The sequence below is a fragment of the Candidatus Westeberhardia cardiocondylae genome, from assembly GCA_001242845.1.
GTDB lineage: Bacteria > Pseudomonadota > Gammaproteobacteria > Enterobacterales > Enterobacteriaceae > Westeberhardia > Westeberhardia cardiocondylae.
In genome coordinates, this window is the sequence record LN774881.1 from 115343 (window position 1) to 173013 (window position 57671).

Sequence of the window (57671 nt, forward strand, 5' to 3'; positions counted from 1 at the left end):
AAGTAAGAATAGGTATATAAAGTGTTTTAAAGGTGCGAATATTGATTTAATTTTGTTAGAAATACAATAAAGGACATTTTAAGGACCCCTAGTGATCCGTTTTATACAAGTATTGATTTAATTTTTTATGAAATATTTAATTATTCCGTATATTTATTAATCAAAACTATTATTCCATTAAACATAGCGCTGAATCCTTTGATTAAGTAAATATTTATACAATGAAACTTATATGATAAAAAACAACTGCGTAATTTTTCTATTGTGAGATGTAATAATAAGTTTGGAATTGGAAGTAGAAACCTTAGGAGATTTTGTTCTAATATACATATCAGCTTATGGGTATTGAACTTGCAAATTTTTGTTACTCCGCAGTAATATAAAAGGATATATTATTTATTAGCATATTAATTGAGTCGTAATGGATTAATGAATTGGGAATAAACTTCTTTATATTGTTTTGGTAATTAACAAAAAAATTTTAAGTAAATTTTTGGTATATTGTTTCGTAGCCGATTTTATACATAGCTTTTTTACATAAAAACAGGTTATTTATTTGTTATTAGACGATAAAATTAGTTTTGATTCGGATGGTTTTAGATAAAGATTAGTAATACCATTTTTGTATGTAAGAGTATTGAATATTTTAGGGGAGTTTCGTACAGATAGAATAAGTATATTGTGTTAAGTTTTTGCATTGTTTTTAGTGATATTTTAGTTCTATTTTTATATATTTTCATAGGACAATATTAGTATTGTAATGCTTTTTTTCGAAAGATATTTAGAAATAATAACAAACATAATTGTAGATATTGTGATTAAATTTAAAATGTAAAATTGTTTTTATTTCTATTTTTTTGGTTTTTTGTTGTCTGTTTGATTTATATCTGTAATTATCGTAGAGACGATAATGATAATATTGCCATTTTATTATTTAAATAGAAATTTTTCGATAAGAAGTAAAATGTTATCAATTTTTCAAATTTTATTCCTCTTGTTTATAATGTTTGAAATTCAACACAATTATTGATAATAGAGAAAGAAGTATTGTTTAGATTAATTTGTTGTTCGATTTATTTTAGAAATTTGTTTTTTCATGATTTTGTAATGAGAAAGTTTCGCATTAAACTTTGATGTATGCAATTTGGCATATAGGATTTTAAGATATATAATTGTTTTTATCGGTCTGTTTATTCAACTTTGTGTTTCACAGAATATTTAAATTCATAATCTTTTAGATTTGTTCTTTGTTTGTTGTATATTTATTAACTTTAAATTTTTTGGAAATGCGGGTTTTTAGTTGAATAGTGTTAGATATGTTATGATATTTAAGTGACTTTCTGATGGTTTTTGTAATGTGTTTGTTGATTTTTTTTGTTTCTCTGGTTGGATTATTTATCCATTGAATGACTTGATTTCAGAATTTTTGCATGATTTATAATTTTTATTAAGAAATGTTTTGTATTATTTAATTATGAGAGAGTGATTTTTTATAAGTTCGTTTTGTTCGATATTAATTTCAAAGTTAAATTTTACATAATTTTATTTTTACTGTTTGTTATATAATTGTTAAAAAGTCGAATTTTTTGAATTTTATTTTTGAAGTTTACAGTTTTTATTTTATTTATTTTTGGTGTTTTTGTTTTGATGGATGTTTTTGGTTATGTTTGTATTTTATAGATTTTGTAAATAGGATTTTATTTTTCTTAATTTTTATGAAATTTTATGTAAAATCCTTGACAAATCGTGATTGTTATGTTAAAAATTAGGGTTTAATTTGAGTTACATAAATTATTACTCTATTCTTTATAAAACATGATATATTGAAGTTAAATGGCGACGATCAATCAATTAGTTCGAAAACCCAGGACAAAGAAAATTGTAAAAAGTAATGTTCCGGCATTGGGGGGGTGTCCACAGAGACGCGGGGTTTGTGTTCGAGTGTATACTGTAACTCCAAAAAAACCAAATTCTGCTTTGCGTAAAGTTTGTCGAGTTCGTTTGACTAATGGTTTTGAGGTAACTTCTTACATTGGTGGGGAAGGGCATAATTTACAAGAGCATTCAGTAATCTTAATTCGTGGAGGTCGTGTTAAAGATTTGCCCGGGGTTCGTTATCACGTTGTTCGTGGAGCTCTTGATTGTTCTGGAGTTAAGAATAGAAAAAATGGTCGTTCTAAATATGGAACAAAAAAGATAAAGGTTTAGTATATAGTTTATGTTTGTTTCATATTTTTGTGTTATTGAGTTTGAGTGTTTTGTGTTATTTAAATAAAAAAAGAATTTTTTGTATTTAGAGTTTTTTATATTATATTGAATTGGATATTTAATTATGTCTCGTCATCGTATTAATAGTCATAAAAAGATTGTTCCTGATCCAAAATTTGGATCTGATTTATTAGCTAAGTTTATTAACATTTTAATGGTAGATGGAAAGAAATCTGTTTCTGAATCCATTGTATATTCATCATTAGATGATTTGTCGAAATGTTTTCCAGGACGTGATCCGTTAAAAATTTTTGAAAATGCTATAGAAAATGTTGCACCAGTTGTTGAGGTGAAATCGAGACGTGTTGGTGGATCTACTTATCAAGTTCCTGTTGAAGTTAGATCTGTTCGCAGGAATGCTTTGGCTATGCGTTGGATTATAAACGCTGCTAGAAAACGTAATGATAAATGTATGTATATTCGTTTGTTTAACGAGTTGCGCGATGCCTCGGAATTTAAAGGTTTTGCTATAAAAAAAAAAGAAGAAATTCATAAATTAGCTGATTCAAATAAGGCATTTGCCCATTATCGATGGTGATGTGAAATGAGTGTGTGTTTTTTTTAGCGGATTGAGTTTTGTGTATTTGTTAAAAATTAAGTTTATTTTTGTTTATAATTTTTTTATTTTCATATTTAATTCGGGATATTTTTAACTGAATTATGTAATCGATATTTTAATTGAATAAGTTTTAAAAAGGTTTTATGGTTCGTATAACACCTATCGAATATTATCGCAATATTGGTATTAGCGCGCATATAGATGCTGGTAAAACCACTACTACTGAAAGAATTTTGTTTTATACTGGTGTAAATCATAAAATTGGGGAAGTACATCACGGTTTAGCTACTATGGATTGGATGATCCAAGAACAGGAAAGGGGTATTACTATTACTTCTGCAGCGACAACTTGTTTTTGGTCTGGTATGTTTAGACAATTTGGTACGCATAGAATTAATATAATTGATACTCCGGGTCATGTTGATTTTACTATAGAAGTTGAACGTTCTATGCGCATTCTTGATGGAGTAGTCATGGTGTACTGTGCTGTAGGGGGTGTTCAACCCCAATCTGAGACTGTGTGGCGTCAGGCTAATAAGTATAATATACCCAGAATTGCATTTGTTAATAAAATGGATAGAGTAGGAGCAGATTATTTTCATGTTATAGAACAATTGAGAACTCGTTTGTTTGCTAATCCTGTTCCTATTCATTTAGCTATTGGTTCTGAAGAAAATTTTATAGGAATTGTTGATTTGATAAAAATGCGAGCTGTTTATTGGAAGGAAGATCAAGGAGTAACTTTTTTTTATGAAAGTATTCCTGATAATCTAATGAAATTAGCTAATAAATGGAGAAAATATTTAATAGAATCAGCTGTTGAGTATTCCGAGAAGTTGATGGATAAGTATTTGAATGGAATAGAATTGAATGAAAAAGAAATTAAATTTGGTTTGCGAGGACGAGTATTAAAAAATGAAATTGTTTTGGTTACTTGTGGATCAGCTTTTAAAAACAAAGGAATACAGAGTGTTTTGGATGCTATAGTGGAATATTTACCATCCCCAATAGATGTTATGATTAAAAATAAGAAAAATATTTCTACTCTACATAGAGTAAGTGATGATCAACCTTTTTCCGCTTTAGTATTCAAGATTGCTACTGATCCATTCGTTGGAAATTTAACATTTTTTAGGGTGTATTCTGGTGTTATAAGTTCAGGGGATGTAGTGTTAAATTCTGTAAAAGATAAACGAGAGCGTATTGGTCGTATTGTCCAAATGCATGCAAATAAACGAGAAGAAATTAAGGAAGTACGAGCAGGAGATATCGCATCTGCAATTGGATTAAAAGATATTACTACCGGAGATACATTGTGTGATCCAGCTCATCCTGTTATTTTAGAAAAAATAGATTTTCCTAATCCAGTTATTTCTGTTTCTCTTGAAGCAAAAACTAAAATTGATCAAGAAAAAATGAGCATGTCGTTAAATAAATTATCTCAGGAAGATCCATCTTTTCATGTAGCTGTTGATAAAGAAACTAACCAAACTATTATTTCTGGGATGGGAGAATTACATCTTGAAATTTTAGTTGATCGTATGCGTAGAGAATTTGGGGTGAAAGCAAGTATTGGAAAACCCCGGGTTGCTTATAGAGAAACAATTTGTAAATCTGTAGAGCAAGAAGGAAAATTTATCCGACAATCTGGAGGAAGAGGTCAATTTGGTCACATTTGGCTTCGTATTGAACCAATACCAGATGGGGATAATAGGGAATATGAATTTTTAAATAAAATAGTTGGAGGTGTTGTTCCTAAGGAATATATTCCTGCTGTAAATAAAGGTATACAGGATCAGATGAAACAAGGGGTGTTGGCTGGTTATCCTATAGTTAATATCCGCGTTACAGCTTTCAATGGTTCATATCATGAGGTGGACTCTTCTGAGTTGGCATTTAAAATTGCTGCATCTATAGCTTTTAGAGAAGGTTTTATGAGGGCTAATCCAATCTTGTTAGAACCTATTATGAAAGTTGTAGTAGAAACTCCAGCAGAATATATGGGTGAGGTTATTGGTGATTTAAGTCGTAGACGTGGTGTAATTATTAGTATGAAGGAAGTTATGAGCATTGGGAGTATTATTTGTGCAGATGTTCCTTTGTCTGAGATGTTTGGTTATGCTACTGACCTCCGATCAAAAACTCAAGGTAGAGCTTTTTATTCTATGGAATTTTCTCAATATAATGAAATACCAAATAATATATCAAATGAGATAATTGAGTCTCGTAGTGTAAAATAAATACAGTCACTGTACGGTTACAGTGTAAGGAAATATAGTCGTGTCTAAAGAAAGATTTCAACGTACAAAAACTCATATTAATGTTGGTACTATTGGTCATGTTGATCATGGAAAAACTACTTTAACTGCAGCTATGAGTAGTGTGTTGGCTAAGATTTATGGCGGTGATGTTTGTACATTTGATCAGATTGATAACGCACCAGAAGAAAAAGCTAGAGGAATTACTATTAATACATCTCATGTAGAATATGATACTGCTCTACGTCATTATGCGCATGTTGATTGTCCCGGTCATGCTGATTATATAAAAAATATGATAACTGGAGCTGCACAAATGGATGGTGCTATTTTAGTTGTTGCTGCAACTGATGGTGCTATGCCCCAAACTAGAGAACATATTCTTTTAGCAAGACAAGTGGGGGTTCCTCATATTATTGTTTTTATTAATAAATGTGATATGGTAGAAGATGAAGAATTATTGGATTTAGTAGAAATGGAAGTTAGGGAATTGTTGTCTAGATATGATTTTCCAGGTGATAGCACACCAGTAGTTCGTGGCTCTGCATTGCAAGCATTAGAGGGAAATGAGTTTTGGGAAAAGAAAATTATTGATTTATCTGAATTATTAGATAATTATATTAAAGAACCGAATCGTATTATTGATCAGCCATTTTTACTTCCTATTGAGGATGTATTTTCTATTTCTGGCCGGGGTACAGTTGTAACTGGTCGTATAGAACGCGGTATTATAAAAATAGGAGAAGAAGTAGAGATTATTGGAATTAAAGATACAGTTAAAACTATTTGTACTGGTGTTGAAATGTTTAGAAAATTATTAGATGAAGGAAGAGCTGGGGAAAATGTGGGGGTTTTGCTACGGGGTGTGAAACGAGAAGATGTAGAGCGGGGCCAAGTTTTAGCTAAGCCTGGTTCTATTAAACCGTATATTGATTTTGAATCTGAGGTATATATTTTAACAAAAGAAGAAGGAGGGCGTCATACTCCATTTTTTAATGGATATCGTCCACAATTTTATTTTCGTACAACTGATGTTACTGGTAATATTAAGTTACCAAAATCAATTGAAATGGTTATGCCTGGTGATAATGTTAAAATGTCTATAAAACTAATCGCTCCTATTGCCATGGATTATGGTTTGCGATTTGCGATTCGTGAAGGAGGGCATACTGTTGGGGCTGGGGTTGTTTCTAAAATTATATCTTAGATATAATTTTATTTGATTATTATTAGGTAAATGAGATCAAAGTTGTTTTTTAATATTGTGTAGTGTTGTAATTTTATTTTTAATTGTTTTTATTATAAAATATTGTTCAGGGCATCTTTTGATGCCCTTTTAAATTGATGTTTTAGGTGTTAAAATAATATTTTTGTTTTGTGCACTAAATTGTATAAATTGTAAATTGGTTATTCATTTTGTGGAATATGAATTTTAATTTAGATTAATTTATTAAATTTTAAATTTTGTTGTTCTATAAATAAAAGTTTGATTTAAAATTTAAATAATATGAATTTAAAAATAAGAGTAAGGTTTTTATGAAAAATAATAACGAATGCTTAAAAAAATTTTTGTCTTTTGAAATATTGAAATGGACGATAGTTTTTGTTTTGTTATTTTTTTTAATTTTTTGCAATTATATGTTTTTTGGTGTTGATTTATTATACAAAATTTTATTTTTTACACTTTTTTTTGTTATAATTAGTATTATTATGTTAAAAACAAAAAAAGGGAGAGACAGTTTTATGTTTTTTAGAAAATCTTGTTATGAAATACGTAAAATTATTTGGCCAAGTAAAAAAGAAGTGTTACAAACTACGTTTATTGTTATAGTGGCAACTTCTGTTATTTCGGTGATTTTGTGGGGATTAGATTCAATTTTAGTTTTTTTAGTATCATTTATAACTCAGTTAAGGTTTTAAAAATATGATTGTAAATGTTCAAAAAAAGCGTTGGTATGTCGTTCAAGTGTTTTCTGGTTTTGAAAATCGTGTAGTTCAATCTCTTTATGAACGTATTAAATTATATAAAGTTGAGGAATTTTTTGGGAAGGTTATAGTTCCTACTGAATCAGTTGTTGAAATACGATTTGGTCGTAGGTGTAAAAGCGAGAGAAAATTTTTTCCAGGTTATGTTTTGATTAATATGATTGTAAACGATTTTACTTGGCATTTTATTCGTAATATTCCAAAAATTTTGGGTTTTGTTGGTGGTACTTCAGATCGTCCTGTACCAATGACTGAAAAAGAAGTTAATGTAATTATGAATCGTTTGCAAAGATTTGGTGATAAGCCTAGGCCTAAGAGATTATTTGAGCCTGGTGAGTTGATTCGTGTGAATGATGGCCCTTTTTCCGATTTTCATGGAACAGTAGAAGAGGTGGATTACGATAAAAATCGTTTAAAAGTTTCTGTTTTGATTTTTGGTCGTTCCACTCCTGTGGAATTAGATTTTAGGCAAGTGGAAAAAGGGTGAGATTATTGGATAAATGGGGTCAAATATTTTTTAAATAATGTGTTTTGTATAATTTGATAAATAAATAGAAATATATAATTATGAATATATTAAAGAAAATACAATCTTATGTAAAGTTACAAATTCCAGCTGGAATGGCAAATCCCAGCCCACCTATTGGTCCTGCGTTGGGTCAACGAGGAGTGAATATTATGGAATTTTGTAAAAGTTTTAATGAAAAAACTAAAAATATTGAAAAAGGTATGCCAATCCCTGTAATTATTACTGTTTATGTTGATCGTTCTTTTCAATTTATATTAAAGACTCCTCCGGCTTCTATATTATTAAAAAAGGTTTTGGGTATTAAATCTGGATCTAGTAATCAAATTAAAGATAAAGTTGGTACAGTTACCATGGATCAAATTTTTGAGATTGCTAAAATTAAAATGAATGATATGACGGGATCTAGTATAGAGGCTGTGTCTCGTTCTATTCAAGGAACTGCTTTATCTATGGGTATTGTGGTAAAAAAATTTTGATTTTAAATTTCTTTAATGTTTTGTTATTTATGTTAAAATTAATCATATTTTACTAAAATAATGTAAAAGTTTTTTATAACAATTTGTTTTTAATATTTTTTATTGTTTTATGGTTTTTGGTTATGAATGAATTTTGATGGGGAATGTAGGTTTACTCAAAGTGTTTTTAGAAAATTACAGTGGTATCTAAGTGATATTTATGATTTATAAATTATTAAATTGTTATATAAATTATGTATGTTTTGAAAATTTAATTTTATATTTATTTGTAAAATATTATGTATAAAAATATAAAATATTTAGAAAGTATATTTTAATTGTATATTTTTAATTTTTTGTATATATGTATTTGTTTTTTGCAAAATGAAGTTTATTAATCATATTTTTAGAAATTATGTAAAATTTTTCGGTGTAGATTGATTTAAAGTTTTATTATTAATAATTATATATTAAATTTAGTTTTTTATATACGGGTATGTGTATTTTAATTTTAAAATTATATGTATAAGTAAATTAGGTGGTTTAATAAATTTTAATTTTTATATATTTATAAAAATTTTATATTTAGAATATTGTATTTATATGTTTGTTAAATTTTTAATTTGGTATGTATAATGTTATTACGGAAATAGTTTTATGATTAATTTTAGAAAAATTTTAATGATTATATTGTAGGTATAAAAATTTATATTTTAAAAGAAAATATATAAATAAAAACAATGGAATAAGAATATGTATTTTATATATGATAATATAATGGATTATATGTTATTCTTAGATGTTTTAATGTTTGTTGTAGTATATTTTATGATTTGTAAGTATATTTGTTATTTAACAAAATTATTTTTGCTAAACTAAATGAAATTGTTTTAGTTTTTTAAAATTTATTTTAGTTAAAAAATTTTGTTTCATTTTAAAGGAAGATCTTATATGTCTTTAAATATTGAAAAAAAAAAATTAATTGTATCGGAAATTAAGGATATAGTAAATCGTTCAATATCTATTGTGATTGCTGATTTCAGCGGTGTTACCGCAAATGGGATTAATAGATTACGTAAAATTAGTCGTGATTGTTCTGGAATTTATATCAAAGTTATTAGTAATTCTTTATTTTGTCGTATTATTAAAGATACTCACTTTGATTGTTTACAAAGTGTAATTTCTGGTCCAATTTTGGTGGGGTTTTCTCTTTATGACCCAGGAAAGATTTCTCGGTTATTTTTAGAATATTGTAATAGTGATAAAAATTTTAAAATTGTAGCAGCTTCTTTTGAGAAAAAAATTATTTTATCTTCTAATATTGATCTGTTAGCTAATTTGCCAACTCGTAAGGAAGGAATATTATATATGTTATTTGTTATGAGAGAAATTGCATTAGGAAAAATTGTTAGAATATTATATCTTTTATGTGATAGAAATTTTTCTTGATTTTAATTATATAAGAGATTTTTCTATTCTATTTTGTAGTGTTTTATGTAAAAAGTAGAAAAAATTTTGTACAATCAATTAAACTTTGAGAATATTTAATATGTTGATTACTAAAGAAGAAATTATTAGTGCAATTAGCAAAATGTCCGTAATGGATATAATGGAATTAGTTCGTATGATAGAAAAGAAATTTGATGTTTCTTTTTCTAAATCTACTATAACTTCTTCTAGCATTCCTGAGAAAAATGTTGTAGAGGAAAAAACTGAATTTGATGTTATTTTAAATAATATTGGACCTAACAAAGTTTCTGTAATTAAAGTTGTTCGAAGTGCTGTTGGTGTTGGGTTGAAAGAAGCGAAGGATTTGGTAGAATCTTTTCCAGTTATTATCAAAAAAGGTGTATTAAAAGATCATGCCAATGATTTAAAAAAAATGTTAGAGGAAGTTGGTGCATCTATTGAATTAAAATAGATAGTATTGCATACTAATGTTAATATTTTAGCTTCACTGTGATAGAAGTTTAAGAGAATGTTTAAATATTTTTTAAATGTTTCTACTAAAGATAAGTGTATTATTAAACTGATTTTGTTTGTTGTGTTATTTATCTTATTTTGTAGTAATTATGATAAAGTAGAAAGTTTGTATAATTTTATGTTAGGTAGTTTATTAATTTTATTAGATAAGGATTTTTTATGTTTCGTTCTTATACTGAAAGAAAACGTTTTCGTAAAGATTTTAGGAAACGATCAGAAGTTTTAAACGTACCTTGTCTTCTTTCTATTCAGATTGATTCATTTCAAAAATTTATTGGAAAAAATGAACAAGGTGAATGTGGTTTAGAATTGTCTTTGCTTTCTGTTTTTCCGATAAAAAGTTATAGTGGGTATTGTGAATTACAATATGTAAGCTATCGATTAGAAAAATCTGTTTTCAGTATTCAAGAATGTCAAAATCGTGGTATGACATATTCTGCATCATTAAGAGTAAAATTACGTCTTATTATTTATGAAAAGGAATTTTCTAATAATACAGTTAAAAATATTAAAGAGCAAGAAGTATATATGGGCGAGATTCCTCTTATGACCAAGAATGGAACTTTTATTGTTAATGGAACTGAAAGAGTTGTTGTATCTCAATTACATAGAAGTCCTGGTGTTTTTTTTGATAGTGATAAAGGAAAAACTCATTCTTCTGGAAAAATTTTATATAATGCTCGTATTATTCCTTATCGTGGATCTTGGTTAGATTTTGAATTTGATTCAAAAGATAATTTATTTATTCGTATAGATCGTCGAAGAAAATTACCCGTAACTATTTTGTTGCGCGCGTTAAATTATAATGTTGAGCAAATTTTAGATATGTTTTTTAATAAAGTTATTTATGAAATATCTGATAATTATGAAATAAAAATGCGATTTTTAGTTGAACATTTTTTGGGAGAAATTGCTTTATTTGATATTAAATATAATAATATTATTTATATAAAAAAAGGTTGTCGTATTACTTCTATGTATACGGATAAATTAAAACAGGATAATGTTCAATATATTGAAGTTCCTATAGAATATCTTGTTGGAAAAACAGTTATAAAAGATTATGTTGATAAGAAAACAAATGAAATAATTGTTTATGCTAATACAAAATTGTCTATAGAATTGTTAGATAAGTTAAAATTATCCGGATATAGAATTATCGAAACGATATTTACTAATGATTCTGATCATGGTCCTTATATATCTGAAACTTTGCGAATTGATCCAACTAAAGATCGTTTTGGTGCATTATCAGAAATTTATCGCGTAATGCGACCAGGGGAACCACCAACTCGTGAAACTTCAGAAGGTTTATTTAAAAATTTATTTTTTTCTGAGGATCGTTATGATTTGTCTTTAGTGGGTCGTATAAAATTTAATAATTCTTTTCCAAATCAAAATAATGTAGATCGAACTATTTTGACTAAAAATGACATAATTAATGTTGTTAAAAAACTTATATCTATTCGAAATGGAAAAAGTAATGTTGATGATATAGATCATCTTGGAAATCGTAGGGTTCGTTCAGTAGGAGAAATGGTAGAAAATCAGTTTAAATTGGGATTAGCACGTGTTGAAAGATCGGTGAAAGAACGACTTTCTATTGGGGATGTAGATGATTTGATGCCCCAGGATATGATCAATTCTAAACAAATTTCTGCTATTTTAAAGGAATTTTTTAGTTTGAGTCAGTTATCTCAATTTATGGATCAAAATAATCCATTATCTGAAATAACTCATAAGCGTCGTATTTCTGCATTAGGACCAGGAGGATTGACACGTGAACGCGCTGGTTTTGAAGTTCGTGATGTACATCCTACACATTATGGCCGAGTTTGTCCCATTGAAACACCAGAAGGACCTAATATTGGATTGATTAATTCGTTATCTGTGTATGCTAGAACTAATAAATATGGTTTTTTAGAAACACCATATCGTTTAGTTGTACAGAGTGTTGTAACTAATGATATCCATTATTTAACAGCAAATGAAGAGGAAGATTTTATTATTGCACAAGCTAACACCAATATTGATGAGAATGGTTGTTTTATTGATGATTTTATAACTTGCAGAAATAAAGGGGAAGCAGGTTTATTTCATCGTAATCAAATTAATTATATGGATGTTTCTGCACAGCAAGTGGTTTCTGTGGGTGCGTCATTAATTCCGTTTTTGGAGCATGATGATGCCAATCGCGCTTTGATGGGGGCAAATATGCAAAGACAAGCGATTCCTACATTGTATTCTGATAAACCGTTAGTTGGTACTGGTATGGAGCGTGTTGTTGCAATAGATTCTGGAGTTGTAGTTGTGGCAAAAAGAAGTGGTATTGTTCAATATGTTGATGCGTCTCGCATTGTTATTGATGTGGAAGAAAATGAAACTCGTTTTGATGAAGCAGGGATTGATGTGTACAATTTAAATAAATATATTCGTTCTAATCAAAATACTTGTATTAATCAAAAGCCTTGTGTTTCTTTGGGTGAGAAAATAAACAAAGGAGATGTTTTGGCAGATGGAACTGCTACGGATTTGGGGGAATTAGCTTTAGGACAAAATATGCGTATTGCATTTATGCCGTGGAATGGGTATAACTTTGAAGATTCTATTTTAATTTCTGAACGAGTTGTGCAAGAAGATAGATTTACCACTATACATATTCAAGAATTGATTTGTATTGCTCGTGATACTAAATTAGGATCTGAAGAAGTTACTTCTGATATTCCTAATGTAAGTGAATCAGCTCTTTCTAAACTTGATATGTCTGGAATTGTTTATATTGGCGCAGAAGTATCTGGCGGAGATATTTTGGTTGGAAAAGTTACTCCTAAAGGTGAAACACAATTAACTCCAGAAGAAAAATTGCTTAGAGCAATTTTTGGGGAAAAAGCTTCTGATGTTAAAGATTCGTCTTTGCGAGTTCCAAATGGAATTTCTGGTACTGTAATTGATGTTCAAATTTTCACTAGAGATGGAATTAAGAAGGATAAGCGTTCTCTTGAAATGGAGGAGGCGCGTTTTAATCGAGAAAAAGCAGAATTAATTGAAGAGTTGAAAATTTTTGAACTTGCTCTTTTTAAGAGAATTTGTTGTTTTTTGATGCGTTGTGGTATTAAAGAGGAAGAATTGAATAATTTGTCATATGAACGTTGTGTAAAAATAAAATTGGTTAATATAGATGAGAATAATAAATTTAAAAAATTGATTAAACAGTACAATAGACTTAATCAGGAATTTAATAAAAAAATAGAAATTAAACGTAAAAAAATTATTCAAGGAGATGATTTAGCACCCGGCATTTTGAAAATTGTTAAAATTTATTTAGCAGTTAAAAGAAAAGTACAGCCTGGTGATAAGATGGCTGGTAGACATGGGAATAAAGGAGTGATTTCTAAAATTAATCCAGTTGAGGATATGCCGTATGATAAAAACGGTGTTCCAGTAGATATAGTATTAAATCCATTAGGTGTTCCTTCTAGAATGAATATTGGACAAATTTTAGAAACTCATTTAGGTATGGCTTCCAAAGGTATTGGAGATAAGATTAATAAATTTCTTAAACAGAATAAAAAAATAAAAAGAATTAGGAAATTTATTCAGAAAGTTTATGATGTGGGAAATAATATTCGCCAAAAAATTGATCTTAATATGTTATCTGATGAAGAATTTTTGCACTTAGCAAATAATTTGAAAAATGGTGTTCCAATTTCTACCCCTGTTTTCGACGGAGCTACAGAAAGGGAAATAAAAGAATTTTTAAAATTAGCAGATTTACCTACTTCTGGTCAAATTACTTTATTTGACGGTTGTACGGGGGAGAAGTTTGAAAGAAAAGTAACTGTAGGTTATATGTATATGTTAAAGTTAAATCATTTGGTTGATGATAAAATGCACGCGCGTTCTACTGGTTCTTATAGTTTAGTCACACAGCAGCCATTGGGTGGAAAAGCACAATTTGGTGGACAGAGATTTGGGGAGATGGAGGTGTGGGCTTTGGAAGCATATGGGGCGGCATATACGTTACAGGAAATGTTAACTATTAAATCAGACGATGTGAGTGGAAGAACTAAAATGTATAAAAATATTGTAGATGGAAATCATATAATGGAACCTGGTATGCCTGAATCTTTTAATGTATTGTTAAAAGAGATTCGTTCTTTAGGTATTAATATTGAATTAGAAGAAGAAATTTGTTGAATTTAATATGTTTTTTAAAATAATGTTTGATATAAAAGATATTTTTTTGTTGTATTTTATGTATTTAGGAGAGCTAATTTGTGAAGAATTTATTTAATTTTTTAAAAAAACAACCTAGTAAAATTGAAGAGTTCGATGCAATAAAAATTTTATTGGCTTCTCCAGATATGATTCGTTCTTGGTCCTTTGGTGAAGTTAAAAAACCAGAAACAATTAATTATAGAACGTTTAAACCAGAGAGAGATGGTTTATTTTGTGCAAGAATTTTTGGACCGGTTAAAGATTATGAGTGTTTATGCGGAAAATATAAACGTTTAAAACATAGAGGTGTTGTTTGCGAAAAATGTGGAGTAGAGGTAACACATTCTAAAGTTCGTCGTGAGAGAATGGGGCATATAGAATTAGCTTCTCCTACAGCACATATTTGGTTTTTGAAATCTTTACCTTCTCGTATTGGATTAATTTTGGATATGCCTTTACGGGATGTTGAGCGAGTTTTGTATTTTGAATCTTATGTTGTTATTGAAAACGGAATGACAAATCTTACATGTTGCAAACTTTTAACTGAAGAGCAATATTTGGATGCTTTAGAAGAATTTGGAGATGAATTTGATGCGAAAATGGGCGCTGAAGCAATTCAATATCTTTTGAGAAAAATGAATTTAAAAGAAAAATGTTTCCAATTATATCAAGAATTAGAAGAAGTAAATTCTGAAAGCAAGAAAAAAAAGATAACTAAAAGAATTAAATTATTAGAATCTTTTATTCAATCTAAAAATAATCCTGAATGGATGATTCTAACTGTGTTACCAGTTTTGCCACCTGATTTACGTCCTTTAGTTCCATTGGATGGAGGGAGATTCGCAACATCTGATCTGAATGATTTATATAGAAGAGTAATTAATAGAAATAATCGTTTAAAACGTTTGTTAGATTTATCAGCTCCAGATATTATTATAAGAAATGAAAAAAGAATGCTTCAGGAAGCAGTGGATGCATTATTGGATAACGGAAGACGTAATAGAGTTATTACCGGATCTGGAAAAAGACCATTAAAATCATTAGCTGATATGATTAAAGGGAAACAAGGTCGTTTTAGGCAGAATTTATTAGGTAAGCGAGTTGATTATTCTGGTCGTTCAGTTATTACTGTTGGTCCATATTTGCATTTGCATCAGTGTGGTTTACCAAAAAAAATGGGTTTAGAGTTATTTAAACCTTTTATTTATGGAAAGTTAGAATTACATGGTTTAGCTACGACAATTAAATCTGCAAAAAGAATGGTTGAAAATGAAGATTCGGTAGTATGGGATATGTTAGAAGAGGTAATTCGCGAACATCCTGTTATGTTAAATCGAGCTCCAACATTACATAGATTAGGAATACAAGCTTTTGAGCCAGTATTGGTTGAAGGAAAAGCAATTCAATTACATCCATTAGTGTGCGCTGCATATAATGCAGATTTTGATGGTGATCAGATGGCTGTTCATATTCCTTTAACATTAGAGGCACAATTGGAAGCGAAAGAATTGATGATGTCTACTAATAATATTTTGTCTCCTGCTAATGGAGAACCTATTATTGTTCCTTCGCAAGATATGGTTCTTGGTTTGTATTATATGACTAGAAATCGTATTAATAGTAAAGGGGAAGGTATGGTATTAACTGGACCAGAGGAAGCAGAACATGTGTATAAGGCTGGTATTGCGGAATTACATGCATCAGTTAAAGTCCGAATAGATGAGTATGAACTTAATTCTGAAAGAAAATTTGTTAAATCTACGAAACTTATTGATACAACTATAGGCAGAGCTATTTTATGGATGATTGTTCCAAAAGGTTTATCTTATTCATTGGTAAATAAAATAGTAGGAAAAAAAGCTATTTCTCATATGTTAAATACTTGTTATCGAGTTTTAGGGTTGAAAGAAACTGTTATTTTTTCTGATCAAATTATGTATACTGGTTTTGCTTATGCTACTAAATCTGGATCTTCGGTGGGAATAGATGATATGGTAATTCCTGAAAGTAAGGATAATATAATTTTCGATGCTGAGAACGAAGTATCTGAAATTCAAAATCAATTTCTTTCAGGATTAGTAACTTCTTCTGAAAGGTATAACAAAGTCATAGATATATGGGCAAAAGCTAATGACCGTGTGGCTAGCGCTATGATGGACAATTTATCTAGCGAAGTTGTTAGTAGATCGAACGGGGAAAAGGAGAAACAGCTTTCGTTTAACAATATTTTTGTTATGGCGGATTCTGGCGCTCGAGGTTCAGCTGCACAAATTAGGCAACTCGCTGGCATGCGAGGTTTAATGGCCAAGCCTGATGGTTCTATTATTGAAACTCCTATTACTGCTAATTTTCGTGAAGGGTTGAGTGTTTTACAATATTTTATTTCCACTCATGGAGCAAGAAAAGGTTTAGCAGATACAGCATTAAAAACTGCTAATTCTGGATATCTAACTCGTCGCCTTGTTGATGTTGCACAAGATTTAGTAGTTACGGAAGATGATTGTGAAACTATTTCTGGAGTTGTTATGACAGCATTGATTGAAGGTGGGGAGATTAAAGAGGCGTTATATGATCGTGTTTTAGGGCGTATTGTAGCGGAAGATGTATTAGACCCTGAGTCTTGTAATGTTTTAATTTCGAGAAATACGTTGCTTGATGAGTATTGGTGTAAGATTTTAGAACACAGTTCTTTGGATAGTGTTAAAGTTCGATCAGTAGTAACTTGTGAGACTGATTTTGGGGTATGCGCAAAATGTTATGGAAGAGATTTAGCACGGGGTAATTTAGTTAATAAAGGTGAAGCTATTGGTGTTATTGCAGCTCAATCTATTGGTGAGCCTGGTACACAATTAACTATGCGTACTTTTCATATTGGGGGAGCAGCTTCTCGATCTGTAGCAGAATCTAGCATTCAAGTAAAAACAGGTGGGATATTGCGTTTAAATAATGCAAAATTTGTTGTTAATAGTGATGGAAAATTAGTAATTACTTCTAGAAATGCTGAATTAAAGTTGGTTGATGTATTTGGTCGTACTAAGGAAAGTTATAAATTACCTTATGGTTCTATAGTTAACAAAAAAGATGGATCTAGTATTTTTCCTGGAGAAATTGTTGCAAATTGGGATCCGCACACTGTTCCCGTGATTTCTGAAGTAAATGGATTTATTAAATTTTTTGATATGATTGATGGACAAACTATTCTTCGCCAAACTGATGAATTGACTGGGGTATCTTCTGTAGTAGTATTAGATACATCTGAGCGTGTTAATAAAGAATTAAGGCCAGCTTTGAGAATTGTAGATAATAATGATGAAAATTTTGTTTCTGAAATTAATATATCTGCTCAATATTTTTTACCTGGAAGAGCTGTTGTGCAATTAGAAAATGGGGCATATGTCTCTATTGGGGATACTTTAGCACGTTTGCCTCAAGAAATTTTTGGAACTAAAGATATAACTGGTGGTTTACCTAGAGTTGCAGATTTATTTGAAGCGCGTTTACCAAAAGAGCCGGCAATTTTAGCTGAAATTACTGGTGTTATTTCTTTCGGAAAAGAAACAAAAGGAAAACGTAGATTGATTATTACTCCGAAAAATGAAAATGAAAAGGTTTATGAGGAGATGATTCCAAAGTGGAGACAACTTAATGTATTGGAAGGAGAATATGTTGAATGTGGTGATGTTATTTCAGACGGACCTGAGTCTCTTCATGATATTCTTAGATTGCGAGGTGTTTACAAGGTTACACATCATATTATTAGTGAAGTTCAAGAAGTTTATCGATTACAGGGTGTAAAAATTAATGACAAACATATTGAAGTAATTATTAGACAAATGTTGCGAAAAGGCACTATAGTTGATTCTGGTGATTCGAATTTTTTAGAAGGGGAGCAAGTGGAATATTCACATATTAGGGCTGTGAATAGAAAATTAAGACGCGACAAAAAAAAATTAATAAAATATTCTAGAGATTTATTGGGTATTACAAAAGCTTCGTTGGCAACTGAGTCATTTATTTCTGCAGCATCTTTTCAAGAAACAACTAGAGTATTAACTGAATCTTCTGTTTCTGGAAAGCGTGATGAATTACGAGGTTTAAAAGAAAATGTAATTGTAGGAAGATTGATTCCCGCTGGTACTGGTTATACATATCATCAAGAGCGTATTAGGAATCGAAATAAAAAGAGATCTTGTTCTTTTGATAGGAAGAAAATTAGTCTTGATGAGGCTTCTGCAAATTTGACCAAGTTGTTAAATGTTGAATTAGGAGATAATATAAAAGATTGATTATTTATTTAAATTTTTGTTGACAGAATTTTATTCTGGCGCAGTTTTATTATTTATTTTATTTTTTTGAGTTTTTAATTTAATGTGAATAATTTAATTCGTGTTTTATATTAATTAAAAATTAATAGGATGTTTTTAGTTTTTTATTGTTTTATTTTTTAAGGAAGAATGTATTATTAAAATTTTTATTTTTAGGTGTTATAATTTTAAATATGGATTGTATTTTTGTATATTTAAAATAATATTTTGTATTGTAAATTAATTTAAAATTTATTCTTGTAAGTTTTTATTTTTTTCGTATGATAAAGTTTTATAATTTAAATTTTGTATTTTGATTTATATAAATATATTAGATATATTTTGGATAGTTTTGTTTAGTAAAATATAAATTTTGTTGTTTTAGTTTATTTTTTTATAGTTTTTAGATAAATTATGAAGAATTTGAAATTTATTTTGGATAAATTTGGTTTTCAATATAAATGGTATAGTTTGTTTTGTATTATTTAGTAATAAATTGGTTTTTATTAAATAAATTACTTGTTAATTTGTTTTTTAGATTTTTTCTGTTTATGTTTTTATTGGATAAAATTGTGTAAATATTTTATAAATTTTTATTTTTATAAATAAGAATAAGTAAAAATAGTTTTTATAAATTTTGTTTTATATTGAATAAGATTGTTTTTTAATATTTATTAAAAATTAGATGATATCAATTTTAATGTTTATTTTATATAAAATTTATATTGATGTTAATTTATCTTGACTATAATAGAAAAGTTTTATAGTATTGTATAGGAATAGGTTAAATATTTAATCTAAGTTAGATTTTTTAATTTATATTTTGTTTTTATATTTTGAATAGGAATTTTGATAAATTTATTATTTTATAAAATTAAATATGCGTATATATTTGTATTTTTTGTTTTATTTATATGCGAATTTGTTGTATTAGGTTTAATTTTTAATAATTTTGTTCTTTAATAATTTGTTGAAAAATCTGTGTGGGCACTCATGAGATGGTATCCATTTAAGTCTCAAAGAGTGAACAGGTAGATATTCATTTATACCGGTTTTTGATTTTGAGCATGAGGTTTTTGAATTGAAGAGTTTGATCATGGCTCAGATTGAACGCTGGCGGCAAGCTTAACACATGCAAGTCGAGCGGCAGCGGGAAATAAAGAATGAGTTTATTTTGCCGGCGAGCGGCGAACGGGTGAGTAATATTTGGGAATCTGCCTAATGGAGGGGGATAACTGTTGGAAACGATAGCTAATACCACATAATGTCCATTTGAATATGTAGAATGGACCAAAGCGGGGGACTTTATATAAAAGCCTCGCGCCATTAGATGAGCTCAAATGAGATTAGCTAGTAGGTAAGGTAAAGGCTTACCTAGGCTACGATCTCTAGCTGGTCTGAGAGGATGATCAGCCACACTGAAACTGAGATACGGTTCAGACTCTTACGGGAGGCAGCAGTGGGGAATATTGCACAATGGGGGAAACCCTGATGCAGCTATGCCGCGTGTGCGAAGAAGGCTTTCGAGTTGTAAAGCACTTTCGATGAAGAGGAAAGCGATGTTTGTTAATACCAGCATTGTGTGACAGTATTCATAGAAGAAGCACCGGCTAACTCCGTGCCAGCAGCCGCGGTAATACGGAGGGTGCGAGCGTTAATCGGAATTACTGGGCGTAAAGAGTACGTAGGCGGTTTATTAAGTCGAATGTGAAATCCCTGAGCTTAACTTAGGAATGGCGTTCGAAACTGATAAACTAGAGTTTCATAGAGGGGAGTAGAATTCCAGGTGTAGCGGTGAAATGCGTAGAGATCTGGAGGAATACCAGTGGTGAAGACGACTCCCTGGATGAAAACTGACGCTCAGGTACGAAAGCGTGGGTAGCAAACAGGATTAGATACCCTGGTAGTCCACGCTGTAAACGATGTCGATTTGGAGGTTGTAATCTTGAATTGTGGCTTCCGTAGCTAACGTGTTAAATCGACCGCCTGGGGAGTACGATCGCAAGGTTAAAACTCAAATGAATTGACGGGGGCCCGCACAAGCGGTGGAGCATGTGGTTTAATTCGATGCAACACGAAAAACCTTACCTACTTTTGACATCCAGAGAACATAATAGAAATATTTTGGTGCCTTCGGGAACTCTGAGACAGGTGCTGCATGGCTGTCGTCAGCTCGTGTTGTGAAATGTTGGGTTAAGTCCCGCAACGAGCGCAACCCTTATCCTTTGTTGCCATCGATTTGGTCGGGAACTCAAAGGAAACTGCCAGTGATAAACTGGAGGAAGGTGGGGATGAGGTCAAGTCATCATGGCCCTTACGAGTAGGGCTACACACGTGCTACAATGGTAAATACAAAGAGAAGCGATCTTGTAAAAGTTAGCAAATCTCATAAAATTTGTCGAAGTTCGGATTGGAGTCTGCAACTCGACTCCATGAAGTAGGAATCGCTAGTAATCGTGGATCAGAATGCCACGGTGAATACGTTCTCGGGCCTTGTACACACCGCCCGTCACACCATGGGAGTGAATTGCAAAAGAAGTAAATTTTGCTTAACCTTTTATTTTTTAAAGGAGGGCGTTTACCACTTTGTGGTTCATGACTGGGGTGAAGTCGTAACAAGGTAACCGTAGGGGAACCTGTGGTTGGATCACCTCCTTAAATTATATTTGATACGATCAATTGATGTGTCCACTTTTTTATGGAATTATTTTTATATAACACAGATTTTTTAATTTTATAATAAATATTATTTTAGCCTAAGAAGTTATAGAGGCTTGTAGCTCAGATGGTTAGAGCGCACCCCTGATAAGGGTGAGGTCAGTGGTTCAAATCCACTCAGGCCTATATAGGGTTTTATTTGCTGTATTTTTTAATATTTTAATTGAAAAATGAAATTAGTATTTTATTTATCTTTTTAATTTAAAATGGATGTTTTTGTAAATAGTAAAGTTTTTTGTTTTTAATTTTTGGGGCTATAGCTCAATTGGGAGAGCGCCTGTTTTGCACGCAGGGGGTTAGCGGTTCGATTCCGCTTGGCTCCATTTTTAATTTTATTATTGTTTAAGAATTTTATTTTGTTTTCAAAGTGAGTTTTTGTATTATTTTTATAATTAAGATTTTTATAAATTTAATAATGTTGTTTTTTGTTGTATAAAATTTTCTTTTTGTTTTTTGTATAATTTTAATTTTTTTTGTTCTTGTTCCACAATAGGTTTTGGAGCTTTTTTAATAAAATTTGTTTTTAGTTTTTTAGAAATTTTATTAATCATGTTTTCTGCATTTTTGATTTTTTTTGTTATATTTTTTAAATCAATTTCTTTATTAGTTATGTTTTTTATTGGAATGAATAATTCTGTTTTTTTTATTATTTTTGATATAGATAATTCTGGAGTTTTTTCGTTTTGTTTTAGTATAGATATTTTTTTAAGTGTTGCTAAGGAAGTAATGTACGTAATACTGTTTTTTATTTTTTTTTCTGTTTCATTATTTTTGTTATCGGTATTTTTAAGGAAAATTTGTAGTGATTTTTTGTAAGGTATATTCATCTCTGAACGTGTTTTTCTTATAGTAGTTATAATTTTTTTTGCCCATTCTATATCTTGAAAGTCAGATATATATTTTTCATTTTTATGAAATTTTGGAAATGATTGCAACATAATAGTTTCTTCTGGTATTTTACAAATTTTTCTTGTTTTTTTCCAAATTTTTTCTGTTATGAATGGTATGATTGGATGCGATAAACGTAATATTTTTTCTAGCGTAGTAATTAATATGTGTCTAGTTCCTCTAAGTTCTATTTCTGTTCCTTTTTTTATTGTTATTTTTGTTAATTCTAAATACCAATCGCAAAATTGATTCCAAATGAATTCATATAAAATATTTGTTGCTATATCAAATCTGTAATTATCTAAGGAATAACGAAAAGATTTTATTAATTTGTTAAGTTTTATTAAAATCCATTTATCTGGAAGGGAAAATTTTTTTTTCTCTTTTCCAAATCCACAATCTTGGTTTTTGGTGTTTATTAAAACAAATCTGCTTGCATTCCATAATTTGTTGCAAAAATTTCTGTATCCTTCCAATCGTTTAATATCTAAATGAATATCATGATTTATAGTAGATAAAGAAGTTAATGTTAATCGTAATGTATCTGCTCCATATGGTTTAATACCATTTGGAAATTGTTTTTTAGTAGATTTTTCTATTTTATTACTTATTTCTGGTTGAAGAGAATTTTTTTTTCTTTTTTTTATTAATTCGTGTAATGATATTCCGTCTATTATATCAATGGGATCTATAGTATTCCCTTTTGATTTAGACATTTTTTTTCCTTTTTCATCTCTTACTAGCCCGGTTATATATACGGTTTTGAATGGTATTTCTGGTTCTCCATGTTTATTTTTAATAAAATGTGTTGTTAGCATTATCATTCTTGCAATCCAAAAAAAAATAATATCAAATCCACTAATTATTACATTAGTTGGATGAAAAGTTTTTAATGTTTTTGTTTGTTTTGGCCACCCTAGACTAGAGAACGTCCATAATCCAGAAGAAAACCATGTATCTAAAACATCATGGTCTTGACGTAAGACTATATTTTTTTTTAAATTATATTTTTCTTTTATATGTTTTTTGGTATATCCAACATATGCTTTATTTTTATCATCATACCAAACTGGAATACGATGACCCCATAATAATTGTCTAGAAATACACCAATCTTGAATGTTATTTATCCAATTTAAATATATAGTTTTATAGTTTTTTGGTATAAATTGAATTTTTTTTTCTTTTACTACTTTTTTTGCTATTTTTGCTAAAGGAGAAGTCCGTATGTACCATTGATTAGTAATCATTGGTTCTATATACGTATTAGTTCTATTATTATATGGGATTGTTGTATTGTGGGGTTCTTCTCTTAATATTAATCCTAAATTTTTTAGTTCTTTTATTATTAATTTTCTTGCAGAGAATACATCTAATCCATGAAATATTTTTGGAATTTTGTAGGATAGTGTTTTGTTGTTATAATTATATTTTGATGTTTTTTTTTCACAAAATATTTCTGCTTTTTCTCTAATTTTTCCGTTTTTTGTTAGTATATTAATTATTGGTAAATTGTGATTTTTTCCTATATCATAATCGTTAAAATCGTGTGCTGGAGTAATTTTTACACAACCAGTTCCTTTATTCATGTTGGTGTGTTTATCTTCGATAATAGGGATAAGACGACCTATTATCGGTAATAGTGCAAATTTTCCTATTAACGATTTATATCTTATATCTTCTGGATTTATAGCAATCCCAGAATCTCCAAACATTGTTTCTGGTCTAGTTGTTGTTATGATTAAATAGTCTAGACCATCTTTTGTAAATGTCCCTTTTTGTAATGCATATTTTATATACCAAAGTTTGTTTTTTATTTTTTTGTGTTTTGTTTCTAAATCAGAAATTACAGTTTTTAGTTTTGGATCCCAATTGATTATTTTTTTTCCTCGATATATTAAATTTTTTGTATATAATTTAATAAATGCTGTTTTAACTGCATGAGATGATTTTTTATCCATAGTAAATCGTTCTTTTTTCCAATCTATAGAATTTCCTAATCGTTTCATTTGTTTAACTATGGTAAATTTAGATTTTTGTTTCCATTTCCATATTTTTTCGAGAAGTTTTTTATTGAAGTTTTTTTTAATTTTTTTTTGTTCTTTTGATATTTGGTTTTCTATTAATATTTGTGTAGCAATTCCTGCGTGATCTATGCCTGGTTGCCATAATGTATTTTTTCCTTGCATCCTATGATATCGTATTAAAATATCCATTATGGTTTGTTGAAGTGCGTGTCCTATGTGTAAGTTTCCTGTAATATTTGGGGGAGGCATGATAATGCAATAGCAGTTTTTTTTAATATTATTTGTTTTAAATAGGTTTTTTTTTTCCCAAAATTTGTATAAAATTTTTTCTATTTTTTCTGGATTGTATATTTTATTTAAACACATAAATTTTGCTCATTTTTTTAAATTTTTGAATATTAAAATATAATTATTTAATACAAGAATATATAAATGTTTTATATAAAATTAATTTTTTTTTGTTATTTTTTTATTTATAAATAATTTAGTAAAAATTGCGTTAGCATTGCTATTGGTCTTCCTGTAGCTCCTTCACGTTTTGTATACGCTGTTCCTGCAATATCTAAATGCGCCCATGGATATTTTTTAGTGAAACATGATAGAAAATGACCAGAAGTTATTACTCCACCAGAATTTCCTCCTACGTTTTTCATGTCAGCAAAGTTTGATGATAGTTGTTTTTGACATTCTTTTTCTAACGGAAGTTGCCAAATTTTATCTTTTGTTTGTTTTGAAGCTTGTTTTAATTTATTTGTTAAAAATTTATTATTAGAAATTAATCCAGTAAAATAGTGTCCTAATGCGATAACGCATGCTCCAGTTAGTGTTGCAATATCAATAACTGCTTTGGGATTAAATTTTTCTACGTAAGTTAGAACATCGCATAAAATTAATCTTCCTTCTGCATCAGTATTTTCTATTTCTACAGTTTTTCCGGATAAAGTAGTAATAATATCTCCTGGATGACACGATTTTTTTCCGATTACATTTTCGCATGTAGCTAATATACCTATGATATTTAATGGAATATTAAGTTTCATAATGATATACATTAACCCAAATACTGCAGCAGATCCGCACATGTCATATTTCATCTCTTTCATAGAATTGGAGTTTTTTATACATAAACCTCCTGTATCAAAGGTTACTCCTTTTCCTATAAATATGATAGGCGAAGTAAATGAATCTTGTTTTTTTCCTTTATGTTTTATAAGTATCATAAGTGGTGTGTTTGACGAACTGTTTCCTATTGATAAATAGGCATTCATTCCCAATTTTTGCATTTGTTTTTTATTAATAATTTGTATATTTGTGTTTTTATTATTTTTATCATTTTTTATTAATTTTTTAGATTTATTAGCTAAATAATTTGGGTTGCAAATATTTGAAGGGAGATTTCCAAGATTTTTTGCAATTTGGATTCCTTTAGAAATAATTGTTCCATGGTGGATAGCGTTTTCTCCATTTAATAATTCTTTGTTTGTTGGGAGATTAAATATAATCTTTTTTATTTTTCTTTTTAATTTTCTATTTTTTGTTTTAAATTTATTAAAGATGTATAATGACTCTTCTGAAGTTTCTATGGTTTTTCGAATTTTCCAATAAAAATCTTTATTTTTTACATCTAAATCAGTTAAAAAATAAATAGATTTTGATATTGAAAAATTATTTAATGTAATAAAGGTTTTTTTTATTATTTTTTTATATTGGTATTCATTAAGTTCTTGTTTTTTTCCACATCCTACAAAAAGAATTTCTTTAGATTGTATATTTGGAATATTATATAGGAGTAGTGTTTGCCCTATTTTTCCATTAATAGACTTGTTTTTTTGCATTATTTGATTAATATAATTTTTACTAATTGTGTTAATTTTTTTTGCAGCTTCAGAAAATATTTTATTTTCAAATATACCAACGATTATACAATAATTTTTTTGTTTTTCTATATTTCTGTTTTCTATGTTGAATTTCATATGTTTTCCAATAGAGAAATTTGTACATTTTAATAGAGTAATTTGTTTTATTTTTGTTAAATATTTTGTTTTAGATATGTGCATCAGTTATCATTTTAATAAGTTTCGATATTAAAAACAAGTTTTATTTATATAATTTGATAAGATTGTATTTTTTTAATTATGAAATAATTGATTTAGTTCGAATATTAATTTTGTTCATTTTAAATGAGTGTATTATTTATGGAGTTTTAGTATAATTATTTGATTTTGTTAAATTTGTTTAAATATGATTTGAATAAATTTTAATGTTTATTGAAAACAATATTGTATCTATTTTTTTATTTTTATAAATTTTATTATAAGATAATCTTATTTATACACTTTATTTTCATAGTGTTAATTTATTTTGTAAAATTATTTTTAGTTTTGATTGATATTATGCAAAATGTGATAAATTTTATATATTAAATGTGTAAAATTTTTATTTAATAAAATATTGTATAAATTTTTGTAATTTGTAAGGAATAAATTTCTTTAAAATGCATAATTTTTAAAAAATATTAAGTTAGAAATTTTGAATAAATAAAATATCTATTTATTTTAAATGATTTTATTTGATTAATATTTATATATTAAAATTCAATAAGAAGTTTATTTTATTTTTTGTATTTTGTTTTGTTGAATATTTTGAAAGATTAGATTAATTCTTTAATGAATTAATTTTTGAAAATTGATATAAAAATGTATTTTTGATTTTGATTTTAGTGTTAATATGAATTAAAGTGTTGATATTTTATGAATAGAAAGTGGAAAATATGATTATATGTTATTTTTTTGAATGTGTATTATAGGTTTTATGTGAAAAATATAAGTTTATTATTTGTAGAAAAAATTTTGTTTTGGAGTAAAAATAATGGAAGAGAATTTTTACCTTGGAGATTAAATAGAACTGCATATAGGGTTTGGGTGTCTGAGATTATGTTGCAACAAACTAGAGTAAAAACTGTTATTCCTTATTTTAGTAAATTTATGCATAGGTTTCCTACTATTTCTAGATTAGCAGAATCAATGTTAGATGATGTTTTGTGTTTATGGAGTGGTTTGGGATATTATGCAAGAGCAAGAAATTTGCATTGTACTGCAAAAATTATAAAGAAATATTATTTTGGAAAGTTTCCTGCTATTTTTGATGTTGTTATTGGGTTTCCTGGAATAGGGCGTTCCACTGCAGGTGCTATATTATCTTTAGCATTTAACCAATGTTATTCTGTTCTTGATAGTAATGTAAAACGAGTGCTAGTTCGTTATTATAATATTTCTTGTTCTGATAATAAAAAAGTTTTTGAAAAAAAATTGTGGAAATTGATTGATCATTTAATGCCTATTAAATATGTTGCTGAATTTAATCAAGCTATGATGGATTTTGGTTCTTTAGTATGTACTAGTTCAAATCCAAAATGTTTTTTTTGTCCTGTGAATAATTTATGTAAATCATATGTTAATCAATCTTTTGATTCTTGTTTTGAAAAAAAAAAGAAGGTTTTAAATATAAAAGAAATTTGGTATTGTATGTTGCAAACTGATAATATGGTATGGCTTGAGAAGAGAGAGATATCTGGGGTATGGGGAGGATTATATTCTTTTCCAGAATTTTCTTCTTTTAGGGACTTATTTTTTTGGGAAAAGTATTATGGATTTAAGGTAAATTCGTGTAAGATAATGAAATCTATTCGACATATTTTTAGTCATTTTGTTTTGAAAATTTTTCCGATATGGTTAAAGATAAGTTATAATGTATATATTGCAAAGGGATTTGATAGAAAAGGAATTTGGTATGATTTTAGTGATCCTCAGAATATTGGTTTGTCTTCCCCTATTATTTATTTGTTGTCTAAAATTTTAAAAGAAAATATAAATTGAAGAGTATATGGTTTTTATTAAAATTACTTTTATAAAAAAACGAGGAATACAAAATAAAAATGAGAAAAAGAATGATTTATTGTTTTTTTTTAAAAAAAGAATCTGAGGGACAAGATTTTCAATTTTATCCAGGAAAGTTGGGTTCGCGTATTTATGAAAATATTTCTAAAGAAGCTTGGAATATATGGAAAGTTAAACAAACTATATTGATTAATGAAAAAAGACTTAATATGTTGAATGTCAAAGACAGAAAGATGTTGGAAAAAGAGATGATTAAATTCTTTTTTGGGAATAATAAAATTGTGAGTTAAAAAATAATTTTTTTGTTTTAAGGATTTTGTAATGTAAAATTTGAATATTTTGGTATGAAAAAAAATCGTGTTTATGTTTTTATTTTTTTTATTGATTTCTTGTATTAATAGTAAAAATATTTTATGTGATTCTTATATTAATAATACCAATGGTTTTGATATTTTAATAATGCAGTTTGCTAATCATATTGAAGATATTTGGGGGTTGAATGAGATCTTAATCGCTGGACCCAAAGATTATGTAAAATATAGTAATCAATATACTGTTAGGAGTCATATAAATTTTAGTTCTGGTTATATTATAATTGAAACAATTTCATCTAATAATTTAATTAAAAATCTTCGAAAAGAAATAATTAATATATTGTTAATGAATGATAAAAATAGAAGTTTTTTGTCTTTTTTTTATATTAATAAAAAATTAGAGGTGCTTAATAAAGAACCTTTTTTATATAAGCAAGTTTTGGATAATGATAATAAACCTATTTTTTTGAAATGGCAAGCTGCTCGTTTTGCAGATTATTTATTGAGTACTCATTTAAAATGTCGTTTATCTTCTAATTTTCGTAAAATTTGGTCGATTACAATTCAACTTATTCCAGATCATTTGAGTAAGCGTATTCAAAAATATTTAGATATTGTTCAAAACGCTTCAAGGAAGTATGGTGTAGATCAATCTTTAATTTTATCTATTATACAAATTGAGTCTAGTTTTAATCCTTATGCTATTAGTCATGCTGATGCGTTAGGATTGATGCAAGTGGTTCAACACAGTGCTGGACGTGATGTATTTAAGATGCAGGGTAAATGGGGTCAGCCAAGTCGTATTTATTTACTTGATCCAGAAAATAATATTAATACTGGAACTGCGTATTTATTTATGTTACAGAGTATATATTTAAATGGTATTATTAATCCAATATCTAAGCGTTATGCAGTTATAGCTGCTTATAATAGTGGAGTAAATAGTGTTTTAGGAGTTTTTTCTAAAAATCATAATCAAGCATTGCAAATGATTAATAGTATAAAACCAGATGAAGTTTTTCATATTTTGTATCATAATCATCCTTCATTGGAGTCTCGTAGTTATTTGTATAAAGTAAATAGTTTTTTTAAGAATAATTATAATATTTTTTCTATTGAATACAGGTGATAGAATAGAAAACATGCATAAAAATATTTTAAGCAAATTTTTAATTTAAAAATATGGAAGATTTTTTTTGTTTTTGTTAATTTTATAATGGATTAGATTTTAAATTTTTATTTAATTTTATATTATGAATTTTAATGTTAAAAAATTTTTAAAGTATTTATGAATAGTATTAAAATGAATGTGTTTATGTTATAAAACTGGTGTATTTAATATAATTTCTTGTTTTGGTTTTAAAACAATTGTTATGGTAAGTGTTAATATTTATTTATAAAATAATGTGGTTATTTATAATTTTGGATATTTTTAATTTTTTTAAATTTTGTATTTTTTTTGTAGCCCAGATAGCTCAGTAGGTAGAGCAGAGGACTGAAAATCCTCGTGTCCTTGGTTCAATTCCAAGTCTGGGCAACAACGTTTTGTTATTTTTAGATTTATAAAATTTTCATTTAGTATTTTATGGATTTAGTTTATTTTTAAATTTTATGTGATGGAATTTTTTATAGGAGCAATAGATATTATTTATTTTTATATTTATAAAGTTGTGAATAAAAAGTTTTTGAATTTATTTTTTATTTTTGAGTATAATATTTTTAATGAAGGATTTAATAGGTTACTACAATATAAAATTAATATTTTATTTTTTATTAAAAGTCATATTAAAATTTATTTTTATGGATTTATGATATGAATGTCATGTTTATTTTTAATAAAAAAAATATTTTTATATTTTTTATATAATAAATAAAATATCTATTTTATTTATTAAATATTATTTTTATAAATAAAATTAAGATTTATAATGTTAGTTTTCCAAAAAAAATTATAAATATAAGCTTTTATAAATCCACGTAAGATATTTATGCTCTCCTTCTATTATTGGTAAAAATAGTATTTCAGGAATATCATATGTATGATTTTTTTTTATATTTAAAATAATTTGTTTTTTTAGTGTAATATCAGTTTTAATAATTAATTGTGTTTCAGTTTTTTTTTTTATTTTTTTTTTCCAATGGTATATAGAGGTGGAATTAGGCAAAATTGTGATACATGCTGCAAGTTTATTTTGTAATAAAGATTGAGTGATATTTTTTGTGCAAATTTTGTTAGGGGAGGTGCATAAAACTATACAGAATTTTTTTTTCTTTTTTATGGAATTTTTTAATTTTTTCATTTTTGTTTATTAAATTAATTATTTTTAAAAAATTTTTCAGTTTTTAATAATATTTATGTTTCTTAATATTATGTTGAAAAATTCTTTTGATTTTTAATTTTGTAAGATTTTTGTATGAAACTTCAAAGTTTAATTTAATTAAAATAATTTTATTTTTTTATGCATAAATTTCATGTTTTATTATATTATTAAATTAACGCATTGTATATCTTTAGTTAATTGAATATATCAAATTTTTTATGTTCTATTTGATGTGAGAAATTTATATTAAGTAATAATATAATATTTATAAAGTTTTAGGTTTTAATTTTTTATTATAGTTAGCTTAATATTTTAAATTTATTTTATGGATTGTTACATTAAAATATTAAATAGATTTATATATATTATTTTTGTTTTATAAAATTTTATATTTTTATGAAGTTTATATAAAGTAATTTTATTTAATATTTAAAATTTTTATATTTTTAATATATTTGTTATTTTGTTAAATTTTGAATTTTGTTTTTGTAGTCAATTTTAATTTCAGATTAAATAATTTTTATAAATTTTATAAATATGTCAATTTTATTAAAGGTTTATTTTTTTGTATTAAATTTAGTGATAACAGTTTTTATAAAAAGTAAAGTGATTTCGAGAAATTCAAATTTTTATCGAGATTTAAATTATTCTTTTCCTATAGTTTATGTATTATTTCAACGTTCTTATTTTGATCTTCTTATTTTGCGTTCAAAATGTTTGGAGTTAGGATTTCCTGATCCTTTTTCTACCATATGTATTAGTAATAAGGTGTTTCCTAGTTATGTGTTTTTTTTGGATAAAGAGAATTTTTTTTTTAATAAACACTTGCGTTATATGCGATTAAAAGAATTTCTTTATAAATATTTAAAATTATATCAGTCTAATTCAAAAATTGTAGATTTGCATTTAATTCTTGTTTCTGTAGTTTCTGGTAAATTTCCTAAAAAAGGATTACGAAAGTTTTTTAATTTTTTTTCTCTTTGGTTTAATTTATTATATTTTATAAAGAGAATTATTTTGATATTTTTTTTTGGAAGAAATAGTTTTATTTATTTTTTTCAATTTTTTTCTGTTCGTTATATAACAATGAAATATGATAGCGATAAATATATTATTGAAAAATTCTTAGGGGTTGTTCGAATTTTTTTTATTAAACAAAAAATTGTGTCAATAGGTCCAAAACTTATTTTTTATAAAGATTTATTGGATAAATTTTTTTTTAAGAAAAGAATTAACAAGATATTAAAAAACATGGTTGATAGCAAAAAAATTTCGATGGAACAAGCCAAAAATAATGTTGTTTATTTTATAAAAGAGATTGCAGCAAATTTTTCTTATATAATAGTTTATTTTTCGGATAAAGTTTTGACTTTTTTTTATAATCGTTATTTTAATGGATTTTGCATAAATAATATAAATAAAGTTTTTGAAGCATTTAACAAAGGATATAATGTTATTTATATACCTTGTCATCGTAGTCATATAGATTATTTATTAGTTTCTTATGTAATGTACCATCAAGGAATAGTTCTTCCTCATGTTATTGCTGGAATCAATTTAAATGTTTGGCCAATAGGTATTATTTTTCGTTTTTTAGGTGCATTTTTTATTCGTCGTGTTTTTAAAAATAAATTTTATGCTCTTATTTTTCGAGAATATCTTTTTGAGTTGTTAAATCAGGGTTATTCAATAGAATATTTTATTGAAGGGGGCCGTTCTAGGTCAGGGAAATTATTACGACCTAAGACTGGAATTTTGACTATGTTGGTTCATGCTGCATTAAAAAATAGTTTTCAACCAATTGTTTTAGTTCCTATTTATTTAGGATATGAACATGTTATAGAAATAGATATGTATGTTAAAGAATTACATGGGGAAATCAAAAAAAATGATATTTTTTTTATACTTAATAAAATTAGAAAAATTGATAATTTTGGAGTTTGTTATATAAATTTCGGTGAGTTGTTTCCATTATCTTCTTGGCTATTTAGAAAAATACCTTTACATTATCGATGTAATAATAGTTTTATTCAAGAAATAAAACGTTCCAGTTATTTAAGAACTCTAGTAGATAAGATTTCTATTATAATTATGATTAAAATTAATAATGCAGTTGCAGTTCATTCTATTAATCTTTGTTCTATAATATTGCTTTCTTCGAAAAAATATTCTTTGAAATGTTCAATTTTGTTGATGCAATTAGCTTGTTATTTATCTTTATTAAAGAAAGTTCCATATTCACGTGAAATTACTATATCTAAGTTAACACCTTATGAAATGTTTAAATATGCGTTATCTATGAAAAAAATAAGTATTAGATATGATATTTTTGATGATATAATTTTTATATCAAAAAAACAATTTGCATTAATGAATTATTGTAAAAATAATATACAACATTTATTTATCTTTCCTTCTTTTATAGCTAATATTATTATTTTTCATATTAAAGGGATTCATATGTGTGTATTAAGTAAATATATAATTTTATTGTATCCGTTAATTAGATCGGAATTATTTATTCGTTATGAAATTGATGATGTTTCTGCGGTAATCACTAATTTTATTCTTGAATTAAGAAGACAAAATTTACTTGCATATAATAGTAAAAATATGTTTTTGTATCCTGTATTTTCACATTTATATATATTAAAGCTTCTATCTTTTAATATGCAAAATAGATTGCGAAATTATTTCATAGTATTTTTTGTTTTGAAAATGTACAAAAAAAATAGTTTTTGTTTTTTAGAAAAAAATATGAATATGATTATAAAAAAATTGTCGTTTTATTTTAGAGATGATCAAAAATTTTATTGGTTTGATCAAACGATTTTAAAAGATATGTTGATTTTTCTTAAACGTAAACGGTATTTCACTGATGATATGGTTGTTATAGATAAGGTAAATGAAATATTTTGCATTTTGTGTAAGTTAGTTAATTATAAGTTTTTAAATTTAATTAAAAATGTTGTTAGTTCTTTAATTAGAAATATTGTTATTTAAAATAGATTTTAATTATGTTAAAAATAAACTTTATAGTTTGTAGTATTTTGTAGTCTAATAATTTAGTTAATTTTTAATTAGTTAAATATTTTAAGTTGAATAAGTTAATTTTGGAAAATTATTTTTTAATTCAAGAAAATATTAAGAAGTTTGTGTGTATTTTTTAATTTAAGCGTTATTTTATGTTTTAGGGAGCAAATTTTATTTTTATAATTTTTTTTGATTAGAGTATGTTAAATATTTTGTAATTTGTGTATTTTTTTGAACAGATAATTGTTTTGAAGAATTATATCTTTAGTTTTATGTATTCACATGTAATTTGAAAATAAATTTTTTATTTTATATAAATAGATTTCGTTAAATATTTTATTTGAAATAATTAATAGTTTATATTAAAGTTTGTTTTTATGTTTTGTATTATCTTTAAGATATTTGATTACTATGTAATTATATTTTATTGTGTTTTTGTTTTTGTAGATATGAATATTTTAGAATTTTTAGTTTAATATAAAATATTTATATCTTATATAAGATTTGTTTCTATTAAAAATATTATTTTTGTTGACATTTTAGAAGTTATGTTTGTTTTGATTTTTTATAAAAAAAAATAATTTTTAATTTTAGTTAAGCGTGATTAATTAAAACTTAACATCTCCATAATTTATATTGATTGATTAAGTTATTTGTTGAATTGTCATGTGATGTAACAGGAAAATTATGTAATAATTCCGAATAAATACGATTGGAAAGTTGTTTTCCTAATTCTACTCCCCATTGGTCGAATGAGTAAATATTTAAAATTACTCCTTGTGTGAATATTTTATGTTCGTATAAGGCGATTAAAGCTCCTAAAGTATATGGTGTGATTTTTTTTAATAATATAGAGTTAGTGGGTCTATTTCCTTCAAATGTTTTAAAAGGTATTATATATTTTATTTCTTCTGTAGTTTTTTTTGTTTGTATAAGTTCTTTTTTTATTGTATTTTTTGATTTTCCGAATGCTAATGCTTCTGTTTGAGCAAAAAAGTTTGAAAGCAGTTTTTTGTGGTGGTTGTGTATTGGGTTATGGCTAATTGCTGGTGCGATAAAGTCGCAAGGAACCATTTTTGTTCCTTGATGTAATAATTGATAAAAAGAATGTTGCCCATTTGTTCCTATTTCTCCCCAAATAATTGGACTAGTTTGGTATTGAATAATATTTCCATTTCTGTCTATATGTTTTCCATTAGATTCCATGTTTCCTTGTTGAAAATAAGCAGGAAATTTATGCATATATTGATCATAAGGAAGAATAGCTTCTGTTTCAGTATTAAAAAAATTATTATACCAAATGCTTATAAGAGCTAATATGATTGGTAAATTCTCTGAAAAATTTGTATTTAAAAAATGTTGATCCATATCATTAGCTCCTTTAAGTAATTTTTTAAAATTATCAAATCCTAATGATAGAGCTATTGATAGTCCCATGGTAGACCAAATGGAATATCTCCCCCCAGTCCAATCCCATACTTTCATTATATTGTTATTATGAATTCCAAAATTTTTTGCTAGTTCTATATTTTCTGTAAGTGCAATAAAATGTTTTTCGATATATTTTGTATTTTTAGCTGTTTTTAAAAACCATTTTTTTGCGCTATGCGCGTTAGTTATAGTTTCATCTGTACTAAAACTTTTTGACGCTATTAAAAATATGGTATTTTTTGGATTTAAATTTTTTAGTATTTCTGTAATGTGAGTTCCATCAATATTAGAAAGAAAATGTATGTTTAGATGGTTTTTGTAACGATGTAGTGCTTCTGTAACCATAACTGGACCAAGATCGGAACCACCAATTCCAATATTAACAATATCTGTAATTTTATTATTAGAATATCCTTTCCATTTTTTGTTGATTATTTTTTCGCAAATTTGTTCCATTTTTTTCAGCATAATTTTAATTTTTGGTATTATATTTTTTTTATTAATAAAAATTGGTGTATCATTCTGATTTCTTAGTGCAGTATGTAATACTGCTCTATTCTCAGTACGATTTATTTTTTTTCCATGAAACATAGAAATTATGGCATTTTTTAAATCGCATTCTGTTGCTAATTTTAAAAGTTTTTTTATGGTATCTTTAGTAATTCTGTTTTTAGAATAATCAACTAGTATTTGATTTTTAAAATTTTTTGAGAAATACAAAAAACGGTTTTTATCTTTTTGAAATAAGTTTTTAATTGTTATATGTTTTATTTTTTCGTAATGTTTTTGTAATTCTTTCCAAGATTTTGTATTACAAGGATTTATATTTTTCATAGGTTATTTAGATGTTTTTTGATAAAGTAAATATATGTTTAAGTTTCGTATTTGTGTAATTTGTACTTATTTATTTAATTTTATTATTTTTTATAAAATCTTTGTTAATAAATATAGTTGTGATAATATTTTTAAGGTGTTGATAAAGTTGTATTTTTATTCTTATTGGAGTTTATTATTTATATTATAATGCGTATTTAGTTTATAGAAAAACTCGTTTTTTATTATATTAAAATTTCGTTTTAGTTTAACGGGTAATTTTTATTATCTGTTTATAATATACTTATATGTATAAGTATATCATATAAATAATATTTATATTTAGTTTTCATTTACAAGTTTTGTAGAATTGTTAAATTATGTGCAATTTTATTTGTGTATTAATTTTCAATCGATATGAAATTAAAAAATTTTTGTGTATAAAAATTTTAGAAAATATATAATTTATAGAGAAAATAGAAATTAAAAAATAATTTAAATATAATATTTACGAATGGTGTTATTAGAATTGTTGATGGTAAAATTTTGATATTTAAGTTTTTAGTTTTTATTAAACTATTTATATTTTGTCACAATGTTTGTAATATTATATTTTAGATTGATAATTTATAAAAATTTCTTAATAAGAATAGTTTAAATTTAATTAATTATTAAAATTTTACTCAAATAATTTAAATGATATAATTTTTATATTAGAATTTTCTATTATAAATTTTATATTGATTTGAAGTTTATTGAAATAAAATTTGTTTTATATAGTTAATTTGTTTTTTAGATATATAAGATTATTCATTTTATGTAATTTAATTTAAATAAAATTGATAAAAATTATTTTTGCTAGTAAATTCTTATAAGGTAAATTTTTCATGATTTACAAGTTATTGTGTTGTATTTGGTTTTAATATATTAAATGAAATTTAAGTTTATTTTTAAGTGTTGTTTTATTTTTATTTATATTAAAATCTTTAATGAATTTTGTTAGAAGAGTTTTTTAAACTAAATAATGTTGTTTTTAAAGTACTTTATTTTTGTGGATTATCTAATTTTTAGATTGTATGAAAAAATTTATCTTTTCATATTTAGTTGTATAATTTACAATCGAGATGTAAGATATTTCTTGTTAAAGAATATTAGAAAAATTTTTAAAGAGATTTTTATAATTATGTTAGAATATTTTTGTGTTAATATAAGTTAATAAAGAATATTTATAATGTTTGGTACTTTGTATATTGTTTCTGCTCCTAGTGGAGTAGGAAAAACTAGTTTACTTCATAACATATGTGCAAATAAATTGATTTGTGATATAACATTATCAATTTCTTATACTACTCGTGAAATGAGATTAGGAGAATTTCATAAAAAACATTATTTCTTTGTTTCAAAACAAAAATTTAAAGATATGATAAGAAATAATTTTTTTTTAGAATACGCTAAGGTATTTGATAATTATTATGGTACTTCAAAAGCGGAGATTAGAGATTTTTTGTCATCTGGAATGGATGTATTATTGGATATAGATTGGCAAGGGGCTCAGCAAATTCGCTATAGTGTTCCGAATTCTTGTAGTATTTTTATTTTTCCTCCTTCAATAAAGGAATTAAATCGTAGATTATATAGAAGAAAGAAAGACGATAAAATAATTATAAAGAAACGAATGTTGCAAGCAGTGAAAGAAATGAATCATTATATGGAATACGATTATTTAATTTTTAATGATTGTTTTGATGTTGCGTTACGTGATTTACGAATTATCATAGAATCAGAGAGGTTGCGTGTAGATCGACAAAAGTTGTTTCATGGCAATTTGATAAAAGAATTGTTAAAAAAATTGAATTGATTTTTAATTTTCAAAAATATAAGAGAATATAATGTGATAGGGGTGATTTTTATTTTAAAGTATTTGTATATATCAAGTACTATAAGTTAGTGAGTAAATTTTTTAATTATAAAATTAATTTTGTTGTAATAATAAAAATTTTTGAATATTCAGTAAATTTTATTTTGGAATGTTATTTTGTTTGTTCATTGATTTAAACGTTTTAACAGATATTTTTTATTTTATTATATTATTAATAAATATTGTATTGAATTTTTGATAATTGTTTTAATGATGAAATTTTTATTAATTTGTGATGTTCATTATTCATAATTCTATTAATAATTTATTCATTTAAAATCGTTTTTGAAAAATGATATTTTTTTGGATTTTGTAAATATAAAATTTAATTTTATTAAATGAAATGTATTATTTTTAATATTTAAAAATTTTTTAGTTTTTTTCGATTTATATATTAGGTTTGTAAGTAGAAAAATGTTTATTCCCATTCAATGGTTGCTGGGGGTTTGCTAGAAATATCATATACTACTCTAGAAATCCCTGTAATTTCATTTATAATTCGATTAGACACCTTGGTTAATAAATTATACGGTAAATTTGAACAGCAAGCTGTCATAAAATCAATACTTTCTATTGCTCTTAATGCAATGATACAATCATATTTTCTTTTATCTCCCATGATCCCTACTGATCGAACAGGAATAAATATTGTAAAAGCTTGATTAACCTTATGGTATAAATCAAAATTTTTTAGTTCCTCGATAAATATTTTGTCTGATTTTCTTAATATATCACAATATTTTTGTTTTATTTCTCCCAAAATTCGTATTCCTAACCCAGGTCCAGGAAATGGGTGTCGGTATAAGATATTATGTGACAATCCTAATTTTTTTCCAATATTTCGTACTTCATCTTTAAATAATTTTTTTATTGGTTCTATTAATTTTATATTCATTTTTTTGGGAAGTCCACCAACGTTGTGGTGAGATTTAATTAAATGTGTTGAATTATTTTGTATAGATTGAGCGGATTCTATAACATCGGAATATATAGTTCCTTGAGCTAACCATTTAATTTTTGATAGTTTGGATGCTTTTTTATTGAATGTTTCAATGAATATTTTCCCGATTATTTTTCTTTTGGTTTCTGGATCTGTGATTCCAGAAATGGCATTAAAAAATTGTTGTTTTGCTGAAATGTAAATTATTTTTAAATTATAATTTTTTTTGAAAAATTGTATATGTTTTTTGTTTCTTTTAAATTGTAATAATCCATTATCTATAAATATACATAATAATCTTTTTCCAATTGCTTTTTTTAGCAATAAAGCTGTAACAAGTGAATCTATTCCCCCGGAGAAACCTAACATGACTTTTTCATTATTTCCAATTTTTTTTTTAATATTTTTAATTAAATTTTTTATAATATTATCTGAATTCCATAATGATTCGCATTTGCAAATTTTTATAACAAAATTTTTTAATATACTTTTTCCTTGTTGTGTGTGTGTTACTTCAGGATGGAATTGTATTCCATAAAAATTTTTTTTTTCATTGGATATTATAGCGAAAGGGCAAGATTGTGTTTTTGCAATAGTAGTGAAATTTTTTGGAATAGTAATAATTTTATCTTCATGACTCATCCATACATTTAGATTATTTTGTATTTTTTTTGTGTTTTTTATATTATGTAACAATGGACTGTTAGAAGTAATGCATATTTTAGTGAGTCCAAATTCTCTTTTGGAAGAAGTTTGTATTTTTCCACCTAGTTGTTTTGTCATAATATGCATTCCGTAACATATTCCTAACACTGGTATGTTTGCTAAAAATACGTATTTTGGTGCTTTTGGACTATTTTTTGTAGTAGCACTTTCTGGTCCTCCAGAAAGAATAATTCCTTTAGGATTAAATTTTTTTATTTGTTTTTCGTCTGCATTCCATTTCCATAATTCACAATAAATTCCTAATTCACGTATTCTTCTAGCTAACAATTGGCTATATTGTGATCCAAAATCTAAAATAAGAATACGGTATTTTTTTGCATGTTTTAACATAAATGTATGTTTAAAATAGTGTTTATTGTTAGTTATTTTTTTTGTGAAATCTATTTGAAACTGTTCTTAAAATAAGAGTTCTAGTTCATATAAATATTTAAGTTTTATTTATACAGTTTTTATTTAGGAATAATTAAGATAATTTTATATAATTATTTTTTATTTCATGATACCGTGTGTATGGTTTTCTTTTATACCTGCTTGACTAATTATAATAAATTTTGCTTTTTTTTGAAGATCATCAATAGTAGCGCATCCAGTTAATCTCATACAGGATCGCAACCCTCCTATTTGTTGATGAAGAACATTTTTTAATTCTCCTTTGTAGGGTATTTTTCCTTCAACTCCTTCCGGAACTAATTGATGTATTGTTTTATTAGATTGATAATATCGATCGGAAGACCCTTTATACATAGCATTTATAGAACCCATTCCTCTATAAGATTTATATGAATAACCTTTGTGTGTTTTAATTTTACCTGGAGATTCTTTTGTACCCGCTAAAATATAACCAAGCATAACGCAAGTTGCTCCAGCTGCAATAGCTTTAGCTATATCACCGGAGTATCTTATTCCTCCATCAGCAATTACTGGTATATTAGTTCCTTTCAATGCTTTTGCAACATCTGAAATCGCAGTGATTTGAGGTACACCCACTCCTGTTACAATACGAGTAGTACAAATAGATCCTGGTCCTATTCCTACTTTTACTGCATCAACACCTGCTTTCATTAAATCGATGGCGGCATTTTTGGTAGCAATATTTCCTCCTATAATTTGTGCTGTAGGATATTTAGATCGTATTTTTAAAATAAGTTGAAGAACTTTTTTTGAATGTCCGTGAGATGAGTCAATTAATAGAACATCTACTCCTTCTTCGATTAATGTTTTAATATGTTTCGTAGTAGTTTCAATACTGATTGCAGCCCCTACTCGTAAATACCCATATTTATCTTTACAAGCGTTTTTATGCGGGTGTGTCAAATCTCTTTTAGTGATCATTCCTAATAAATGGTGTTTTTTGTTTATTACTAATATTTTTTCTATTTTTTTTTCATACATTTTTTTTCGTATGAATTTGAGATCTTCATTTTTTTGTGTTGTTATTAAACGATTTTTTGGGGTCATTATGGAAGAAACTTTTTGATTTAAATTAGTAGCGTGTGAAATATCTCGTTTAGTTATTATTCCTATTAGTTCGTTTTTTTTGTTAATAACTGGATAACTAAAAAATCCATTATGGTAAATGAATTTTTTTATTTCTAAAATTTTAGTTGAAGGGAAGACGCATTTTGGGTTAGTAATTATTTTATCGTTTTTATGGTTTGTGTAATTTTTTACTCGTTTTATTTCTTGTATTTGTTTTTTTGTTGACATATTTTTGTGAATAAAACCTATACCTCCTTCTTTGGCTAATGCAATCGCTAATTTAGATTCAGTCACAGTATCCATTGCGGCGGATAATATAGGAATATTTAGGAAAATTTTTTTTGTTAGCTGTGTCTTTAAATTTATTTTGTTGGGTGATATTTTAGAATATTGCGGCGAGATTAAGACGTCATCGAATGTTAAAGCTTTTTTATTAATAATGTGTATCATAAAAATATCCTATTAAGTAAATAAAATGTATTATACACTTCATAATAAAGTATTGTAAATTTTTTAATATTTTGTATTAATTAAATTATACAAAATTTTATAATTGTATACCATTAAATGGTTTTATTTATTATTAAAATTTTGTATATAAGTTTTATGTTAATTTTCTAAGATTACTACAGAAAAACTATAGTAACGTTCATCTGTTAATGTGACGTGTGTATTTACGACACCTAGTTTTTTAGCGATTTTTTTTGCATTGAAAAATAAATGTAAATAAGGTTTTCCTAAGTGGTCGTTAAAAATTTCTATTTGAGAAAATGTTAAACCTCCCCTAAATCCAGTTCCCAATGCTTTTGAGGTTGCTTCTTTTGCTGCAAGTCGTTTTGCTAAAAAATGAGTTTTTGTTTTATTTTTTTTATATTGTTTCCACTCATTTATGCTTAAGATTCTTTTAGCAAATTTATCCCCTACTCGAGAAATTATTGTACTGATGTGTTTAATTTCGATTATGTCTGAGCCAATTCCTATGATTGCCATCGTTTTTTGTTTAATTGAGAAGATAAAAGTTATAATTATTTATAAATATAAAGTTTGTAAATAAAGCATGTTAATAAAATTAATATGATAAAGTCAATATTATTATGGTTTTATGAATATAATGGTATATTATTCAAGTATTTTAATATAAATTTGATAAAAGTATTTTGTATTTTAAATAAGTGTTCCGTTATATGGAATAACTTATTTTTAAGTTAAAATAATGATAATATGTTTGTAAAGTAATGTTGTATATTTAGGTTGATAAACTTAAGTATTATCTTAGAATATTTCAATATTTAGTTTTATTTATTATTGATAGTTATCATATAAAAGTTTTTATTAGTTAGTAAATTTGTTTTTGTGAGAGTGAAATAAATGAAAGTTGTAAATATAATTACTTTTATATGTTAAATTTTGTATTTTTATGATTTGTATGTTTTATGCAAATGTAATTAAGAAAATTAAAAATTATTTTTATGATTTTAATTTTTTAGGGAAGTGATGATATTTATTTTTTAAAAGTTTAATATTATGAAAATTTTTAGTTTTAATTTTAAAAGTAAAAATTTTATGTGTCTTTTTTCGTATTAGAAGTGCGGTGTTCTATTTAATTTTAATATAATAAATTTTTAAAGTTTAAATAGGATTTAATTATACATTAAAAATTATTTGGAAATTTTTGTATGTAAATTAATTTTATAAATTTTGAAGTTTTATTTATGTTATTTTTGCATAGTAATATATTAATATGTTTTTTATAAGAGTTTTTGTTAAAAATTATTAATTTGTATGTTATATATTATAATTAGAAGTTTTATTTACATAAAACTGTATGTATTGTAATTTTTTAAAAGTTCATATTAAAGTAGGAATTTTATGAATTTTGTATTAATTGGAAGTATTTTAAAAAATGAAAGTTTTGTAATTTTAATTTTAATTATTATGTGGTGGTTTTGTTTTAATTTTTGTGATTTTAAGTTTAATTGAAATTATGAAATTTAATTTTTAAGATTTTTGAATATTTTGTTATATTTTTAAATGCGATTTTTTAAATTATTTTATTTTGCAAGAGATTAGTTAATTTTTTTATTTGTAAAAATTTTGATTGAATAAAATTAATTTTTATAATATTATCTTGTAGATTTTATATTTAGTTTAAATTTTACATTTGTGTATTATTTTTACGAAATTTCTTTATATAAAATTAAAAGAGATTTTTGATAAATAGTTATAGATTGTTTAGTAATTTAGATTAGATAAAATTTTTGCATTTTAATGTAACAAATTTTGTTATTTTTTTAAAATTAATTAGTATATTTAATTTTTATATTAAGGTAGGTATCGTGTTTAATTTTTTTCGAAGTAATAATGATGTAGATCCAAAAGAGACTTATGATTGGATACTCTCGATAGAGTCAGTAATTAGAGAAGAAGGCATGGATCGCGCAAAATTTTTACTTGATAAAATAACAAGAAAAGTGTATGGAGAAAAATTTTCTTTTCGCAAGAATGTATCTTCGTATATTAATACTATTTCATCTAATGAAGAATCACAGTATCCTGGAAATTTAGAAATTGAACGCCGTATTCGCTCAATAATTCGCTGGAATGCTATTATGATTGTTTTACGTGCTTCTAAAAAAAATTTAGATTTAGGAGGTCATATTTCTTCTTTTCAATCTTGTGCGACTATTTATGATGTTTGTTTTAATCATTTTTTTCAAGGAAGAGAGGAAAAAAATGGAGGGGATTTAGTTTATTTTCAAGGACATGTTTCTCCAGGTATTTATTCGCGCGCTTTTTTAGAAGAACGTTTAACTGAAGAACAATTGGATAATTTTCGTCAAGAGACAGGAGAAACATCTGGTTTGTCTTCGTATCCTCATCCTAGATTAATGCCAGAATTTTGGCAATTTCCTACTGTATCTATGGGCCTAGGTGCAATTAGCGCGATTTATCAGGCAAAATTTTTGAAATATTTAGAATATCGTTCGTTAAAGTGTACTTCTACTAGAAAAGTTTATGTGTTTCTTGGCGATGGCGAAATGGACGAACCCGAATCAAAAGGGGCGCTTACTGTTGCGGCTCGTGAAAAATTAGATAATTTAATTTTTATTATTAATTGTAATTTACAACGTTTGGATGGTCCAGTTTTTGGAAACGGTAAAATTATAAACGAATTAGAAGGGGTGTTTCGCGGATCTGGTTGGGAAGTTATTAAAGTTATTTGGGGAGGTGCGTGGGATTCATTATTAAAAAAAGATATTACTGGAAAGCTTGTTAAATTAATGAATGAAACTATTGACGGAGATTATCAACGTTTATCATCTTTCGGTGCTTCTTATATTCGTAAGAATTTTTTTGGAAAATATAAGGAGACTTTATCTTTGATTCAAGATATGAGTGATGAAGAAATTTTAATGTTAAATAGAGGTGGACATGATTCAAAAAAAATATTTTCAGCTTTGAATAAAGCTCATAGTGTTGTTGGAAAACCAGTTGTTATTTTGATGCATACTATTAAGGGATATGGTTTATCTGATATTGCAGAAGGGATGAATATTGCGCATCAAGTTAAACAAATAGATGTATATGGTTTGCGTAAGTTTCGAGATCGTTTTAATTTGCATGATGTAGTTAGTGATCAAGATATTTTATCATTGTCTTACGTGAAATTAGCAAAATCTTCAAAAGAATATGCTTATTTGCGTAATTGTCGTAAAGTTTTACACGGGTTTGTTCCTATTCGTTTGAATAAATTTACTAATTTATTAGAACTTCCTAAATTAGATTGTTTTAATTCTTTGTTGTATGGGAAAGGAAGAAAATTTTCCACTACTATGGCTTTTGTTCGAATTTTAAATATATTATTGAGTGATGGTTGTATAAAAAAAAGAATAGTTCCAATTATTGCAGATGAAGCTCGTACATTTGGTATGGAAGGTTTATTTAAAAAAGTTGGAATTTATAGTTCGTGTGGACAAAAATATACCCCCCAAGATCGTGAAAAATTAATTTATTATAAAGAAGATAAATCTGGACAAATATTGCAAGAGGGTATTAGTGAATTAGGAGCATTTTCTTCTTGGTTGGCAGCTGCTACTTCGTATAGTACTAGTAATTTTCTAATGATTCCATTTTATGTGTTTTATTCTATGTTTGGTTTTCAAAGAATTGGCGATTTATGTTGGGCAGCAGGTGATCAACAAGCTCGGGGTTTTTTAATTGGTGGAACGTCTGGTCGTACTACATTAAACGGGGAGGGTTTGCAACATGGTGATGGGCATAGTCATATTTATTCGTTGACTATTCCTAATTGTGTTTCTTATAATCCTGCATATGCGTATGAGTTAGCTGTTATTATACATAATGGTATTCACAGAATGTATGGAGAGAATTCAGAAAATATTTATTATTATATTACGACATTAAATGAAAATTATTGTATGCCAGATATTCCAAAGTTTTCTGAGGAAGGGATTTGTAAAGGGATATATAAGTTAGAGGAATTTGTAGGGAATGTAGAGAAAGTACAATTACTAGGGTCTGGTTCTATTTTGCAACATGTTAGAGAAGCTGCAAAAGTTTTGTTAAAGGATTATAATATAAGTTCAGATGTATATAGTGTAACTTCATTTTCTGAATTAGCAAGAAACGCTCAAGATTGTGAAAGATGGAATATGTTACATCCAACGGAAGTTCCAAAAGTATCTTATATTAGAAAAGTTATGAATAATGCACCAATAGTAGTTTCTACTGATTATATGAAAATATTTGCGGAACAAATTGGAAAATTTGTACCTACTAATTTATTTTATGTTTTGGGAACTGATGGATTTGGACGGTCTGATAGTAGAAGAAAATTAAGACGTTATTTTGAGATTGATACTAGCTATATAGTTATTGCTTCTTTATATGTTTTGGTTAAATTCGGGAGTATTAATTCTGATATTCTTGTTTCTGCTATTAATAGATTTAAGATTGATATTGATAAAATTAATCCTCGTTTATTATAACAAAGAGAGTAATGTATGACGATAATTGAAGTTAAAGTTCCAGATATTGGGATTTCTTCAGCAGAAATTACTGAAATTTTAGTTAGTGTTGGGAATGAAGTTGTGAAGGAACAACCTATTATTTTGATTGAAGGTGAAAAGACTTCCGTAGAAATACCATCTCCTTGTAACGGTATTGTTCAAGATATTAAAGTTAATATAGGTGATAAAATTAAAATGGGATCACTTATTATGTTATTTAAATCAAAAGATGAGGATATTTTTTCAGATAAGGACAAAAAAAGTGATTTATTTTTGTCACAAGAAAAATCTTTTTCTAATGATGTTTTTGGTAAAAATAATATTTTTAAAGAAAATGATGTTGTTACTTTTACGAAACAAGATGATGTTTTATGTAAAGATGAAAAAAATTATGTACACGCTTCTCCTGGTATTCGTCGTTTAGCTAGAGAATTTGGTATTGATTTGTTTAAAATTTCAGGATCTGGAAGAAAAGGTAGAATTTTACGAGAAGATTTAGCTGAATATGTAAGAGAAAAAATTAAACTTTCTAGTATTTCTGTTTCTTCTTTTGATTTATTTTCTAGGGTACCCAAATGGAAAAAATCGGATTTTGAGAAATTCGGGGATGTTGAAGAAATAAATTTAGAAAAAATTAAAAGATTTTCTGGATTAAATTTGCATAGAAATTGGCTAACGGTTCCTCATATTACTCAATTTGATGAAGTTGATATTACTGAGTTAGAATTATTTAGAAAAAAACAGAATCTTGAGAATAAAAAAAAGAATTTAGATTTGAATATTACTTTGTTGATTTTTATTATAAAAGTTGTGGCTAAAAGTTTGGAAAAATTACCGCGTTTTAATAGTTCTTTATCTGAAGATAATAAAAAATTATTTTTAAAAAAATATATAAATATTGGTATTGCTGTAGATACACCGCGTGGTTTGTTAGTTCCAGTGTTGCGTGATGTTAATAAAAAAAGTGTTGTTGATCTTACTCATGATTTAAAAAATATATTGAATAAAACTCGTAATGGAAAATTGATATTATCAGATACACAAGGAGGGTGTTTTACCGTTTCTAATTTAGGTGGAATTGGAGGGACTGCATTTACTACTATTGTAAATGTGCCGGAAGTAGCTATTCTTGGTGTTTCTAAAGCATCTATGAAACCTATATGGAATGGGGAGAAGTTTGTTCCTAGATTAATTATGCCTATATCTTTGTCTTATGATCATAGAGTTATTGACGGGGCGGATGCAGCGAGATTTGTCAATTTTATTAATTTAATTATTTCTGATATACGATATTTAATTATGTAATATAGTTTTTATTTAGGTTTTTGAATTTTTATTTTGTATGAGATAAATGATAATTTTGTAAATTAAGGTTTATTTTTTTGTATTTATAAATATATGAGGAGAATATGAATAATATTTATAAAATAAAAACTCAAGTTGTAGTTGTTGGTGCTGGCCCTGGAGGTTATTCTGCTGCATTTCGTTGTGCAGATTTAAAGTTAGATACTGTTTTGATAGATCGTAATTCTAATTTGGGCGGAGTATGTTTAAACACAGGATGCATTCCTTCAAAATTATTGTTGCGTATTGTTAATATTATAAAAGAAATTGATAGTTTGAACAAATGTAATATTACTACTAGCAAGTTAAACATTGATCTTATAAATACAAAAAAATGGAAAGAAAATGTAATTAATAAATTATCTGCAGATTTATTGCATGGAGCTAAATCTCGAAAAATTAATGTCATAATAGGTTATGTGAATTTTGTTGATGATCATACTTTAGAAATTAATAATGTAAGTAATAATAAATATCGTAAATATGATAGAATTTTGGTGAGTTTTGATCATGCTATTATTGCATGTGGATCTCAACCCAATAAATTATCAGTCTTTCCTGAAAAAGATTCTAGAATATGGAATTCAAATGATGCATTATCTTTAAAATTTATACCAAAAAAAATGCTGATTGTTGGAGCTGGTGCTATTGGCTTAGAAATGGCTACGATTTATCATGCTTTTGGTGCAAATATAGATATGTTGGAAACATCTAATCAGATTATTTCCATGGTAGATGATGATATTATTCAATTTTTTAAGAAACAAATTAAAGGTTTGTTTAATAAATTAATGTTGAATTATGATATTGTTTCTTCTGAATCAAATAAAGATGGTGTATATGTTACCATGCAATATAAATATAATTCTTCTGTTGAAGTAATAAAAGAGCGATATGATGTAGTTTTAGTTTCAGTTGGACGAGTTTCAAACGCAAGATGTTTGTGTATTGAAAAAGCTGGAGTAGTGATAAATAATCTTGGTTTTATTTCTGTAGACAAACAAATGCGTACTAATGTACCCCATATTTATGCTATAGGGGATATAGTTGGATCTCCTATGTTAGCCCATAAAAGTATTTATGAAGGTCGTATTGTTGCTGAAGTTATTTATGGAAAAAGACATTTTTTCACTCCTAGAGTAATTCCATCAATTGTGTATACAATACCTGAAATAGGGTGGGTCGGTGTAACGGAAAAGGAAGCAAAAAGACGAAGACTTGATTGTTCTGTATCAGTTTTTCCATGGATTGCTTCTGGTAAAGCGGTGTTATCCAATCATCAAAATGGAATGACTAAATTAATTTTTGATAAAAAAACGCATCGTATTATAGGTGGTTCTGTTGTTGGGGTAAATTCAGGGGAATTATTAGGGGAAATTTCTTTAGCTATTGAAATGAATTGTGATTCAGAAGATATTTCTTTAATAGTGCACGCGCATCCTACTTTGTATGAATCTATATCATCAGCAGCAATGTTATATCAAGATTCCATATCAGTATGAGAATAAGTTTTATATTAATTTAATTGAATATGCTTATTTTATTAAAATTTATTGCATTATATTCATAGATTTATATTAAAAATTTACTATGTTTTTATTTAAAGTATACTAAATGATTCTCCGCAACTACAGGTAGTTTTTGCGTGTGGGTTTTTTATTGTAAAACGAGATCCTTCTAGATTTTCTATGTAATCAATTAATCCTCCAATAAGATATTGTAGGCTCATTGAATCTATGATTAAAATAGCGCCTTTTTTTTTATAATTGTATCATTTTCACATATTTGATTATCTAATATAAATTTGTATTGAAATCCATTGCATCCTCCTCCTACAATGTAAATTCTTAATTTTATATTTGGATCTTTTTTATTAGAGATTATTTTTTTTATTTTGATAATTGCATTTTTTGTGAATTTTATTGGTAAAATTAAATCTTGATTGTTCATAGAGTATTTTCCTTATTTGTATTATATTTATTTAGGTTATTGATTTTTTTAAAAAATTTTGTCCAATGTATAAATTATTTTATGATATATTATATTATAATTTTTATGTTATGAGGAAAATATTTCATATTTTGCTATTTAATTAGAATAAATATTTGTTTAATTTTTAATTTAGGTGATATTGATATAACTATGTTTCATGTAAGGTATAATTTTTTGATTAAATTTTATAAAAAGTTTAATAGTTTTGTATTTGTAAAAATGTAAAAATGATGCATATTTATATAGAATTTTTAAATATAAAGTATTTTATTAAATAATTTTGATATCAAAATTTATTTATTTAGTTTTATTGAAATTAAAATTATTATATATTTATATTAATAAAAGATTTTTTATAAAATGTTTAATTTTAAGTAAATTTTGATTATTTTGATAGTTTCGTGTAGAATTACATTGTTCATCGTTTTATTTTATTAATGGTATTAATGTATATATTTAATTAGTTATTTTGTATAATAGAAAAATTTATTTTTTCATTTAAATTTTTTACATAGTTTATTTATAGATAAGATTTTGTATTTTATTTAATTAGCGTTCGTAATTATGTATATGTAGAATATTATTCTAATTTTATATTTGTGATTCTGTTATGAAAAAGGAAAATTTTGTTTGGATTTCTATGGGTAGTAATTTATGTAATCCTTTTAAACAAATTAATGAAGCTATTAATAATATTATTTTCTCTTTTCCACATACAAAATTGTTATCTTGTTCATCTTATTACCGAAGTAAGCCGTTAGGTTTAAAAAATCAGCCTGATTTTTTAAACGTTGTAGTTTTGTTGAAAACATTTTTATCTCCTGAAATGTTGTTAAAAAATATTCAACTTATTGAGTTGAAACAAGGTAGAGTTCGTACTTTGAAACGATGGGAGTCTAGAACGTTAGATATTGATATTTTGTTATTTGGGAATTGTGTTATCAATACTAAAAAATTAATAGTTCCGCATTATGATATGAAAAATCGTTCTTTTGTTTTGTATCCTTTATTTGAGTTGATGCCGAATTTTTCTTTTCCAGATGGAACATGTTTATTGGATTGTATAAAATCTATTTCTTTAAAAAATCTTACATATTGGGAATGATATAATGTTTCAAATTTATATTATATTGTAAAAATAAAGGTTTTATTTTGTATGTTAATTGTATATAAAATTTAAAACATAGTTGGTTGTGTTATATGAATTTTAAATAGTATTTTTAAATATATTGAATTTATTTTATTTTTATATTTTTATAATTTTTCCTAAATATGGTAAATGTCTGTAGTATTGTGCGTAATCTATTCCATATCCTACTACAAATTCATCTGATATAGTAAATCCTGTCCATTGCACGAAAATATTAGTTTCTCTTCTTTTTGGTTTGTCCAATAATGTGCATATAGAAAGAGATTTTGGTTTATGTAATAAAAGAATGTTTTGTATTTGATTTAGTGTATTACCTGAATCAATAATATCTTCTATAATTAAGACATGTTTTTTGTATATGTTTTCTTCTAAATTTTTTAAAATTTTGATATTTTTATTTGAATGAATACTATTTCCATAACTTGAAGTAATTATAAAATCTATTTTATGTGGCAAAGTAATAGCGCGACATAAGTCTGCTATAAATATAAAAGATCCTTTTAATAAACCGATTAATATGATTGTTTCATGACTGTTGTGATAGTATTCACTTATAGATTTTCCGAGTTCTTTAATTCTGCGCGCTATTTTTTCTTTAGAAAATAAAATTTTTATATTATATTTTTTTCTAAGATTCATTATGGTTATATATGGTGTAGATTTTATTAATATTTATAGTGTTGTGATTATTTATTCAATTTGTATATTTTATCATGAAGGCAAATTTGATAAAATTATATTTTTTTATAATACAGTATATGGATGTATTTTATTATTAAGAAAAGAAATTTGTTTTATATATTTTGTATTTTTGGTTTGATATGTTTGTTTATATTACAAAATATTTGAGATTAATCTTTGTAGTTATTTTATTTGATTTGAAATCGTATGTATGATTTGTGGTTTTTGGATTTTAAAGATATGTTTTGAATTTTTTTAAATAAAATATTATTAAAATATGTATCAAAATTAAAATTTTTGTTTTTGTAATATTTAAATAGTTTTATACAATTTAGTTTGTATGTTTTATGTATTAAATTTAAATTGTAAATGTTTTTATTATAGAGTTTATTTAAATTTATTAAATATATTTTATTAATTTTTTAATTATATAAAATATTTTGTGATAATATTAGTATAATGTTATATATTTGAGTTTTTGATTTTATAAACTTGAAATATTGTATTAAATAGTTTTTAAAATTTTTAATTATTATTTGTTTAAAAAAGTTTATTTAGTTAATAATTAATTATTTAGGTAAATTTATATTGTGAAATTTTTTGTAGTTTAGTTAATTTAAGTTGAATGAGTTTTTTAAAATTTTTTATATTCTAAAATTCTTTTATATATTTTATTATATTTTGTGAATATAAAATTAAATTTATAATAATATGTCACAATTAATTTGTGTATTTAGTGATAAAATTTTTTATTTTATAAAGTTTTATGGGAGTTTAATGAATAATAATTGAAATATTTCAATTGATTTATTGTAATTATAAATTTTATGTTGGATCATTTTATGTGATTTTTGTTTATACAAATTATTATAAATAATTTTAGAAAAAATTTATAAAATTTATTGTTTGTAATATTGTATATTGTGTTGAGAAATTTAGTTTATTTATATTGTATTGATTTATGGATTTTTTATGAATATCTAAAATATTTTACATCGGTAAAATAACTATGATTAAAAAAATTGGTGTATTGACAAGTGGTGGTGACTCTCCAGGTATGAACGCAGCTATTCGTAGTGTTGTTAGATCTGCATTGTCTATGGGGTTGGAGGTCATTGGGATATATGATGGTTTTTTAGGACTTTATAAAGATAAGATGGTTAAATTAGATAGATATAGTGTTTCTGATATGATTAATCGAGGGGGAACTTTTTTAGGTTCAGCAAGATTTCCTGAATTTAAAAATAAGAACATTCGACTCATTAGTATTCAAAATATGATTAGATGTGGTATGGATGCATTAGTAGTTATTGGGGGTGATGGATCGTATATAGGCGCTAAATGTTTGTCAAATATGGGATTTCCTTGTATTGGTTTACCTGGTACCATTGATAATGATGTTGCTGGAACGGATTATAGTATTGGATATTTTACTGCTTTGGAAACTGTTGTTGAAGCTATTGACCGGTTGCGTGATACTTCTAGTTCGCATCAACGTATTTCTATTGTAGAAGTTATGGGTAGAGGTTGTGGAGATTTGACTATGGCAGCAGCTATTGCTGGTGGTTGTGAATTTATTGTTTTACCCGAAACGGAATTTAAAGCTGAAGATTTAGTTTATGAAATTCATGCAGGTATTGCAAAAGGAAAAAAACATGCTATTGTTAGCATTACAGAACATATTTATGATGTTAATTGTTTAGCTAGATATATTGAAAAAAAAACAGGAAGAGAAACTCGTGCAACAATATTGGGTCATATTCAAAGAGGAGGAAGTCCTGTAGCATATGATCGAATTTTAGCTTCTAGAATGGGAGTGTATGCTGTTGAATTATTGTTACAAGGTTATAGCGGACATTGTATAGGAATACGTGATGAAAAATTAGTGCATCATGATATTGTTGATGCTATTAAAAAAATGAAACGTCCTTTTTGTAAAGAATTAATGAAAATTGCGAAAAAGCTTTTTTAATTATTCATATTTTAGTATATATTTTTGATTATTTGTAAATTTTATTAAAATAGAAATATTTAAATTTGATTTAAAATTTAAATAATGAATATATGTAATTAAAATACAAAGATTTTTAGCTGTGTATAATTTTCATATTTAAATGTTATTAAAAGTTTTTATGTATCAGTAGTATTTTGATTATTCGAGTTAGATGTTGTTAAATTTTTTATGTTTAATAATTTAGTTTTATCAATAGTTATATTATATTTGATGATTTTTGTAATTTTTTAATTCAAAATCTTAAATTAATTAATTATTTAAAATCTTATCAAATTTGCGAATAAGTTTTTGTATAATAAATAAAATGTTTTATAAAAGGTTTAATCTTTATTTTATTAAGAAAAGACTATACGAGATTAAAATGTTATTTTAATTAAAGTTTATAAAATATATATAAATTTTTAGTAATTATATTTTATTTTTGTGTTTTTTATTTTATTTTATAAAATAAAGCGAGTTAAATCTTCGTCTGCTATGAGATCATTTAAATGATGTTTCACATAGTTGGAATCAATAGATAAAATTTTTCCTTTCCATTCATTAGCATTATAAGAAATATCTTGCATAAGACGTTCCAATACGGTATGTAAACGTCTTGCTCCTATATTTTCTGTTCTTTTATTAACTTTCCATGCAGCTTTTGCAATATCTTTTATACTTTCTTGAGTGAAATTTATATGAACTCCTTCTGTTTTCATTAGAGCAATGTATTGCCTAGTAATTGCTGTATTAGGTTCTGTTAAGATTCTTTCAAAGTCTTCTTTTGTTAGTGCTTTTAGTTCTACTCGTATTGGTAATCTTCCTTGTAATTCTGGGATAAGATCTGAAGGATTTGATAATTGGAAAGCACCAGAAGCTATAAATAAAATGTGATCGGTTTTTACTGTTCCATGTTTTGTGGACACAATACATCCTTCTACTAGCGGAAGTAAATCTCTTTGTACTCCCTCTCTAGAAATATCTGGTGTAGATATTTCTCCTTTTCTACAAATTTTATCAATTTCATCAATAAATACGATTCCGTGTTGTTCTACAGCTTCGATAGCTTTTTCTTTTATGTCTTCTTGATTTAACAATTTAGCAGATTCTTCTTCTGTTAATAATTTCATGGCTTCTTTTATTTTAAGTTTACGTAATTTTTGTTTTTGTCCTGCTAGATTTTTAAATATTGATTGTAGTTGGTTTGTCATTTCTTCCATTCCAGGAAGTGCCATGATTTCTACATCCATTGGTTTTGAAGATAAATGAATTTCTATTTCTGTTGTATCTAATTTTTTTTCTTGTAATTTTTTTCTAAGTTTTTCTTTAATATTATAAATTTCATTATTTTCTTTTTTTAGTTTTTCCCAGTGATTTGTGTTTTTTGTAAGAAGAACATTTAAAATTTTTTCTTCTGCTAATTTTTTTGCTCGAAGAGAATTTTTTTTTATGGATTGCAGTCTTATCATTTTTACAGCCGAATCAGTTAGATCTCGTATAATAGAATCTACTTCTTTTCCTACGTATCCTACTTCTGTAAATTTAGTGGCTTCAACTTTAATAAACGGAGCATTTACTAATTTAGCTAACCTTCTAGCTATTTCTGTTTTTCCAACCCCAGTTGGACCGATCATGAGAATATTTTTTGGGGTGATTTCTTGTCGTAATATTTCATCTAATTGTGAGCGCCGCCAACGATTTCGTAGTGCGATGGCTACAGCTTTTTTAGCGTTTTCTTGTCCTACAATATAATTATCAAGTTCATGAACAATTTCACGGGGAGTCATTTCAGACATTTTTTTACCTTTAAGAATAATTATTATTTTGATATTAATTCTTCTATAGTATAGAAATTATTTGTATATATACAAATATCGCTAGCTATTTTTAATGCTTTTTCTACAATTATTTTTGCGTTAAGTGCTGTGTTTTCTAGTAATGCTAAGGCTGCAGATTTCGCATATGTTCCACCTGATCCTATAGCTATTAAATCATTTTCTGGTTGTATAACATCTCCATTTCCTGTAATCATTAATGAATTTTTTTTATCTGCTACTGCTAGTATTGCTTCTAATCTTCGCAATATTCTGTCTGTTCTCCAATTTTTTGCAAGTTCAACAGATGACTTTACTAAGTGTCCTTGGTATATTTCTAATTTTTGTTCAAATAATTCAAATAAGGTAAAAGCGTCGGCAGTGCTTCCGGCAAAACCGACAATGATGGTATCGTTATATAAACGACGAACCTTGCGTATATTACTTTTTATAATAGTATTTCCATAAGTAGCTTGTCCATCCCCTCCGATAACTACATGATCACTTTTTCGCACGCTTATAATTGTTGTCACAAATAACCCCTATGAGAGTAAAGTAAAACTATAAAATAGAAGTATGTTTTAAAATATAAATAAATATGATGTCAATTTTAATATTGAAATTTTAATTAATTTAATTAAACAATATTATGTGAATTTATTGTTATATGAATAATATTGAATTATGGTTGTAATGTTTTGTGTAATAAATATTTGAAATAATTGGAAGTTAATTTTGAATTTTATTTTCAATGAAATTATTGTTTTGTCAAGTTTTATATAAAATTTTGTGTAACAATTAATTTTATTTTTGCATATTTAAAATACATTGTATATATTTACAGGAAATTTTGTTTTAAAATTATTATTTTAAAGTTAGTTTTTTAAAATTATTAAAACCGTCGCTTAAAATTGTAACATAAAAATTTGTGTATGCTAACTATTTTATAATTTTTATCAAATCGTATTGAAATTTAGCTTTTTATTATTTTTTATTTTTAGAATTTGTACATAATTTATATTTTATCAAGTTTGTTTTTTTATATTTTATTTATTTTAAAAAAGATGTGTTATTTTTATATAATTTTAATATCATTTTTTTAATTTATTAGAAGTATGTTTAATAAAATTATAATTGTTTTATAAAATATATTTTATGTGTGTAAGTTTTAGTATTTTTGATTTTAGAATATAATTTATTCATGTTAATTTAAAAGGTTTAAAATATTTTTATATAACTCAGGTTCTCTGTAATATAAATATGAATTATATTTTTGTGTAATTATTATGAAAATTTTTATATGATTTAAAAAATTTAAATAATTTTTTGGTTTTTTTGATCAGTAATCTTAATTATATATTTAATAATATTCGATAGTTTGATGAATTGAATTTTTAATATTATTTGTTTATTGAATAAGAATATAAAAGATTATATGAAATTTCATATATCAAAAATTAATAAGTTATTTTTATATTTAGATTGTGATTATAAATAAATATTAGTAGGTTAGGTTTGTTTATAATTAGAAAATATGAAATTGAAAAGTATTATAAATGATAAGTGTTAAAAAATCAACATATAAATTAATATTGTAATGTTATATGTTTTAAAATATATTATATTTAAATTAAAATGGTTTTTCTAAAATTTTTTATAAAAAATATATAAAATTTTTTATAATCACGTATATAGTAATAAAGAAAATGTTATTTTTGTCTATTTTTATATACAAAATATTATTCAGTATTTTATTATATTACAATTTCGTAAATTAAAATATTTTTGATTATTTTTTTGCATTACATATGATTTAATAGAAAATGAAACTTTTTAATAAAGCTGATTTTGAATTTGTTTTTTTTTGAAAATTTTAGTGTTATTGTTTTGTTTAATTCAATAAAAATAATTTTTATTGAATATTTATTCAATTAAGTTTGTTTTTTAAAATATTAATAAATAAGTTTTAGTTATGTTTTTATTAAATAAAGTTATTTTGTATTAAGTTATATGATAATTTTGCGTAAAATTTGTCTTTTATATGTAATTTTAGATACTAAATTCATGAAAAGTTTTTAGTGAAAGATTTATTTCATCTATGTATTATAAAGTTTATATTATTGTGTTTTATTTAAAATTTATTTTATATTATAAAGTTTGGTGTATTTATTTTATATAAGTTTAATGTTATTTTAATGTATAAATTTAATTGAGATTTAAATTAAGTTTTAGAATAAATGTGTATTTTATGTGATAAAATAAAAGTTACAGTTTACATGATCTTTTAAATTTTATTAATCTATTTTTTTAAAAAATATTTAAATAGATTCAATTTTTGTTAAAAATTTTATGAAAAATTTTTTAAGAGAATTTATAGATTATATTTAGAAATGTTAAGTATAATTTGTAAAGAACAAATGTTTCATGATTGAATTTTATTGCATTAAAGGTATTGAAGTGATTTGTTTTATTTTAGTTATTAAAATGTAAGTAAGATTTGATTTGTATTTTATATAATATAGATAAATATTGTATTATGTATTTATAATTCAAAATATATGAAACATTGATATAAAATTGTGAGGTATTAATAATGAAAAAAA

General features: G+C 25.6%; 32 protein-coding genes, 3 tRNA genes, 1 rRNA gene and 1 pseudogene (1 of these 37 cut by a window edge). 26 read left to right on the forward strand and 11 right to left on the reverse strand.

All coding sequences use genetic code 11. From position 1 onward, the window contains the following. The first annotated feature begins 1833 nt into the window (after window positions 1-1833). The 14 genes from rpsL (at window position 1834) to WEOB_RS00615 (ending at window position 21601) form a co-directional block, all read left to right on the forward strand. Window positions 1834-2208, forward strand: a complete 375-nt coding sequence (rpsL, locus tag WEOB_RS00550; protein ID WP_281263971.1) for a 30S ribosomal protein S12 — start codon at window positions 1834-1836, stop codon at window positions 2206-2208. 124 nt (window positions 2209-2332) lie between these two features. Continuing rightward, the gene (gene rpsG / locus WEOB_RS00555; RefSeq protein WP_281263972.1) at window positions 2333-2806 is read left to right on the forward strand and encodes a 30S ribosomal protein S7; all 474 of its coding nucleotides are present in this window, start codon (window positions 2333-2335) and stop codon (window positions 2804-2806) included. 164 nt (window positions 2807-2970) lie between these two features. After that, a complete protein-coding gene (fusA, locus tag WEOB_RS00560; RefSeq protein ID WP_281263973.1) occupies window positions 2971-5067 on the forward strand; it encodes an elongation factor G in 2097 nt (698 codons plus the stop codon). Window positions 5068-5107: 40 nt separating this feature from the next. Then, window positions 5108-6292, forward strand: coding sequence for an elongation factor Tu (tuf, locus tag WEOB_RS00565; protein WP_281263974.1), 1185 nt, complete (start codon window positions 5108-5110; stop codon window positions 6290-6292). A gap of 329 nt (window positions 6293-6621) precedes the next feature. Next, complete coding sequence (secE, locus tag WEOB_RS00570) at window positions 6622-7005, forward strand: preprotein translocase subunit SecE (protein ID WP_281263975.1); 384 nt, start codon at window positions 6622-6624, stop codon at window positions 7003-7005. Between the two features lie 4 nt (window positions 7006-7009). Beyond that, window positions 7010-7558, forward strand: a complete 549-nt coding sequence (nusG, locus tag WEOB_RS00575; RefSeq protein WP_281263976.1) for a transcription termination/antitermination protein NusG — start codon at window positions 7010-7012, stop codon at window positions 7556-7558. Window positions 7559-7644: 86 nt separating this feature from the next. Beyond that, window positions 7645-8076 (forward strand): 50S ribosomal protein L11, encoded by a 432-nt coding sequence (gene rplK, locus WEOB_RS00580; RefSeq protein ID WP_281264061.1) that lies wholly within the window; start codon window positions 7645-7647, stop codon window positions 8074-8076. Window positions 8077-9006: 930 nt separating this feature from the next. Beyond that, window positions 9007-9504, forward strand: a complete 498-nt coding sequence (rplJ, locus tag WEOB_RS00585; protein WP_281263977.1) for a 50S ribosomal protein L10 — start codon at window positions 9007-9009, stop codon at window positions 9502-9504. Window positions 9505-9604: 100 nt separating this feature from the next. Beyond that, window positions 9605-9976, forward strand: a complete 372-nt coding sequence (rplL, locus tag WEOB_RS00590; protein ID WP_281263978.1) for a 50S ribosomal protein L7/L12 — start codon at window positions 9605-9607, stop codon at window positions 9974-9976. 221 nt (window positions 9977-10197) lie between these two features. Further along, entirely contained in the window at window positions 10198-14235 is a 4038-nt protein-coding gene (rpoB, locus tag WEOB_RS00595; protein ID WP_281263979.1) for a DNA-directed RNA polymerase subunit beta, read from the forward strand. 80 nt (window positions 14236-14315) lie between these two features. Next, on the forward strand, window positions 14316-18542 hold the full coding sequence (gene rpoC / locus WEOB_RS00600) for a DNA-directed RNA polymerase subunit beta' (protein WP_281263980.1): 4227 nt from the start codon (window positions 14316-14318) through the stop codon (window positions 18540-18542). A 1096-nt stretch (window positions 18543-19638) separates the two neighbouring features. Further along, window positions 19639-21218 (forward strand): 16S ribosomal RNA (locus tag WEOB_RS00605). 112 nt (window positions 21219-21330) lie between these two features. Further along, a tRNA-Ile gene (locus WEOB_RS00610) sits at window positions 21331-21404 on the forward strand. A 124-nt stretch (window positions 21405-21528) separates the two neighbouring features. Continuing rightward, window positions 21529-21601 (forward strand) — tRNA-Ala (locus WEOB_RS00615). A gap of 78 nt (window positions 21602-21679) precedes the next feature. On the opposite strand, the gene WEOB_RS00620 is transcribed toward WEOB_RS00615, so the two are convergent. Both WEOB_RS00620 and WEOB_RS00625 read right to left on the reverse strand, forming a co-directional pair. Beyond that, complete coding sequence (locus tag WEOB_RS00620) at window positions 21680-24559, reverse strand: valine--tRNA ligase (protein ID WP_281263981.1); 2880 nt, start codon at window positions 24557-24559, stop codon at window positions 21680-21682. A 107-nt stretch (window positions 24560-24666) separates the two neighbouring features. Then, window positions 24667-26166 (reverse strand): leucyl aminopeptidase, encoded by a 1500-nt coding sequence (locus tag WEOB_RS00625; RefSeq protein WP_281264062.1) that lies wholly within the window; start codon window positions 26164-26166, stop codon window positions 24667-24669. A gap of 840 nt (window positions 26167-27006) precedes the next feature. On the opposite strand from WEOB_RS00625, the gene mutY reads away from it, so the two are divergent. From mutY to WEOB_RS00645, 4 genes are all read left to right on the forward strand, one after another. Beyond that, the gene (gene mutY / locus WEOB_RS00630) at window positions 27007-28068 is read left to right on the forward strand and encodes an A/G-specific adenine glycosylase (RefSeq protein ID WP_281263982.1); all 1062 of its coding nucleotides are present in this window, start codon (window positions 27007-27009) and stop codon (window positions 28066-28068) included. Between the two features lie 59 nt (window positions 28069-28127). Beyond that, window positions 28128-28379, forward strand: coding sequence for an oxidative damage protection protein (locus WEOB_RS00635; protein WP_281263983.1), 252 nt, complete (start codon window positions 28128-28130; stop codon window positions 28377-28379). A gap of 73 nt (window positions 28380-28452) precedes the next feature. Further along, window positions 28453-29532 (forward strand): membrane-bound lytic murein transglycosylase MltC, encoded by a 1080-nt coding sequence (gene mltC / locus WEOB_RS00640; protein ID WP_281263984.1) that lies wholly within the window; start codon window positions 28453-28455, stop codon window positions 29530-29532. 335 nt (window positions 29533-29867) lie between these two features. Next, window positions 29868-29940, forward strand: a tRNA-Phe gene (locus WEOB_RS00645). Window positions 29941-30352: 412 nt separating this feature from the next. Here the strand turns inward: WEOB_RS00645 and cutA are convergent. After that, complete coding sequence (gene cutA, locus WEOB_RS00650) at window positions 30353-30703, reverse strand: divalent cation tolerance protein CutA (RefSeq protein WP_281263985.1); 351 nt, start codon at window positions 30701-30703, stop codon at window positions 30353-30355. Between the two features lie 558 nt (window positions 30704-31261). On the opposite strand from cutA, the gene plsB reads away from it, so the two are divergent. Then, a complete protein-coding gene (plsB, locus tag WEOB_RS00655) occupies window positions 31262-33727 on the forward strand; it encodes a glycerol-3-phosphate 1-O-acyltransferase PlsB (RefSeq protein ID WP_281263986.1) in 2466 nt (821 codons plus the stop codon). Window positions 33728-34372: 645 nt separating this feature from the next. Here plsB and pgi read toward each other — a convergent pair. Further along, complete coding sequence (pgi, locus tag WEOB_RS00660; RefSeq protein WP_281263987.1) at window positions 34373-36022, reverse strand: glucose-6-phosphate isomerase; 1650 nt, start codon at window positions 36020-36022, stop codon at window positions 34373-34375. 1210 nt (window positions 36023-37232) lie between these two features. Between pgi and gmk the strand changes: the two genes are divergently transcribed. Then, complete coding sequence (gmk, locus tag WEOB_RS00665) at window positions 37233-37859, forward strand: guanylate kinase (RefSeq protein ID WP_420885188.1); 627 nt, start codon at window positions 37233-37235, stop codon at window positions 37857-37859. 478 nt (window positions 37860-38337) lie between these two features. Here the strand turns inward: gmk and guaA are convergent, their stop codons facing one another. The 3 genes from guaA to acpS all read right to left on the reverse strand — a co-directional run bounded on the left by guaA (window position 38338) and on the right by acpS (window position 42054). Continuing rightward, complete coding sequence (gene guaA, locus WEOB_RS00670; RefSeq protein ID WP_281263988.1) at window positions 38338-39915, reverse strand: glutamine-hydrolyzing GMP synthase; 1578 nt, start codon at window positions 39913-39915, stop codon at window positions 38338-38340. 159 nt (window positions 39916-40074) lie between these two features. Next, the gene (guaB, locus tag WEOB_RS00675) at window positions 40075-41514 is read right to left on the reverse strand and encodes an IMP dehydrogenase (protein ID WP_281263989.1); all 1440 of its coding nucleotides are present in this window, start codon (window positions 41512-41514) and stop codon (window positions 40075-40077) included. Between the two features lie 159 nt (window positions 41515-41673). Next, complete coding sequence (gene acpS, locus WEOB_RS00680) at window positions 41674-42054, reverse strand: holo-ACP synthase (protein ID WP_281263990.1); 381 nt, start codon at window positions 42052-42054, stop codon at window positions 41674-41676. A gap of 1346 nt (window positions 42055-43400) precedes the next feature. Between acpS and aceE the strand changes: the two genes are divergently transcribed. The 3 genes from aceE (at window position 43401) to lpdA (ending at window position 48940) form a co-directional block, all read left to right on the forward strand. Then, complete coding sequence (gene aceE, locus WEOB_RS00685; RefSeq protein WP_281263991.1) at window positions 43401-46073, forward strand: pyruvate dehydrogenase (acetyl-transferring), homodimeric type; 2673 nt, start codon at window positions 43401-43403, stop codon at window positions 46071-46073. Window positions 46074-46088: 15 nt separating this feature from the next. Continuing rightward, window positions 46089-47399 carry a 2-oxo acid dehydrogenase subunit E2 gene (locus tag WEOB_RS00690; protein ID WP_281263992.1) on the forward strand — a complete coding sequence of 437 codons (1311 nt, stop codon included), beginning with the start codon at window positions 46089-46091 and terminating at the stop codon, window positions 47397-47399. A gap of 104 nt (window positions 47400-47503) precedes the next feature. After that, window positions 47504-48940 (forward strand): dihydrolipoyl dehydrogenase, encoded by a 1437-nt coding sequence (lpdA, locus tag WEOB_RS00695; RefSeq protein ID WP_281263993.1) that lies wholly within the window; start codon window positions 47504-47506, stop codon window positions 48938-48940. A 98-nt stretch (window positions 48941-49038) separates the two neighbouring features. Here lpdA and erpA read toward each other — a convergent pair. Beyond that, window positions 49039-49388 (reverse strand): annotated as a pseudogene (gene erpA, locus WEOB_RS00700) (iron-sulfur cluster insertion protein ErpA). Window positions 49389-50040: 652 nt separating this feature from the next. Here erpA and folK point away from each other — a divergent pair. Continuing rightward, the gene (folK, locus tag WEOB_RS00705; protein ID WP_281263994.1) at window positions 50041-50535 is read left to right on the forward strand and encodes a 2-amino-4-hydroxy-6-hydroxymethyldihydropteridine diphosphokinase; all 495 of its coding nucleotides are present in this window, start codon (window positions 50041-50043) and stop codon (window positions 50533-50535) included. Window positions 50536-50676: 141 nt separating this feature from the next. Here folK and hpt read toward each other — a convergent pair whose 3' ends face one another. Further along, complete coding sequence (gene hpt / locus WEOB_RS00710; protein ID WP_281263995.1) at window positions 50677-51219, reverse strand: hypoxanthine phosphoribosyltransferase; 543 nt, start codon at window positions 51217-51219, stop codon at window positions 50677-50679. A 1051-nt stretch (window positions 51220-52270) separates the two neighbouring features. Here hpt and pfkA point away from each other — a divergent pair. Then, the gene (gene pfkA, locus WEOB_RS00715; protein WP_281263996.1) at window positions 52271-53233 is read left to right on the forward strand and encodes a 6-phosphofructokinase; all 963 of its coding nucleotides are present in this window, start codon (window positions 52271-52273) and stop codon (window positions 53231-53233) included. A 482-nt stretch (window positions 53234-53715) separates the two neighbouring features. Here the strand turns inward: pfkA and hslU are convergent, their stop codons facing one another. Both hslU and hslV read right to left on the reverse strand, forming a co-directional pair. Further along, a complete protein-coding gene (gene hslU, locus WEOB_RS00720) occupies window positions 53716-55050 on the reverse strand; it encodes an HslU--HslV peptidase ATPase subunit (RefSeq protein ID WP_281263997.1) in 1335 nt (444 codons plus the stop codon). A 23-nt stretch (window positions 55051-55073) separates the two neighbouring features. Further along, complete coding sequence (gene hslV / locus WEOB_RS00725) at window positions 55074-55601, reverse strand: ATP-dependent protease subunit HslV (RefSeq protein WP_281263998.1); 528 nt, start codon at window positions 55599-55601, stop codon at window positions 55074-55076. A gap of 2060 nt (window positions 55602-57661) precedes the next feature. Between hslV and rpmE the strand changes: the two genes are divergently transcribed. Further along, window positions 57662-57671, forward strand: partial view of a 50S ribosomal protein L31 gene (gene rpmE / locus WEOB_RS00730; protein WP_281263999.1) — the 5' portion only. 197 nt of this gene lie beyond the right edge of the window; only the first 10 of its 207 coding nucleotides appear in the window; it begins with the start codon at window positions 57662-57664; its stop codon lies beyond the right edge, outside the window.

Excerpts from the sequence above, each read along its gene's own strand:
- hpt (WP_281263995.1), bottom strand. The coding sequence starts at position 51,219 with ATGAATCTTAGAAAAAAATATAATATAAAAATTTTATTTTCTAAAGAA.
- pgi (WP_281263987.1), bottom strand. The coding sequence starts at position 36,022 with ATGAAAAATATAAATCCTTGTAATACAAAATCTTGGAAAGAATTACAA.
- cutA (WP_281263985.1), bottom strand. The coding sequence starts at position 30,703 with ATGAAAAAATTAAAAAATTCCATAAAAAAGAAAAAAAAATTCTGTATA.
- plsB (WP_281263986.1), top strand. The coding sequence starts at position 31,262 with ATGTCAATTTTATTAAAGGTTTATTTTTTTGTATTAAATTTAGTGATA.
- fusA (WP_281263973.1), top strand. The coding sequence starts at position 2,971 with ATGGTTCGTATAACACCTATCGAATATTATCGCAATATTGGTATTAGC.
- WEOB_RS00635 (WP_281263983.1), top strand. The coding sequence starts at position 28,128 with ATGAGAAAAAGAATGATTTATTGTTTTTTTTTAAAAAAAGAATCTGAG.
- WEOB_RS00620 (WP_281263981.1), bottom strand. The coding sequence starts at position 24,559 with ATGTGTTTAAATAAAATATACAATCCAGAAAAAATAGAAAAAATTTTA.
- guaA (WP_281263988.1), bottom strand. The coding sequence starts at position 39,915 with ATGTTAAAACATGCAAAAAAATACCGTATTCTTATTTTAGATTTTGGA.
- hslU (WP_281263997.1), bottom strand. The coding sequence starts at position 55,050 with ATGTCTGAAATGACTCCCCGTGAAATTGTTCATGAACTTGATAATTAT.
- nusG (WP_281263976.1), top strand. The coding sequence starts at position 7,010 with ATGATTGTAAATGTTCAAAAAAAGCGTTGGTATGTCGTTCAAGTGTTT.
- mltC (WP_281263984.1), top strand. The coding sequence starts at position 28,453 with ATGTTTTTATTTTTTTTATTGATTTCTTGTATTAATAGTAAAAATATT.
- WEOB_RS00690 (WP_281263992.1), top strand. The coding sequence starts at position 46,089 with ATGACGATAATTGAAGTTAAAGTTCCAGATATTGGGATTTCTTCAGCA.
- lpdA (WP_281263993.1), top strand. The coding sequence starts at position 47,504 with ATGAATAATATTTATAAAATAAAAACTCAAGTTGTAGTTGTTGGTGCT.
- rpoB (WP_281263979.1), top strand. The coding sequence starts at position 10,198 with ATGTTTCGTTCTTATACTGAAAGAAAACGTTTTCGTAAAGATTTTAGG.
- acpS (WP_281263990.1), bottom strand. The coding sequence starts at position 42,054 with ATGGCAATCATAGGAATTGGCTCAGACATAATCGAAATTAAACACATC.
- pfkA (WP_281263996.1), top strand. The coding sequence starts at position 52,271 with ATGATTAAAAAAATTGGTGTATTGACAAGTGGTGGTGACTCTCCAGGT.
- secE (WP_281263975.1), top strand. The coding sequence starts at position 6,622 with ATGAAAAATAATAACGAATGCTTAAAAAAATTTTTGTCTTTTGAAATA.
- rpsL (WP_281263971.1), top strand. The coding sequence starts at position 1,834 with ATGGCGACGATCAATCAATTAGTTCGAAAACCCAGGACAAAGAAAATT.
- guaB (WP_281263989.1), bottom strand. The coding sequence starts at position 41,514 with ATGATACACATTATTAATAAAAAAGCTTTAACATTCGATGACGTCTTA.
- WEOB_RS00625 (WP_281264062.1), bottom strand. The coding sequence starts at position 26,166 with ATGAAATTCAACATAGAAAACAGAAATATAGAAAAACAAAAAAATTAT.
- rpsG (WP_281263972.1), top strand. The coding sequence starts at position 2,333 with ATGTCTCGTCATCGTATTAATAGTCATAAAAAGATTGTTCCTGATCCA.
- gmk (WP_420885188.1), top strand. The coding sequence starts at position 37,233 with ATGTTTGGTACTTTGTATATTGTTTCTGCTCCTAGTGGAGTAGGAAAA.
- folK (WP_281263994.1), top strand. The coding sequence starts at position 50,041 with ATGAAAAAGGAAAATTTTGTTTGGATTTCTATGGGTAGTAATTTATGT.
- rplL (WP_281263978.1), top strand. The coding sequence starts at position 9,605 with ATGTTGATTACTAAAGAAGAAATTATTAGTGCAATTAGCAAAATGTCC.
- rplJ (WP_281263977.1), top strand. The coding sequence starts at position 9,007 with ATGTCTTTAAATATTGAAAAAAAAAAATTAATTGTATCGGAAATTAAG.